Here is a 56,951-nt window from a genome sequence, read left to right as displayed (position 1 = left end):
AAGATCATCGGTATGACAACGTTCGGCGAATCTGCACCAGCAGGCGAGCTATTCAAGATGTTCGGTTTCACTACTGAAAACGTAGTAAACACCGCGAAAGAGCTTCTTGCTTAATCATTGATTGCTAGCTTAGTGCTAACAATGAAATGAATAAAAAAACCGAGCGCTGAGCTCGGTTTTTTGTCTCTGGGATTTGTTTCTCCTAGACTCATCTCTATAAGCAACAGATCAATCTGTCATGAACAAGCTGAGTTATTCAAGTAATGCCTTTTGGGTAGGATTCAGTTATCATCTGTTGCACGAAATTTTGGTTAGATGTACGGAACTATGCTAAAAGTCGCGATAAATGGATTTGGACGAATAGGGCGTAATGTATTGCGCGCTGTCTATGAAAGTGGCAAAAGCCAACAAATCAAAGTAGTAGCGGTCAATGAGCTTGCTCAGCCTGACGCTATGGCTCACCTATTGCAGTACGACACTAGTCACGGCCGCTTCGGCAAGAAAATCTCCAACGATCAAGAGCACATCTATGTCCATCACGGCATTGGTGCTGAAGACAAGGGTGAGTTCGATACCATTCGTATCTTACATCTTGCTGATATTGAGCTGTTGCCTTGGCGTGACCTAGAAGTGGATATCGTTCTCGATTGTACCGGTGTTTATGGTTGCCGAGATGACGGCCTCGCGCACATTGCTGCAGGGGCGAAAAAGGTACTGTTTTCTCACCCCGGTGCCAATGACCTCGATAACACCATTATCTATGGTGTGAACCACGATACCATCGAAGCGGACCACCAAATCGTTTCCAATGGTTCGTGCACCACCAACTGTATTGTCCCTATCATTAAGGTTCTTGATGACGCCTTTGGTATCGAGTCCGGTACGATTACGACTATTCACTCTTCAATGAATGATCAACAAGTTATCGATGCGTACCACAGCGATTTGCGTCGTACTCGAGCAGCAAGCCAATCGATCATTCCTGTCGATACCAAGTTGCATAAAGGTATTGAAAGAATCTTCCCGAAATTTTCCAACAAATTTGAAGCTATATCTGTGCGTGTGCCGACGGTAAACGTAACAGCGATGGATTTAAGTGTCACAATTAATGCAAATGTGAAAGTTAATGACGTAAATCAAACCATTGTTAATGCATCCCAGTGTACATTACACAATATAGTTGACTATACTGAAGCGCCGCTCGTTTCCATCGACTTTAATCACGATCCCCATAGCGCAATCGTTGATGGTTCACAAACGCGAGTGAGCAACGGCCACTTAGTTAAAATGCTAGTGTGGTGTGATAATGAATGGGGCTTTGCGAACCGAATGCTGGATACGGTTCTTGCAATGCAAGCTTCTGAAGGCAAGAAGTAAGACCTAGAAGCAAATGTGCGGATTATTTATTTTTTAGCTTGAAATAAATACTAAGAGTCCACATATTATTAGTAGTGAAAGAATTACCAGTTGAATAATTTATAGGCTTAGCAGGGTTGCTGAGTTTCCAAAACTTTATATTTATTTAAATTTGAGAGGACAAATCATGTCTGTGATCAAGATGACTGACCTGGAACTTGCAGGTAAACGCGTATTTATCCGTGCTGACCTAAACGTACCAGTAAAAGACGGTAAAGTAACTTCAGATGCACGTATCCTTGCATCTCTACCAACTATCAAACTTTGCCTAGAAGCTGGCGCAAAGGTAATGGTTACTTCTCACCTTGGTCGTCCTACTGAAGGCGAATACAACGAAGAGTTCTCTCTAGCTCCTGTAGTTAACTACCTAAACGACGCACTAGACTGCGAAGTTAAACTAGCTAAAGATTACGTAAACGGCCTAGAGCTAAACGCTGGTGAACTTGTTGTTCTTGAAAACGTTCGTTTCAACAAAGGCGAGAAGAAGAACGAAGAAGCACTTTCTAAGCAATACGCTGCACTTTGTGACATCTTTGTAATGGATGCATTCGGTACAGCTCACCGTGCACAAGCATCTACTCACGGTGTTGGTACTCACGCTCCTGTAGCATGTGCTGGTCCTCTTCTTGCTGCTGAGCTTGAAGCTCTTGGCAAAGCAATGGACAACCCAGAGCGTCCGCTAGTTGCTATCGTTGGTGGTTCTAAAGTATCGACTAAGCTAACAGTTCTTGAATCTCTATCTAAAATCGCTGACCAGCTTGTTGTTGGTGGTGGTATCGCGAACACATTCATCGCTGCTGAAGGCCACAACGTAGGTAAGTCTCTATACGAAGCTGACCTAGTTGAAACGGCTCAAAAGCTAATGAAAGAGTGTGCTATCCCAGTAGCAACTGACGTTGCATGTGCTAAAGCATTCGACGAAAACGCAGAAGCTGAAATCAAGCACGTTTCTGAAGTTCAAGACGACGACATGATCTTCGACCTTGGTCCAGATTCAACTGCGGCACTAGCTGAAATCATCGGCAACGCGAAAACAATCCTTTGGAACGGCCCTGTAGGCGTATTCGAATTCAAGAACTTCGAAGCGGGTACAGCTGGTATCTCTAAAGCAATCGCTGAGTCTGCAGGTTTCTCTGTAGCAGGTGGTGGTGACACGCTAGCAGCTATCGATAAGTTCGGTATCAAAGCTGACGTTTCTTACATCTCTACTGGCGGTGGCGCTTTCCTTGAATTCGTTGAAGGTAAAGTACTTCCTGCAGTAGCAATGCTTGAAGAGCGTGCTAAAGCATAATTGATTTAGAAAGGCGAGATGTGAATCTCGCCTTTTAACGTTTGCTGCATATCACACTTTTTTGCTAGAATGTCATAAGTTGTGAGCAAACGATTGCAAGTTTTTAAACTTAAGTTTTTTAATCTTAAAACGATAGAATAAATAGGACTATTTCCATGTCTAAGATCTTCGATTTTGTAAAACCTGGTGTGATTTCTGGCGATGACGTACAGAAAGTATTTGAAGTAGCAAAAGAAAACAAATTTGCTCTTCCTGCTGTAAACGTTGTTGGTACTGACTCTGTAAACGCAGTACTAGAAGCAGCTGCTAAAGTTAAAGCTCCAGTAGTTGTTCAGTTCTCTAACGGCGGCGCTGCATTCTTCGCAGGTAAAGGCGTTAAACTTGAAGGTCAAGGCGCACAAGTTCTTGGCGCTGTAGCTGGTGCAAAATACGTACACGCTGTAGCTGAAGCTTACGGTGTTCCAGTTATCCTGCACACTGACCACGCTGCTAAGAAACTTCTTCCATGGATCGACGGTCTACTAGACGCTGGTGAAGAGTTCTTCGCACAAACTGGTAAGCCTCTATTCTCTTCTCACATGCTAGACCTTTCTGAAGAGTCTCTAGAAGAGAACATCGAAACATGTGCTAAGTACCTAGAGCGCATGGCTAAAATGAACATGACAATCGAGATCGAACTTGGTTGTACTGGTGGTGAAGAAGACGGCGTTGATAACTCTGATATGGACGCATCTGAGCTTTACACTTCTCCAGAAGACGTAGCATACGCTTACGAGAAACTAATGGCTGTTAGCCCACGTTTCACTATCGCTGCATCTTTCGGTAACGTACACGGTGTTTACCAAGCTGGTAACGTTGTACTTACTCCAACTATCCTACGTGACTCTCAAGCATACTGTGCAGAGAAGTTCGGTATCGCACCTAACGCTCTAAACTTCGTATTCCACGGTGGTTCTGGTTCTTCTGAAGCAGAAATCCAAGAGTCTATCGGCTACGGTGTTATCAAAATGAACATCGATACTGATACACAGTGGGCAACTTGGGACGGTATCCGTCAGTACTCTGCTGACAACTTCGATTTCCTACAAGGTCAAATCGGCAACCCAACTGGCGAAGCTGCTCCAAACAAGAAGTACTACGATCCACGCGTATGGCTACGTGCTGGTCAAGCTTCAATGGTTGCTCGTCTAGAGAAAGCATTTGCTGACCTTAACGCTGTAGACGTACTATAATTCTTTGAATTAAGTACTCTTTAAGTTTTAAAAACCCGCTCATTGAGCGGGTTTTTTTATATCTGATAAAAAATTGTACTAAATATGTGAAAAACCTAGCGTGCGGTGAATAAATTTCGTAGTCTTTTAGTTATCGGTATTTGTGTTTATCGGTAAGTTTTAATAATTCAAAAGCTTACATAAATATGACTTTGCAATCTGTCAAAGATAGGATATCGTGCCGAAAAACTGAACTTGGTTCAGTTTATAAAAAGGACTTGGCTTTAATTTACTTTTAACACAATGACTTAACGGTAATTACACTGTTTATTATATTGCAGAGTAAATGAGGCTTAAGGCAGTTTAGCCCATAGCATATTATATAGAGGATGCACATTATGGCTGATAGTTCGACAGCGATTGAGACTCCACTTGTGGATGGTTTGTCTCAAGCAGAGCAGTGGTTAACAAATAATTCAGATTTATTTATCCAATATGGCGTAAATATCATTTCAGCACTGATAATTCTATTTATTGGTAACCTTATTGTTAAAGCAGTAGCGAATAGCGTGTCTAAGGTTCTTCAGAAGAAGAAAATGGACCGAGCAGTTGTGGAGTTCGTCCATGGTTTAGTTCGTTACTTGTTGTTTGTGATTGTTTTAATTGCTGCACTTGGTCGTTTAGGTGTTCAAACGGCATCTGTAGTTGCTGTTATTGGTGCGGCTGGTTTAGCCGTTGGTCTTGCACTACAAGGCTCACTATCTAACTTTGCTGCTGGTGTACTTATCGTTGCATTCCGTCCATTTAAGTCTGGTGACTATGTGGAAATTGGTGGTGTGGCAGGTTCAGTTGATTCTATTCAAATCTTCCAAACGGTTCTAACAACGCCAGACAACAAAATGGTTGTAGTACCTAACGGTAGCGTTATCGGCAGCCCAATCACAAACTATTCTCGTCATGCGACGCGACGTATTGATCTAATGATTGGTGTTTCTTACAACGCTGATCTTCAGAAGACAAAAGCGCTACTGACTAAGATCTGTGAATCTGATGAGCGTGTACTGAAAGAACCTGGCGTTCAAGTTGGTGTTCATACGCTTGCTGATTCTTCAGTTAACTTCGTTGTTCGTCCATGGGTTAGCACTGCTGACTACTGGAATGTTTATTTCGACCTGATGCAAGCAATCAAAGAAGGCTTGGATAACGAGGGTATCGAAATTCCATTCCCGCAAATGGATGTACACATGAATAAAGTAGAAGCTTAATTCCTAGTTAGTTTTTATAACTATAAGCTTTTATAAGGAAAGGCGGATAACTTAGGTTATCCGCCTTTTTTGTTGGTTTCATGAAGCTAAATAGATTTACCAGTATTGCTCAATAAGTCCATCGGTAAGCACCGTTGCTATGGCGAACATCATGGTTGCGACTGCGATATCAATGCCTTTCTTAACCTTAGGTTTAGATAGCGTCGGGCCTAGTTTTGCAGCGCCTAATGACAAAGAATAGAACCAGACGAACGAAGCCAATATAGTCCCCATAGCAAATGCAATTCTGTCGTTGCCTTCAAATTGCCCACCAATGGATCCAAGAATTACCACGGTATCCAAATAGAGATGTGGGTTTAATACTGTTACTGCCAATGCCCCTAAAATAACGGTGCGCTTGCCACGCGCTAATATCTCACCTTTCGACTCATCACTGGTGCGCACTTTGAATGCACTGCGTAGTGAGAGCAAACCATACACAGTCAGAAAAGCGATGCCACCTAGTGTCACTGAGGTAAGCAGTAATTCATTTTGCGACAAGATCGCTCCGCCGCCAAAAATGCCTAATGAGATAAACAGAGTATCGAGCAGGCTACAAATCGTTGCTGTCGTTAAATGATGATTGCGTTTTATCCCTTGATTTAGGACGTACGCATTCTGAGCGCCAATAGGGATAATCATACTTGCCCCTAGACCAAAACCTTGTAATAAAACCCAAAAACTCATTTTAACCTCCACTTATTTAACGATATTTACGTGCTATATGGCGAAGATACTCTGACCCTTTAAATAAGTATAATTAATGATTTTAATCCATTATTAGAGTTGCTAATGTGGTGATGAGTTAGCTTAAAAAGGAAGCAAATTGATGCGCGGATTGGATTATAAATGGATTGAAGCACTGGATGCTGTAGTAAAACAACGTAGCTTCGAAAGGGCTGCTGAGCAGTTATATATCTCCCAGTCGGCGGTATCTCAACGCATCAAACAGCTGGAAAAGTGGTTGGCTCAGCCAGCCTTGGTGAGAGAAAGCCCGCCTAGGCCAACGCCTGCGGGTAAAAAACTACTGGGCTTATATCGCCGTGTTCGTTTGTTAGAGCACGAGCTTGTGCCTGAGTTGATGAATGAAGAGGGTAATCAACCACTATCGATATCCATAGCCACCAACGCTGATAGTTTGGCGACATGGTTGCTACCAGCTTTGTCGGATGTGATTAAGTCTCGCCAAGTCGAGTTGAACCTCGTGATTCATGGTGAGTCGAGAACCATTGAAAAGATTAAAAGTGGCGAGGTGGCCGGTGCAATCAGTTTGGAGTCTCAAGCGATTCCTGGCTGCAGTGCTGACTATCTCGGTAGGATGGATTATGTGTGCGTGGCTAGCCCTGACTTTCATCAGCGTTACTTTGCAGAGGGCGTAAACTACGCCACCTTAAGCAAAGCACCTGCGGTTTCCTATGATCAATACGATGATCTGCATAAGAAGTTTCTGCATGATCATTTTAACGTCCCGAGAGACAGTGTGATCAATCATACAGTCGGCAGTTCAGAAGCATTTGTGCGCTTGGCATTATCGGGTGTAGCCTATTGCTTGATCCCCCGATTACAGATTATCGATGAGCTCGAGTCTGGTGCTCTGATTGATATTACCCCTGGCTTTCTGCTCTCTTATCGCATCTATTGGCACCATTGGCAGCTTGAGAGCGGAGTATTAAAAGAGGTATCCCAAGCAATATTGAGTTTTGCTCACAATCACTTACCTCAGTAAACTGTTGGTTTTTTCAGCGTCAAAGTTCTGTTAGAAGTGTGTGCTCTGGATTGGCTAAACGATAAATTGCTCTATGATGAAAGGACATTTGTTTAGCATAGGTCATACCTAATGAAGCTTGTACCAAAGATGTTAGCAACGTCTCTTACTCTTACTGCGGCGTTGAGTGCTGTGAGTTTTCCATCATTGGCTGACTCTCCATCCTTTCCTCATATTTCAACGACAGGCTATGGTGAAGTGATCGCTACACCTGATATGGCGACATTCTCTGTGAGAGTCGTGGAATCGACGATGACTGCTGAACAGGCTAAAAATACCGTTGATAAAGTCGTGACAGGCTTTCTAAACAAGCTACATCAAGCTGGTGTTGATGAGGCGAGTGTACACAGCTCTAACCTGTATTTATCTCCTCAATATCATTACCCGAAAGATGGCAAACCGGAACTGGTTGGCTACCGCGCCTCACGTAATGTGACCGTTCAAGTGACTGAGCTAGCTAATCTTAATGAGTACATGGATATTGCGATTGGAGAAGGCATTAATCAGATCGACAACATCCAACTGCAAGTTCGCGACCAAGCTAAGTATCAAGAGCAAGCGCGCTTAGAAGCCATTAAAGATGCGACATCAAAAGCTAAATCATTGGCGAGTGGTTTTGAGCGCGAGTTAGGTGATGTATGGCGCGTGGATTACAACGCCCAATCTTCTCAGCCAGTACTCATGCGTTCAATGGCGATGGATGCAAGAACAGAATCGAACTCTTATGAAGACTCAACGATCACCATTCGTGATCGCGTGAATGTGATCTACCAGATCGAAGAGTAATGACAGTGCTATAGAAGGTTTTGGATCATGACGGCCTAATTACCTACGATAGGCCAAATGCTAAAAAGGCTCTCATGATGAGAGCCTTTTTTATGCATTTTGAGTGCGATGATTAGTGAAGAAGACGAGCACGGATTGTGCCTTCGATCTCTTTCAGTTTAAGCAGTGCTTCTTCAGAGCGATCGGCTTCTACATCGATAACGACATAACCCATATCAGCCGCAGTCTGTAGGTATTGACCCGCGATGTTGATCCCTTCCTCAGCGAAGATGGTGTTGATCTGAGTTAGGATGCCTGGGCGGTTTTCGTGAATGTGTAATAAACGAGACGTTCCAGTATGCAGTGGTAGTGATACCTCAGGGAAGTTAACACTTGATAGCGTAGAGCCGTTATCAGAGTATTTCGCTAGCTTACCAGCAACTTCAACACCAATGTTCTCTTGTGCTTCTTGAGTTGAACCACCCACGTGAGGCGTTAGGATCACGTTATCGAACTGCATTAATGGAGACTCAAACGGGTCTGCATTGGTTTTTGGTTCTGTTGGGAAAACATCAATAGCCGCACCTGCAAGGTGTCCAGACTCCAGAGCGCCACACAGAGCAGGAATATCGACTACCGTGCCACGAGCTGCGTTGATAAAGATAGAACCAGGCTTCATGCGCTCGAACTCTTCTTTACCCATCATGTCTTTTGTTTCGTTGGTTTCAGGTACATGCAAAGAGATTACGTCACACTTGTTCAGTAATTCCGTCATGGTATGAACTTGCGTTGCGTTACCCAGAGACAGTTTGTTTTCAATGTCGTAGAAGTAAACACGCATGCCAAGGTTTTCAGCAATAATACCCAGTTGAGTACCGATGTGACCGTAGCCAATAATACCTAAACGCTTACCACGGGCTTCGTAAGAGTTGTCGGCACTCTTTTTCCAGATGCCACGGTGTGCAAGCGCGTTCTTTTCTGGAATGCCACGTAGTAGCAATAGAACCTGACCAAGAACGAGCTCAGCAACGCTTCGAGTGTTTGAGAACGGTGCGTTGAACACAGGGATACCGCGTTTTGCTGCTGCTTGAAGGTTGACTTGGTTAGTACCAATACAGAAACAACCGACGGCAACCAGCTTTTCAGCTGCATCAATAACTTCTTGGGAGATATTAGTGCGAGAACGAATACCAATGAAATGAGCATCTTTTACTGCTTCAAGAAGTTCATCTTCCGGTAGTGAGCCTTTGTGGTACTCAATGTTTGTGTAACCAGCGGCTTGCAGTACTTCTACAGAAGAAGGGTGAAGACCTTCTAGAAGTAGAATTTTAATTTTTTCTTTTTCCAGTGAAACTTTGGCCATTGTTCTCGTCCTTAAAATGGAAAGGTTGGGCAAATGCGGCGCACGTGCTACAAAATGGCTGAAAGGGGAACAAATTCACCACTTTGTTAGGAGACAAACGTTTTCCCTGTGCGTCTTCTGAACAATAAAGTAACAAAAAAAAAATGTTTTGGGTAAGAAAATTACGGAATAAGACATAATTTTACAGCAATAAAGCAAAAAAAACGGCGCCCTAGGGCACCGTATGTAATGAAGTAACAGAAAAACTCAATCTTCTATTATTTATTCTTCGATTTTTGCACCTTCAGGCGTGCCGGTGATAACCACATCAGCACCACGGTGAGCGAACAGACCAACCGTCACCACACCAGCTATACCATTGATGATATCTTCTAGTTGTTTCGGGTTTTCGATCGCCATGCCGTACACATCTAGGATCACGTTGCCGTTATCGGTTGTGCAGCCTTCGCGGTAAACTGGGTCACCACCAAGCTTAACCAACTCACGTGCCACGTATGAACGTGCCATTGGGATTACTTCAACAGGCAGTGGGAATTTACCCAACACATCAACTGCTTTAGTACCGTCAACAATACACACAAACTTATCAGAGATAGCCGCTACGATTTTTTCACGAGTCAAAGCAGCGCCGCCGCCTTTGATCATATCGCGAGTTGGGTTGATTTCATCTGCGCCATCAACATAGATGTCTAGCTTAGCGACATCGTTACACTCATACACTTTGATCTCTAGCTCTTCTAGTCGCTGCGTTGAAGCAACAGAGCTTGAAACCGCACCTTTGATTTTGTCTTTCATTGTGCCTAGTGCGTCGATGAAGTGATTTACTGTAGAGCCAGTACCTACACCTACAATGCTGCCTTCTTCAACATATTGAAGTGCTGCCCAGCCAGCTGCTTTTTTCATTTCATCTTGAGTCATGCCATTCTCCTGAATAAGGTCTTGCGCTTTGAATTGATCGTTTGCGTAATGATGAAGTTAACGTTTAGATATTGAGTTAACGTTTCTATATCGAGGTTAACGTTTGCGGCGCGATTATAGCGCTTTAATGGTTGTTTTCCCATTGCCAAGTTTTACTCGGAGTCACGATTTTAGGTAACGGAATGTCCCATTCTTCAATCGGTAGCGTATCAACATGTTGGCAATCATGAGCCAAACCAATAGGAGCTGCACCTTCGCCCGTCTCGAACCACTTTGCCAAGGTGCGATCGTAATATCCGCCGCCCATACCTAAACGATGGCCATGGGAGTCAAAGCCGACAAGGGGCGTAAGAATAAGGTCGAGTTGCTGACAAGGTTTAACCAGCATTTGATTGAGCTGAGGTTCGACAATACCGTACTTATTCAAGACCGTCGGTGTGGTTGGCGAGTAGTGTAAAAACAGCAGGTGCCCGGCAGAGAAGGGGTGCAATACTGGTAAATAAGTTTGCTTACCTTGCGCCCATAACCATTCGATTAAAGGCTGAGTATCGAGTTCGCCATCGATAGAGATATAGAGGGCAATATGCTGAGCAGACTGAATTTCATCAAGCTGCATGCACTGCTTAACTAAGTCGATACCGGATTGAGTTTGTTGGTCGCCAGATAAGGCATTGCGTTTGATACGGATCTGTTTGCGAAATTCGCTGCGTGTGAGCGTCTTCATAAGAAGGGATACCCCAAAGTGCCGTTGAGAATAGATGGCCCTTGAACCAGCGAGTTCAAGGCGGATCAGCAATGATTACCGTAGGCTTCTCGGTCGGGCCGAGCATGCTCAATAGCACTCAAGTACTAACCCTTAGGGATTGCTTATCGGCTCGGGGACGTGAATCCTCTGACAAACACTCCAGGGTAAATTTTGTGTACGCTATTGCTGTCCGTGCTTAACTTTACTGAGGACATCTGAAAGTGATGTCGTGAGCTGTTCCATTCGCTCGGTCAGTGCGTTTTGTTCATCATTTGCTTCAAACTTCTTGGTTTGTAATTCGTAGCAAATATTCAGAGCTGCGATAGTCAGCAGCTTCACTTCATTGGTTACCTTAGTACGTTCAGCCATCTCTTTCAATCGATTATCAAGATCGGCCGCCGCTGCAATCAATGACTCTTCTTGCCCTGGTGGACAATTCACTCGAGTCAGTTTTCCTAATATTTCAACGTCTACCGCTTGATTACTCATGATGGATGAACTCTTTAACGCGCTATTTTAAGGCTGTTGCCCTTCGCCATTTTTTGAGAAAGAAAAAGTGCAAGTACCGATGAGGAAGCAATCTCCTCTGAGGGAGAAACTATAGGTAAACCGCTATTAAGATTCAAGCTTTTCAGAGTGACTGTTTGTAAATGAGAGCTTGAGCACACAGTAATTCAGCAAATTGAACAATTGGTAGTCAGTCATCCTTCAATTGCTGGGGATCGATGCTTACCAGAATTGGGGTGAAGTGGTACGATTATACTATCGATATAAAGAATAACTGAGCGAGCTATCTGATGAGCGAAACTACTTTACCTGACTACCTAACGGTTGCGACTGAACTTCAATCGGCAAGTCTAGCCGTAACCCCTGCTGAGATGCACGGTTTATTAACGGGTATGTTAAGCGGAGGCTTAAGCCTTGCAGATAAAAGCTGGCAACCACTGATCTTCGATTACACCAATGAAGGCATGGGTTGGCCAGATCGCGCATTAACGCTAGCGGAAGCGACACTGAAAGTAACGACCAGTGAAATCACAGGTTCGGGTATGGAATTGTCTATGTTGCTGCCTGACGAAGACGCAAGCGCAAGCCTATTTGACTTGGCTGATGGTGTGTCTGATTGGATTAACCATTTCATTACTGGTCTAGGCTTGGTTGGCGCTCAATTGAACAAAGCGTCTGACAGTACAAAAGAAGCATTAGCTGATCTAGAAGAGATGGCTAAGCTAGGCATTGACGAAGAAGATGATCTGGAAGAGCAAGCGCAGCTTCTAGAGCACGTTATTGAGCACGTAAAAGCGTGTGCACTAACGATTCATGCTGAATTTGGTGCTCGCCCATCTGAAGATGCGGCGCCTACCATTCATTAATTCGTTGGCCGGTTTGAGGTTATGATGGCTCAGTATGATGTTGTAATTGCTGGTGGCGCAATGGCAGGGGCAACCTTAGCCCTTGCTTTGAATCACCTAAGCCAAGGTTCACTGTCGATTGCGGTAGTGGAGCCTTATCAGGTTGATCATCAAGCTCACCCTGGGTTTGATTCTCGTTCGATTGCTTTGTCCTATGGCACGGTGCAGATCCTGGATTCTTTGCGCTTATGGCAATCTATCGCTCCGGTCGCGACCCCGATTAAAGATATCCATGTTTCGGATCGCGGGCATGCCGGAATGACAGACATCTACAGTGAAGAGCTTGCTGTAGATGCGCTTGGCTACGTGGTCGAGTTAGCAGATGTGGGTCGAATCTATCAGCAGAAACTTGAATCAGAAGCGGCAATTACCATGCTTTGTCCTGAGTCTGTTAGTAAAGTTGAACGTGAAGAAGCGTTGACGACGATTAAACTGACAAGTGGGCAAACAGTAACCACTAAGTTACTGGTTGCTGCTGACGGTGCAATCTCAACCTGTTGCCAACAGCTCAATATCTCATTGAGTGAGCATGACTTTGAGCAAGTCGCTGTGATTGCCAATATTGTGGCGAGTGAACCTCACCAAGGTCGCGCATTTGAGCGTTTTACCCATCATGGGCCAGTTGCTCTATTACCGATGAGTGACAACCGTTTATCGCTGGTTTGGTGTTTAACACCAGAGCAAGCACAAAAAGTGATGACGCTAAACGACAATGAATTTCTTGAGCAATTGCAGAATGACTTTGGCTGGCGACTTGGCCGATTAGAGAAGGTCGGCAAGCGCGCGAGTTACCCTCTGATTCTTCGTCACCGACAGCAAAATATCTCTCATCGATTTGCCATTGTTGGTAATGCTGCTCAAACGCTTCACCCAATTGCGGGGCAAGGCTTTAACCTAGGCATCCGAGATGTGGCTTCCTTGGCAGAAGAGTTGTGTACCCAGTTAGATGATGTAGGTCGTTACCGTGGTCTTGTTAACTTTAGAAAGCGTAGAGAACAAGACCGAGACGCAACGATCACGTTGACTTCAAGCCTAGTTCACCTGTTCTCAAACGATTATATGACCGCTCGCATTGGGCGTAATCTTGGGTTAGCCGTAATAGATAACCTTCCACCACTTAAAGGTCCACTTTTGCGTCATACGCTTGGCCTAGTAGAAAGATAAGGTAATAAATAATGATGCAAAGTGTTGATATCGCGATTGTTGGTGGTGGCATGGTTGGCCTAGCGCTTGCTGCTGCCCTAAAAGACAGTGACCTAAGAATCGCTGTCATTGAAGGCAGAGCGCCTAGTGAAGGGCTGAGTGAGCTGCCTGATGTGCGTGTATCCGCGTTGAGTCGTTCTAGTGAAGTGATTCTTCGTAACCTAGGTGCATGGCAAGGTATCGAACAAAGACGCGCTGCACCGTATCAAGCGATGGAAGTGTGGGAACAAGACAGTTTCGCTCGTATTGAGTTTGACTCGACACGCTTGGCTCAGCCTAATCTTGGTCATATCGTTGAAAACCGTGTGATTCAATTAGCGCTGCTTGATCAGGTTAAGAAACAAGACAACGTCAGCCTGTATATGCCCGCAACGTGTAAAACGATGGCGATTGGTGAAAGTGAAGCTTGGTTAACATTGGACAATGGTCAAGCACTGACAGCTAAGTTAGTTGTTGGAGCAGACGGCGCAAACTCTTGGGTTCGTAAGCAGCAAGATATCCCATTAACACATTGGGATTACGGACACAGTGCGATTGTCGCGAACATCAAAACCACAGAGCCGCACCACAGCGTTGCTCGTCAAATCTTCACGCCTCAAGGCCCATTGGCATTCCTACCAATGCAACCAAGCAACATGAGCTCGATTGTTTGGTCTACGGAACCAAATCGTGCCGAGAAGCTGGTATCCATGTCGGATGCTGATTTTAATAAGCAGCTAACGGCAGAGTTCGATTCAAAGCTTGGACTGTGCGAAGTGGTTGGTGACCGTTTTGCCTTCCCACTGCGTATGCGTTATGCGCGTGACTTTGCGGTAGAGCGTGTGGCTTTGGTTGGTGATGCTGCTCATACCATTCACCCATTAGCAGGGCAGGGTGTGAACCTTGGCTTATTAGACGCAGCAAGCTTAGCGCAAGAGCTGTTAAAGCTATGGTCTGCGGGTGAGGATATTGGCACCAAGCGTAATCTTCGCGGCTACGAGCGCTGGAGAAAAGCAGAGGCGGCGAAAATGATTGCTTCAATGCAGGGCTTTAAAGATCTGTTTGAAGGCGATAACCCAGCTAAGAAGCTGATTCGTGGTATTGGTATGAAGCTAGCGGGCCAATTACCGGGTGCGAAAGATGAGATCATGAAGCGCGCACTGGGTTTGTCTGGCAATCTTCCTGACTTAGCTAAGCGTCCAGTGACTCATCGATAATGACATAGTGTTCTGGTGGTTTATCGAATCATCATTGATACGAAAATTGGTACGAAAAAAGGGTTGGCATAATGCCAACCCTTTTTGTTTTTAATTCTGTAGATAATCAGGTCATGCGTACGCGCAGCGCAGTTTCATGATTTCACTATTTATTTCTTTCACTGTTTGAAAGTGACGTTTTTCTGCTCGGTCTGGTAGCACTAGCTTACCGTTATCAAACTCAAATTTTCCTACGCCGTAAATGTAGATTCGTCCTTTGAAAAGTCGACTTACATGTTTAGCAATCATACTCGGTGTATAGCGCTTAAACAGTCTCATTCTTAATTATCCTTATATTTACCTAGCCTGCATATTATAGAAAAACTCCGAGATAATAATTGTGATAAGCATGGAGTTATATGCAGTAGCGTTGACGTTAATTAGATATTTGTGCTGTTCTAAGCACTTTCTTCAGTAAATATCTATTTTTACGTGAGCTCCTCCCCAAAATAATACTGAGTAGTGAACTGCCGTGAACTTTTCTGTTCAGTATTAAGCAGTGATAATGTTACAAGTATAAGAATAGGCGGGATTTTTTTGTTTGTGTAATCAAATTGTAAATTTCGGACAAAAAAAAGCCCGTCTAAAACGGGCGAATAGTCACAGATGCATTACACAAAAGTGGATACTGATGTTACTCAGTGGATTCACTTGCACTGATTTGCTTAATAGCTAGTCAGTAAATTTACAATAACGCAAATTTAACTTTGTGACTACTTATGCTTTTATTTTGAGTAACTATTTATTAATGGTGTGTTCTTCTTATGACGAGGTTCACACTAAAAATGTACTCAATGAAATATTAAAATGAAGTTTGCGAAGCATGATCTAAACGATCATCGACTGATGTCCGCGACGGTCGGTGCACATAGCGCCATAAGATCATTGAGATCCAGCGCAACGCCAGCCATTCGGTCGCCGGAGCTAATGGTTACGGTCGAGTTGTTTTGAATGGAAGGATCAAAAATGATCGGCATGTGTCTCTTGAGAGCGAGCGGACCAACACAACCCACTTTAAAACCGGTGATCGCTTCAACATCAGCGAGCGACACGCAGGTCATTCGACGGCAATTCAGTACCGAGCGTACTTTCTTGGGGTCGACAGAGCGATCGCCAGCAGTACAGGCTAACGCATACTGGTTGCCCATATCCTTGAGCAGGATGCACTTCACCATTTGAGAGGCGTCGATGCCTCGCTCTTGTGCAGTTTCTTCAATGCTGGTGGTTGGCTTGCTTTGCATCAGCAGGCGATAATTCACCTGCTGTTGATCCAGCCATTGTGTAATCTGCGTTTCCACGTGGTTACTCGTCGTCAAGGCTGTACGGCAGTGGCAGGATATTCCATGTTTGATCAGGCTGCGCGGTCAGTCGCAGCTGAACATCGTCATCAAGGTTGTTTGGCAGTACCATCAAACCAATCGCTCGGTTATCAGCAAATTGATAGACGTTTAATAGTCGGCCTGCGCCACGCCAGTTCTCACCCACACTACGTTCCAGTTCAATAGGGTTTTCTAACGACAGCACGTCCGCAGTTGTGCCCGACACAATGCGCATCTCACGCTTGTTCATGCCACGGTACTTAGCACGAGCAACCGTTTCTTGACCTGTGTAACAGCCTTTTGAAAAGCTGATACCGCCAATCGCTTGCAGGTTAAGCGCTTGAGGGATGTGCTCGTTTTGCTCTGCTTTCGATAGGTTAGGCTGAGCATCAAGAATTTCATGATATTGCCAAAGTGTTTCTGATACTTTCTCCGCAGCACTGTTTGATACCAAGGCTTCAGCGGCTTCTTCTGTCACAAGTAGAGCCCAGCGGTTATCTGCAACTTGAACCGCTGTACCACCAGAGATAGCACGCACATTACCTTGGCTTTCTGAAATAGAATCAATGTATTGATTAGCTGACGAACCCATCACACCGATAACAACGTCAGACGTTTGCTCGATATCGACCTTAGAGAACACCGCGTACTTCTTGATTTCAACGAGCTCGACTTCAATCGCTGATTTAGGTTGCATGAGTGCGTAGCCACCGTTGTGGTGGAACAAACGAAAGATACTCCATACCTTTCCTTTTGCATCACAGTGCGCGCCTAATGTGGATTCATCATTAGGAAGAGTGACGACATCGCACGTTACTTGACCCTGTAGGTACGACTTTTTGTCATCGCCTATCATGGTAATTGCACTCCAGTCTGATACGTGTGTCATCATCAGTTCTGGAAGCGATTCATTTTGCGTATGAGCGAGTGGCTGAAATATGTTTTTCCAATCCATTTTATCTTTCCTAAGAATTTTATTTGGCTCTATGTTAATCCGGTTCTGTTTCTTTGTCAGCCTAGGTTTTTTTGTGAGCTTAGATAGGGACTGTGACTCACATAGTAGTTGCAAGGCGTATGACTTGTTACACTCCGAGAAAGAAAAATTATAGGTGAGGATAGCCAATGTACACTGCAGAGCAGAAAGCACGAATTAAATGGGGTTGCCGTCGCGGCATGTTAGAACTTGATGTAGTCATCATGCCATTTTTCGAAGAGTGTTTTGATTCATTGCAAGAGCAGGAACAGCGCGAGTTTGTTTCTCTATTAGAGTGTGATGATCCAGATTTGTTTACTTGGGTAATGGGCCACGGACGCAGTGAAAACCTAGGCCATGCATCAATGGTTGATAAAATTGTCGCACACAACCTCAGCAAGGTTCGTTAAGCTTCAGCTTAACCCTTCGTATTCCGCATTATTTGCAAAAGGCACTATTTTGGGGTGCCTTTTGTTTTTCATCGTCCTGTCTTCTATTCCACTTGCCGCCAGCCTTTATTGCTTAGCTTTAATGATCCGCTTGTTCAGAAACAATCATGTGATTCTAAATAGTGTCTATGGGCGTTTTGATTACAGAGAGGATGGTGATATTCGACTCAATGACCGAACTTACCGACTCAAGTCCGTTGATAAGATCTGGGCGCAGTTCTTCGTTAAATTGCAGTTTGAATGTGGGCACTCGGTACTGCTTTGGCGGGACAGCTGTTGCGAGCGAGAATATCGCCATTTTCTGGCGAACTTACAACGAGCGCGCTAGAGAAGCCAAACTATTCGATGAAAGAAAGTATTAGATAAAAGAAAGCGTTAGACAAAAGAAAAGGGAGCACTCGGCTCCCTTTCGTTTAATCATTTTCCGCTGACGGCTAATTCGCTAAGCACGTTTAACCAATTATTATGATTGGCGTTTCTCTGGCGTCAGAATCGTTGGGCCACTGTCTTCTGCAAGTTCAGGGTAATCCAACGTGTAGTGGAGGCCGCGGCTCTCTTTACGTTGCATTGCACAACGAACCATTAGCTCTGCCACTTGTAGCAAGTTACGCAGTTCTAATAGGTTATTCGAAACCTTGAAGTAGCTGTAGTACTCATGAGTTTCTTGTTGCAGCATCTGAATGCGACGCAATGCTCGCTCTAGTCGTTTATCCGTTCGAACAATGCCCATGTAATCCCACATGAATAGGCGCAGTTCGTGCCAGTTGTGTTGAATGATAACTTCTTCATCACTGTTGGTGACCTGGCTTTCATCCCATGCTGGCAGTTCAGCGCACAGTTGAGATTGGTCGATGTTCTCAACGATATCTTTTGCTGCTGCCCATGCGTAAACCACACACTCAAGCAGTGAGTTAGAAGCCATTCGGTTTGCACCGTGTAAGCCGGTGTAGCTCACTTCGCCAATCGCATACAAGTTCGTTAGGTCGGTTTGACCCTGCTTATTCACCATGACACCACCACACGTGTAGTGAGCGGCTGGTACGATAGGGATCGGCTCTTTGGTCATGTCGATGCCCAAGTCCATCAAGCGAGTATGGATCATCGGGAAGTGCGCTGTGATGAATTCTTCAGGCTTGTGGCTGATATCAACATACATACAGTCGGCACCTAAGCGCTTCATTTCGAAGTCAATTGCACGAGCAACCACATCACGTGGCGCCAGTTCACCGCGCTCATCGAAGTCCTTCATAAAGCGAGAACCATCTGGACGACGCAAGTAAGCACCTTCACCACGCAGTGCTTCCGTTAGTAGGAAGTTACGCGCTTCTGGGTGGAATAAACAAGTTGGGTGGAACTGGTTGAACTCAAGGTTTGCCACACGACAACCCGCACGCCAAGCGATAGCAATACCATCACCTGAAGAAACATCTGGGTTAGAGGTGTATTGGTAAACCTTTGAAGCGCCGCCTGTTGCTAATACAACAAACTTAGCGCGCACGGTTTCAACATGTTCTTGGTTACGGTTCCAAATGTAGGCACCGATCACCTTGTCTTTTGAACCACCAATCTTATCTTCCGTGATCAAATCCAGCGCATTGTGGCGCTCGAAGATCTCGATATTTGGGTGGTTGTTGACGTTATCTTGTAGTGAGGTTTGCATCGCCATGCCAGTTGCATCGGCAGCGTGCAGAATTCTGCGGTGACTGTGGCCACCCTCACGAGTGAGGTGATATTTTGGTTGGCCTTCTGTGCTGTTCTCATCTTTATCAAATGGAACACCACCATCAATCAGCCATTGCACACACTCTTTCGCATTTTCAGCAATGAATTGAACTGTATCTTCTTCGCATAACCCAGCCCCAGCGATTTGAGTATCCTCTACATGAGACTCAATACTGTCCGACTCATCGAACACCGCGGCGATACCACCTTGTGCGTAATACGTCGATCCTTCGCTGCGTGGTCCTTTGCTTAATACAATTACTTTTGCATGTTCTGCTACGCGTAAGGCTAATGACAAGCCTGCCGCACCACTTCCTACCACTAATACATCACACTGATGTTCACGGTTTGCGTTCATAAAACTTATTAAATCCCGGGCTATAGTCGAGTTGTCCACTCTCAATTGACTTTGTCTTGTTTTAGGAGTTTGGCTAAGACTGTTATAATCTCTCCAGAGTCATCCTTAAACGCTATGCAAAATCAATATATAGACAGCTATCTAGAAATATTTAATTGCTCAATACCATTGCTTTTGCTCAAGTTTCCCCAAATTGATAGGGATAGCTATTTTTATTACATCACATTGTGAAACAATAATGGCAAATAATTTTAAGAAAGTTGGAACTTTCGGTATTTGGCTTAGTCACAATAGTGCTCTTGTAGACGGTGGTGTCAATACTACATTTCGCATAATTAGTCCCCATATCTGTGAAGGTGAGGGTTATAACAATAGGAGTACCCGCTCGAATGAACGAGCAGCTAACCGATCAAGTGTTGATTGAGCGAGTTCAGAGTGGAGATAAGCAGGCATTTAACTTACTAGTGGTTAAGTATCAAAACAAAGTTTGTAATCTTATCTCTCGATACGTGAATAATTCCGGTGATGTACCTGATGTAGCACAAGAAGCTTTTATTAAAGCTTACCGCGCGATACCTAACTTTCGTGGCGAGAGTGCCTTCTATACATGGTTATACCGAATTGCCGTGAACACTGCTAAAAATCATATCGTTGCCCAAAGCCGTAGGCCGCCAGCAACCGATGTAGATGCAGAAGATGCAGAATATTACGAAACAGGCAGCGCGTTAAAAGAAATATCGAACCCTGAGAACTTAACGCTGTCAAACGAATTGAAACAAGTTGTTTTTGGAGCGATTGAAGCGCTACCAGAAGACTTAAAAACTGCAATGACGTTGCGTGAGCTCGAAGGTTTGAGCTACGAAGAGATTGCAGAAGTAATGGATTGCCCTGTAGGAACCGTACGTTCGCGTATTTTCCGAGCTCGTGAAGCGGTGGAAAAGAAAATCAAACCTCTTTTGCAACGCTAGAACTTGTAATAATTATGGTGAAAATAATGGCTGATAAAGAAAAGCTTTCGGCACTCATGGATGGTGAAACGATCGATAAAGCTCTCATTGTAGATCTAGAATCTGATCAAGAAAGCATGGATACTTGGCAGAGTTACCATTTAATTGGTGATGTTATGCGTGGGGATTCGCCAGAAACTCCAGAGTGGAACATTGCTAATAGTGTAGCGGCAGCGCTTGAGAACGAGCCTGCACATGGTTCAATGTCGAACCTGCACCAAGTGAATGTTGAACCTACTGTTGCTCCAATTGAAGAGCAACCTAAACCTCAGCAAGCGAAGCGTCAGCTTCCGGCGTGGTTACAACAGTTTGGACAAGTTGCCGTGGCAGCGTGTGTTTCATTAGCCGTTGTATTAGGTGTTCAACAATATGGTGGTAGCGACCCTGCAGCACCAGAGCAGTTGCCTGTACTCCAGACGATTCCATTTGCCGGTTCTGCGGAACCAGTAAGTTTAACGCGTGACTCTGTTGAGAAACCAGCATCTGAAGCTAACTTGCAAGAGCAGCGCAAACGCGTTCATGCATTGTTAGAAGATTATGAGCTGCAGCTAAGATTAAACAGTGATGCATCGCCAATGCAAGATGCACATCTAGAATCGGACATTGAATGAAGAAAATCCTGGTCAGTGCACTGACACTGTTCAGCTTGATGTCTCCAACAGCCTTTGCAGAGGAAACCACTGCAAAGGCCTTGTTGCATCAAATGAACGAGGCCAGTCAGCATCTAAATTACGAACTCTCCTACATTTTGATAAAGAAGAGCAGTATTGAGCCTCTTGTTTATCGCCATGCGGTTAACGACGACCAACAACTTGCACACCTTGTTTATCTAAGCGGCCCTGTTCGTGAAGTCATTCGACGTGGCAACGAAGTTAGCTACATCGAGCCGGGTACAGAGCCATTTACGATTCAGTCAGGCAGCATGGTTGCGCCTGTTATTCCGATGATTAATCGAGATATCGAATCTCTGAATCAGTACTACGACTTTGTGAAAGTTGGTCGCTCTCGTGAAGCAGGTAGCACCACTCAAGTGCTGCGTGTCGTGCCGAAAGATGGCCTTCGCTACTCTTACGTGGTTTGGGTAGACGAAAAAACGAATCTTCCTTTGCGTGCCGACCTTTTGGATCGTGATGGCGAAGTGCTTGAACAGTACCGCACTATCTCTTACGTGGTGAACGATAAGATTGCTGAGGCTATGGGTGGCTTGAGCCAAGCTCAATTGCCGAAAGTTTTATCACTGCCGGAAGGCTTAGTGAGTGAAACTAACTGGCAAGCGTCGTGGATTCCTGAAGGGTTTAAATCAAAAGAGCTTAGCCGCTATCAAATGGCTGCGACCGATAAAATGGTTGAAAGTCAGCTTTTCAGTGATGGACTGTTTAACTTTTCGGTTTATATCGCGGAAAAAGATGAGCATTCATTGAAAGGGCAGCTGGTGCGTCAAGGGCGTAGAACCTTGCACAGCTTAGTGATTGGCGATAAAGAGATCTCTGTGGTTGGTGACATTCCGCCGGCAACTGCAAAACGTATTGCTCAGTCAGTTACATTTAATAAATCGGTACAAGCGCAATGATGACCGCGCTGGCGACCGTTAGCTCGGTTGAACAAAAAGGTAAGCAATACTTTGTTCAATTGAGCTGCGAACAACAAACCAGTTGTAGCAGCTGTTCTTCTCAAAAAAACTGCGGTACGGGTATTGTGACCAAGGCTGTTGGCAATAAATCTTTGTTTTGGCAGCTTAAAACCAAAAGCTTAGTCAAAGCTGGACAAATCGTAGAAATTGGCTTTCCAGAAAAAAGCCTACTTCAGTCGGCGGCGATTGTTTATCTCATCCCACTTTTCATGTTGATGATTGGTGCTGGTTTTGGGCAACTCTTGTTACAACCCTTACTCCAGGGGGGCGAGGGCATTGTTATCTTAAGTGCAGCACTGTTTACTGCTGGTGGGATTGCCTTAGCGAAGCGGTTAGCCAAACCCATGGAAGACAAATCCAAGCAAGAAGTCGTCTTGATTCGAATCCTAGGTGAGTCTCTCGTCTAATTTATGATGCTTCTTGCCCTTAAATTGGGTAGAATCTGCCAACTTGATTGAAATGCCGCCACCAATGCTGACTGTAGATTGGACGCGTCGCGGCTTTCTTATTATCCCTATTCAAAGAGTTTAGTCACACCAAGCCTATGAAGCACATTCGTAATTTTTCGATTATCGCCCACATCGACCACGGTAAGTCGACCCTTTCTGACCGCTTAATCCAAGTTTGTGGAGGATTAAGTGAACGTGAGATGGCAGCTCAAGTCCTCGATTCTATGGATATAGAACGCGAGCGTGGTATTACAATTAAAGCGCAGAGTGTGACTTTAGATTACAAAGCTAAAGATGGTGAAACTTACCAACTTAACTTTATCGACACTCCTGGACACGTAGACTTCTCTTACGAAGTATCTCGTTCTCTAGCGGCTTGTGAAGGCGCACTACTTGTAGTGGATGCTGGCCAAGGTGTTGAAGCACAAACTCTAGCAAACTGTTACACAGCAATCGAAATGGAACTGGAAGTAGTGCCAATCTTGAACAAGATTGACCTACCAGCTGCTGAACCAGAACGTGTTGCTGAAGAAATCGAAGAGATCGTTGGCATCGATGCGATGGAAGCGACTCGCTGTTCTGCGAAAACAGGTTTGGGTGTTGATGATGTTCTAGAAAACATCGTGACGGCAATCCCGCCACCGGAAGGTGATCCTGAAGCGCCTCTACAAGCGTTGATCATTGACTCTTGGTTCGATAACTACCTTGGCGTAGTTTCTTTGGTTCGTATCAAAAACGGTAAGCTGAAGAAGAACGATAAGATCAAAGTAATGTCGACAGACCAAGTATGGGGTGTTGACCGTCTAGGTATCTTCACGCCTAAGCAAATCGATACTACAGAGCTAAATACTGGCGAAGTAGGTTGGGTTGTTTGTGGTATTAAAGACATCCTAGGTGCACCGGTTGGTGATACGTTGACGCTTGCAAAAGGCGGCAGCACTGAACGTCTACCTGGTTTCCAAAAAGTGAAGCCTCAGGTATACGCTGGTCTATTCCCTGTATCATCTGATGACTACGAAAACTTCCGTGACGCGTTAGGCAAATTAAGCCTGAACGATGCATCACTGTTCTTTGAACCAGAAAGTTCAGCAGCACTTGGTTTTGGTTTCCGTTGTGGCTTCTTAGGAATGCTTCACATGGAGATCATCCAAGAGCGTCTAGAGCGTGAATACGACCTAGACCTAATCACAACTGCTCCAACAGTAGTGTATGAAGTTGTAAAAACAGATAAAACGGTTCTTTACGTTGATAGCCCGGCTAAACTGCCAGCGGTTAATGACCTAGAAGAAATTCGTGAGCCAATTGCACGCTGTAATATTCTGGTACCTTCGGATTACCTAGGTAACGTAATCACACTGTGTGTTGAGAAGCGTGGCGTACAAGTAGACATGGTCTACCACGGTAACCAAGTTGCTGTGACGTACGATCTTCCTATGGCAGAAGTAGTTCTAGACTTCTTCGACCGTCTGAAGTCAACGTCTCGCGGCTATGCATCATTGGATTACAACTTCCAACGTTACGAGCCATCAAACATGGTACGTGTAGACGTACTGCTGAATGGCGAAACAGTTGATGCACTAGCTATCATTACGCACAAAGATATTGCTCAGTCTCGTGGTCGTCTACTGGTAGAGAAGATGAAAGAATTCATCCCTCGTCAGATGTTCGATATCGCGATTCAAGCAGCGATTGGTAACCACATCATTGCTCGTTCTACAGTGAAACAACTGCGTAAGAACGTAATCGCAAAATGTTACGGTGGTGATATCAGTCGTAAGAAGAAACTTCTTAAGAAACAAAAAGAAGGTAAGAAGCGTATGAAGCAGATCGGTAACGTTGAACTGCCTCAAGAAGCTTTCCTTGCAATCCTTCATGTTGGCAAAGATTAACTTTATCCAGCATTAAACGAATAATTGAAAGTGAAAGAGTAGCTCGCTACTCTTTCACTTTCGTTATTTTTAAAGAAATGAAATTTAAGGGATATCAATGGCTAATACATTTTCGCTTATCTTAGTGATCGTAACTCTAGTGACCGGCATTGTATGGGCGTTGGAAAAGTTTGTGTGGGCGAAGAAGCGCCAGCAAAAGCTTGCTGACGTTGAAGCACAATCGAATGGCCTAGACGCTGAAACTAGCGCAAAAGTTACGGCTCAACCTTGGTGGGTTGAGAACAGTGTGTCCATTTTCCCGGTAATTGCATTTGTTTTGGTTCTGCGTTCATTTATTTATGAACCGTTTCAAATCCCTTCTGGCTCGATGATGCCAACGCTTTTGGTTGGTGACTTCATCTTGGTAGAGAAGTACGCGTACGGTCTAAAAGACCCAGTATGGCGCACTCAACTGGTAGAAACGGGCAAGCCAGAGCGTGGTGATTCAATCGTATTTAAGTACCCACCTCAGCCTAACATCGACTACATCAAGCGTGTTGTTGGTATGCCAGGTGACACCATTCGCTACAGCAGTCGTAAAGAGATCTGCATTCAGGCGAAGGGTACAAGTAGCTGTGAACCAGTGAAACTAAGTAATGTTGAAGAGAGCCAATTTATTCAAGATGGTGTGCCTCTGATTCAGCTGAACGAACAGCTTGGAGACGTAGAACACCAGATTTTAGTTAACCCATTGCGCCGCGATCGTGTGCAAGCATATCAGCCTCGCAATGGTGTTAACGAATGGGTCGTTCCAGAAGGCCAGTACTTTGTGATGGGTGATAACCGTGACAACAGTGCCGATAGCCGTTACTGGGGCTTTGTCCCTGAAGCAAACCTTGTTGGTAAGGCCGTTGCTATTTGGATCAGCTTCGAATTCGAACGCGGTTCAGACAGTGTACTTCCAACATGGATTCCTACTGGTGTGCGTTTTAATCGCATCGGTGGGATTCATTAATCGATCACATAACACATCGAGAGAGCATGAATTCTCCAATTGATAAACTAGAGAGAAAGATTGGCTATCAGTTTAATGATGCCGATCTTATCCACTTGGCGCTGACTCACCGCAGTGCCGCAGGTAAACATAACGAACGTCTTGAGTTTCTGGGCGATTCAATTTTAAGTTTTGTTATCGCTGATGATCTTTACCACCGTTTTCCTAAGGTAAACGAAGGTGATATGAGCCGCATGCGCGCAACATTAGTACGTGGTCATACATTGGCAGAACTAGGTCGTGAATTCGAACTAGGAGATTACTTAAAATTAGGTCCAGGTGAGTTGAAGAGTGGCGGTTTCCGTCGTGATTCTATTCTAGCGGATGCGGTTGAAGCGGTCATCGGCGCTGTCTATTTAGATAGTGATACCGAGACGGTTCGCGGCATTATTTTAAGCTGGTACCAATCTCGCCTAGATGCTATTCAGCCTGGAGTATCTCAAAAAGATCCGAAAACTCGCCTACAAGAGTTTTTGCAAGGTCGAAGAAATCCTCTACCTGTCTACACAGTGACTAATATTAAAGGTGAAGCACACAACCAAGAGTTTACGGTTGAGTGTGAAGTGGCAGGTGTGGATAAACCTGTTATCGGTAAAGGCACTAGCCGCCGCAAGGCAGAACAAGCGGCTGCTGAAACAGCATTAGAGCAACTAAGCAATGTCTGATAACAACCAAGATTTCGATATCGATGCATTCTTTTCATCTGATAGCAAAAAAACAGGCCTACCGGAAAACCAACACTGTGGCTTCATCGCTATTGTCGGTCGCCCAAATGTAGGTAAGTCGACGCTTCTGAACCATATTCTGGGTCAGAAGATTTCTATTACATCACGTAAACCACAGACGACACGTCACCGTATTATGGGCGTTGAAACTGAGGGTGATTACCAAGCGATCTTTGTTGATACTCCTGGACTTCATATTGAAGAAAAGCGTGCCATCAACCGCTTGATGAACCGTGCGGCGAACAGCTCATTGAGTGATGTAAACCTAGTATTCTTCCTTGTCGATGGTACTCACTGGACTGACGACGATGAGATGGTTCTGAACAAACTGAAGAAGACTGACTTCCCAGTTGTACTTTGCATCAACAAAGTAGATAACGTTCAAGACCGTACTAACGTGATGCAGCACATGATGGAAGTCTCTAAGAAGATGGACTTCATTGATGTAGTGCCAATCTCAGCGAAGCAAGGTAAAAATATTGATGTACTGCGTAAGCACGTACGTGAACATTTACCTAAAGCGACACACCACTTCCCTGAAGAATACGTGACTGATCGCTCGCAACGTTTTATGGCCTCTGAAATTATCCGTGAAAAGCTGATGCGCTTTACGGGTGACGAGCTACCTTACTCGGTAACGGTTGAAATCGAACGTTTCGATTACAACCCAGATAACGATGGCTTCCACATCAATGCACTGATTCTTGTTGAGCGTACAGGCCAGAAGAAAATGGTGATTGGTAAAGCGGGCGAGAAGATCAAAACGATTGGTCGTGAAGCGCGTATCGATATGGAAGAGCTATTCGGCCGTAAGGTTTACCTAGAGACTTGGGTCAAGGTTAAATCTGGCTGGGCTGATGATGAGCGTGCACTTCGCTCGTTAGGCTACATCGACGATCTATAATATATTGAACGTCACTTTCTGAGATTAAGAAAGTTGAACTGAAGATAAATCCAAGAGAGAGTGCGAACTCTCTCTTTTTGTATCTGTAATAAGGGTAAGTGATTGAGCGAAGGGTTACAGCGATGCTTTGTGTTGCACCGTCGACCATACAGTGAGTCGAGCCTGATCTTGGACGTCTTCAGCGAAGAGTTCGGTCGGGTGACGTTGATGTCTAAAGGCGCTCGCAGCAAGCGTTCCAATTTGAAAGGTGCATTACAACCTTTTACGCCGCTATTGCTTAAGTGGTCTGGTAATGGTTCGATGAAAACCTTACGCCAAGCTGAACCCATCAGCTTGGGGCTCCCTCTCGCCGGTATTAATCTGTATTCAGGCATGTACGTGAACGAGCTTATCGGTCGGGTATTGATGGCGGAAGTACCGATGCCTGCACTTTTTCACGACTATCTTCATGCTTTAACAGAGCTGGCGCATAATGATAATCCTGAGCCAGCACTGCGTCGCTTTGAGCTGGCTCTATTATCTGCTATGGGTTACGGCGTCGACTTTTTACACTGCGCGGGCACTGGCGAAGCGATTGATCCGAGCATGACTTATCGCTATCGAGAGCAGAAAGGTTTCATCGCTTCAGTACGTCGAGATAACCTGACTTTTATGGGCGATGAACTTATTGCAATCAGCGAACGTAGGTTTATCACTAAAGAGCAGTTAAAAGCGGCAAAACGCTTTACACGCATAGCCTTAAAGCCGTATCTTGGCGGCAAACCATTAAAAAGTAGAGAGCTATTTATGCCAACAATAGCCCTCTCCAGAGCACGGAGTATTGGAAAATGAGCTCAATCCTTTTAGGCGTTAATATCGACCATATTGCAACACTACGTAATGCACGTGGTACTAAATACCCAGATCCAGTACACGCAGCTGAAATCGCTGAACGTGCTGGTGCAGATGGCATTACTATTCACCTGCGTGAAGACCGTCGTCACATCGTTGATCGCGATGTGCGTATTCTGGCTGAAACACTTCAAACTCGCATGAACTTGGAGATGGCCGTAACGGACGAGATGGTTCAAATTGCACTCGATACTAATCCTGAGTTTGTTTGTCTGGTTCCTGAAAAACGTGAAGAGCTAACCACTGAAGGTGGCTTGGACGTAGTTGGTCAACTAGAGAAGATCAAAGCGGCGACACAAAAACTGTCTGCAGCAGGTATCAAGGTATCTCTGTTTATCGATGCTGACCGTGAGCAAATCGATGCTGCAAAAGCGTGTGGCGCACCGTTCATTGAACTGCACACGGGTCACTATGCTGATGCTAAGACAGAAGAAGATCAACAAGACGAGCTTAAGAAGATCGCAGCAGGCGCAAGCTATGCAGATGACTTAGGTATCACAGTCAATGCGGGTCATGGTCTGACTTACCACAACGTAGCACCGATTGCGGCACTTCCAGAGATCTACGAGCTGAACATCGGTCACTCGATCATGGGACGTGCAGTGTTTGATGGCTTAAACAAAGCCGTTGCAGACATGAAAGCAATCATGGAAACAGCACGTAACAACGCTTAGTTCGGCAAGTCGTCGGCACTAAGCGATGTACAGTTAATCATTAGACAGAAGTTAAGTAGTAGAGGAAACATGGCAGTTGTTGGATTAGGTACAGATATCGCAGAAATCGAACGTGTCGAGAAGGCGCTGTCGCGAAGTGGCGACGCTTTTGCTCAGCGTATTTTGACGGATTCTGAGTTTGAAGTATTCCAACAGTTGAAGCAAAAAGGCCGTTACCTTGCAAAACGTTTTGCTGCTAAAGAAGCTGCATCTAAGGCGTTAGGTACGGGGATTGCGCTGGGTGTTACCTTCCACGACTTTGAGATTTCAAACGATGAGCATGGTAAGCCAGTATTGAGCTTACACAAGAAAGCGCGTGAAATCGCAGAGGCGAATGGCACAACATCGATTCATCTGACTATCTCGGATGAGCGTCACTACGCTGTGGCAACGGTGTTACTCGAATCGTAAACAGATTATCGCGACTTTATATCTAGTGCTCTTGGCTCTAGACAGAAAAAAGCAGAGCTCATGAGCTCTGCTTTTTTATTGGCGGGTAAACCCTCTAAAGAATACTAGTGAGTAACAAGTACCCGCTAGGCCTTGGCCTGTTTCAAGTAGTGAATCGCGGTTGCTTGAACCTTATCTAATTCATCCTGAAGCTCGAAAAGCTCAGGTTCAATGTCTTCAACAGAAGTACCTGAACGCAGCTCTTTCTCTATTGTCGCACATACCGATTTTAGCCTTGGTACGCCGCTGTACGAGCTGCTGCCATGCATCTTGTGAATGATGTGTATCAGCTCTTCAACTGGATAGTCACTGTCTTCTATCGCTTTGTCTGCTGCCTCATACACCTCTGGAATAAAGTCGACGAGCATTTGCAGCATATCGCGTGCGAGGTCTTCTTTATTGGCGGCTTGTTTCATCGCAGCTTGCCAATCAATGATGATGTTTGTGTGCACGCTGGCTTCAGTTTCTGACACCGGACCGTTGTCGACTTCAGCAGAGACCGCTGGGTGGTCTGGATCTATTTTTTCGATGTGCTCAACCTCAGAGGTCGAGCTCCAATGAATCAGAACCTGCTGTAAAACATGCTCTTCAATAGGTTTGGTTAGGTAGTCATCCATGCCCGCTTCAAGCAGTCGATCTCGTTCGCCAATCATTGCATGTGCGGTCACGGCGATTACAGGTGTATTCGCATTGTTCGCCAGTTTTTTGATGTTCTGACAAGCGGTTACACCGTCCATCTGTGGCATTTGAATATCCATGAAGATGATATCAAATGGCGTCTCTGTCGCTTTGTCTATCGCCTGCTGACCACTGGTACAACTGATGACGGTTTCTACACGCTCTTTAAGCAGCGCGGTAATCAACTTAAGGTTGGCTGGGTTGTCGTCTACTGCCATCACAGTAAGCGGTAACTTCTCTTCAGAATGCGTTTCAATCGCTGGTGCAATCAAGGTAGGTGCCTGATTCGATACCAGAGTTTGCAGCAACTTCTTACGAGAAAGAGGCTTGGTGATGCACTGAACATCGACCTCTTTCATTAGTTGCTCACCCAACGCTAGCTCGGTACTTGGTGTACCAATAATCACGTTTTGAGCAATCTTCTTCGCACCGATCGCCCAACCACTCACAGTATCAAATTGATACTCTTGGTTGGCGGCTAGGTTAAGCAGAACGTAGTCATACGAGGTCGTCTCATCTGGCATCACCGAACGATACGTTACCACTAAGCCTTCTTGGGTTAGGATTTGCTGAGTAATCGATGCCGCTTGCATGTTTGGCTCGATAAGCAGCAGTTGTTTGTCTTGCAGACACTGCGTCTCAATCAGCTCTGTCATCGGCATATCAGTCGTTGATAGTCTCAAGGTGAACCAGAAGGTAGAGCCTTGGTGAAGACGACTGGTTAGGCTGATCTCTCCGCCCATTTGGCTGACCAGTTTTTGGGTGATAACCAGACCTAAGCCTGTACCGCCGTAACGACGAGAGATACTTGCATCGGCTTGGCTGAAAGCTTGGAAAAGCTGAGCTTGTTGACGCTCAGAAATACCAATACCCGTATCGCGAACCATGAATTGCAGCTCGATGTTGTCTTCACTTTGTGAGCGAAGCTCAACGCTGATATCAATGTTGCCGCGTTCGGTAAACTTGATTGAGTTACCAACAAGGTTGGTTAGGATCTGCTGAATACGCAGTGGATCGCCCACCACACCTGGCGGTACTTTAGGGTCGATCTTCAGTGTCAGTTCTAGGCCTTTCTCATGAGCGTTGGTTGCTTGAAGGTTTACTACCTCTTCAAGGCTGGCTTGGAATTCAAATGGGATGTTCTCTAGGGCTAATTTACCGGCTTCAAGTTTCGAGAAGTCCAAGATATCGTTGATGATGCTAAGCAGGTTGTTTGCCGAGCGTTCAATGGTTTGTAGGTAATCGGTTTGACTGTTCGATAGGTGAGTCTTGAGCATTTGACGAGTAAAGCCAATCACACCGTTCAGCGGCGTTCTCAATTCGTGAGACATATTCGCTAAGAACTCAGACTTAACACGAGCCGCTTCTTGAGCGCGTTTCTTCGCGATGTCTAACTCAACGTTTTGAATCTCTAGCTGTTCAAGAGTTTCACGCAAATCTGATGTGGCCTGGTCGATACTGTGCTGCATCTCGACGTGATACTCTGATAGCGATACCGCCATCGCATTGATACCGTTTTTCAGCGAGTCTAGCTCACCATGCATCTTACCTTCGATACGCACATCTAGGTGACCTCGACGAATTCGGTCGACCATGTTTTTCATGTGTGTGATCGGTTGAGTGACATCGTGCATTAAGCGGAACGCAAACACGCCCGATAAACCAAGCCCGAGAATCAACACTAAGAATGCAGAGAACACTTCTTGATATTGCTGCAATCGAAGTGATGAAAGATCTAATTCAATCGCAATGTAGCCGATCGCTTGATTAGCTTGAGACTGACCGTTGGCTGAATTGATGTACTGGCCTTCGGCGATGATAGGTGTCCGCAGAATCAGCGTATTATCGAGAAGGTTCGATGAGCTTAAATGCGGGATCGGTTTATCTTTGGGGTAGGTCAGGCTTTCAAAATCGGGGTGGAAGTTTGAGGTTACAAACAACTCATGACGCTCATCAAACACCGCGATACTGCGCACTAGCTTAGAATTCTTTCGATGCGCATAGCTAATAAGCTGACGAACAGACTCTCGACTTTCGAGCTTCATGCCTGATTCACTCGTAATCGCAAGTGGCTCAATGATGCTAGTACCAGTGTTAACCACTTGACCTTCAAGGTCTTGATAGCGGTTAAATGAGAAAAATGCACTCAATAGCAACCCAATAATCAGGGTTGGAGCTAGAGTTAAGGTAATTACACGGGCTCTTAAGCCATATCTGGTCATGTTCTTTAATTACATCGAGGTCTGGATATGGGAAAATAACGCACACAATGGCGGTTAAGTGAACGGTAAGCTTAATCAAAGCCGTGACGTTCGACAATGATTCCAAGACATAATAGTGAGTCCTGGATACCAATTACTTATTAAAAGATACATTAGGCACAAGCAATGGCACGTTTTTTCCAACCAAAAAAGAAAACTCAACTCGAGACCAAGCATCAATCGGTTTTGGTTGAACGAATGGATCACAATGGCGCTGGCATCGCTTATCAAAAGAATAAACCGGTTTTCATTGATGGCGCATTGCCCGGTGAGCAGGTGGTTATTCAACTTACTGAGAGCAAAAGTAAGTTTTCGCGAGCTAAACTCATCAAGTTATTGAAGCCGAGCGAGCAGCGTTTAAAGCCGTTTTGTAAGCACTTTAATCAGTGTGGTGGCTGTCACCTTCAACACCTAGGTTACTCTTCTCAGGTTGAGCATAAATCGCAATCTCTGACGCACCTGATGAGCCAATACCAAACGGCGAACACTGAAGTTGCACAACCTATTGTCGGTGATGAAACCGGTTATCGACGTCGCGCACGTATCAGCCTATTTGTTGATAAGAAGACACAACAGCTTCAATTCGGTTTCCGTAAGAAGCAGAGTAAGCAGATTGAAAACATCACCGACTGTGCCGTGCTTGATCCTCGCCTTAATGTGTTGCTGCCAAAACTGAAAAATTTACTGAACACTTTCAACAGCCTTACGTCTTTAGGACACGTTGAATTGGTGTTGGGCGATACTGGCCCTGTTATGGTTCTACGTCACCTTAAGCCTTTAGTTGAAAAAGATGAGCAAGCGCTGATTGCGTTAGCAAAAGAAGAAGGCGCTACGCTGTACTCGATGCCTGAAACCGATAAGTTGGCCCGTCTGGTTGGTGATGCGCCTAGCTACAGCGAAACTGGCGTGACGTTACCGTTTGAGCCAAACCACTTTATCCAAGTAAACCAGAAAGTGAATCAGCAGATGGTGGCTCAAGCGATTGAGTGGCTAGAACCTCAAGCGGATGAGCGAGTGCTAGACCTGTTTTGTGGTCTCGGTAACTTTAGTCTGCCTATCGCGCAACAATCGGCGTTTGTGGTTGGTGTAGAAGGCGTTGATGAAATGGTTCAGCAAGCCGCATCTAATGCAGCGTTAAACCAGTTAAGCAATACGGAATTTTACCAAGCTAACCTTGAAGAAGACTTATCTTCACAGCCTTGGGCAAAAGAGAAATTCGATAAAGTATTGCTTGACCCGGCACGTGCGGGAGCGAGTGGGATCGTTGATCAAATTTCAGCGTTAGGAGCGAAGCGTGTGGTTTATGTTTCGTGTAATCCTGCTACTCTAGCTAGAGATTCTGAGAGCTTAGAAAAACAAGGCTATCAATTAGCCAAACTGGGTATGTTGGACATGTTCCCACACACCAGTCATCTAGAATCGATGGCTCTCTTTATCAAGGCTTAGAGGCCCTTAAACAAGGCTTCAAATGAATCACAAAGGCGCAGGGAAGCCTGCGCTGATATCAATATGGTCGAACTAACTTGGAACCAGTTAGTCATATTGAATTGGGTATAAAACATAATAACTAGGAAGGCATGATGGTTGCGGTACGAAGCGCACATTTAAACCCAAGCGAACAGTTTGAGCTAGAAAGTTGGATTGCGTCATTGAATCAAGACGCAAAAACCTCGAATAAACTGATTAAAGTTTATCGTCACTGTGAAGAACTTTTAAAAGATCACGAGCAAGCATCGCTCTTGCTTTGGCGTGGCCGTGAGATGATCGAAATCTTGGTCACCTTGTCCATGGACCGTGCCACTTTAATTGCTGCACAACTTTTCCCCGTCGTCTCAAGCGGCGTTTTTGAGCGCGAAGCGTTTGAAGAAAGCTACGGTAAAGAAACCGTAAAGTTGATCGATGGCGTTGAAGAAATGGCGGCCTTAGGCCAGTTAAACGTGACCCTTGAAGGCAGTGCTGCCTCGGGTCAAGTTGATAACGTTCGACGCATGCTACTGGCTATGGTCGATGATTTCCGCTGCGTAGTCATCAAACTCGCTGAACGAATCTGTAACCTTATCGAGGTAAAAAAAGCGCCTGATGCTGTGCGTCGCGCGGCCGCAAAAGAGTGTTCTAACATCTATGCCCCACTGGCAAACCGTTTAGGTATCGGCCAACTTAAGTGGGAAATCGAAGATTACGCATTCCGCTACCAACAACCAGATACCTACAAGCAGATTGCAAAACAGCTGTCTGAGCGTCGTATCGTTCGTGAACAATACATCACAGATTTCGTTGATGATTTAACCGCAGAAATGCAGCGTTCAAACATCAATGCTGAAGTGAGTGGCCGACCAAAACACATCTACAGTATCTGGCGCAAAATGCAGAAGAAAGGCTTAGCCTTCGATGAGCTTTTTGACGTACGAGCAGTACGTATTATCGCTGACCAGCTGCAAGACTGTTACGCCGGCCTTGGGGTGGTACACACTAAATACAAGCACCTCCCGAGCGAATTTGATGACTATGTGGCGAACCCTAAGCCAAATGGTTACCAGTCGATTCATACCGTAGTACTTGGCCCTGAAGGCAAGACCATTGAGATTCAGATCCGTACTAAGCAAATGCACGAAGACTCTGAGCTTGGTGTGGCGGCGCACTGGAAGTACAAAGAAGGAGCTTCAAGCGGCCGTAGTGGCTACGATGAGAAAATCACTTGGTTGCGTAAACTTATCGACTGGCAAGAAGAGATGTCGGACTCTGGCGAGATGCTGGATGAGGTACGTAGCCAAGTCTTCGATGACCGTGTATACGCATTTACTCCACGTGGTGACGTGGTCGACTTACCAATGGGCGCAACCCCGTTGGATTTCGCCTACCACATCCACTCGATGGTCGGACACCGCTGTATCGGTGCCAAAGTAGCGGGGCGTATCGTACCGTTCACTCATAAACTATCGATGGGCGATCAAGTTGAGATCATCACGCAGAAAGAGCCGAACCCATCTCGTGACTGGTTAAATCCAACCACAGGTTTTGTTCATTCTGGTCGAGCTCGAGCGAAAATCAACGCTTGGTTCCGCGCACAAAGCCGTGAGAAAAACCTAGAAGCGGGTCGTGATATCCTGGAAGTTGAGCTAGCGAAAGTAGGCGCAACCCTAAAAGATGCTGATCAATACGCACTAAAACGCTTTAACGTGAATACGCCAGACGAACTCTATGCAGGTATTGGTAGTGGCGACTTGCGTATTAACCAAGTGGTTAATCACATCAATGCGCTAGTGAATAAGCCAACGGCGGAAGAAGAAGACAAGAAAGCGCTAGAGAAACTGCTTGAGTCGGAAAACAAGCCGGCACAACAGAGTCGTCCGAAGAAAGATGCGGTAGTGGTTGAGGGCGTTGATAACCTAATGACGCACCTAGCGCGTTGCTGTCAGCCAATCCCAGGTGATGTGATTAAAGGTTACATCACTCAAGGTCGTGGTATCTCAGTGCACCGCGCTGACTGTGAACAGCTAGGCGAGCTAAGCGTGCATGCGCCAGAACGTATCATTGATACCGTTTGGGGTAATGGCTTTGTCGGTTCATACATCCTAACGCTGCGTGTTGAAGCGCTAGAACGTAATGGCTTGTTGAAAGACATCACCTCACTGTTCTCGAATGAAAAGATCAGCGTGACCACAATGAAGAGCCGCATCGACTACAAGCGTCAGCTATCGGTAATGGATTTCGATTTGGAAGTGACCAATATTGAAATTCTGAGTCGCGTTACCAGCCGAGTAGAACAAATCAAAGATGTTATGTCAGTCAAAAGGTTGGGGTAGGCCAAAATACTATCCACGTCATTCCCTACAGTGAGGGACGAACGTGATAGGGAATCTCGTAAAGCGATTTGAGATCCCCAACTCGCTCATTCTTCGCTCTTGGGGATGACGGAAAGAATAGAAAGGTGAGTGGTTTTGGCTGCTCGCCTTTTTTAGTTTTAGAAGACGTTATAAATTTAAAAATCAAAGACAGTGAATAGGAAGAAAACGATGAATCACCCGATTGAACAACTTGAACAGATTATGACTAAGCTGCGCGATCCAGAAGGTGGCTGTCCTTGGGATTTGAAACAAAATTTTGAAACAATTGTGCCGCATACTATCGAAGAAACCTACGAGGTGGTGGACGCGATTCACAACAAAGATTGGCCGAACCTACAAGAAGAACTGGGTGATCTGCTATTTCAGGTGATCTTCTATAGCCAGTTAGCGAAAGAACAGGGGTTGTTTGAGTTCTCTGATGTGGTTGATGGCATTAACGAAAAGCTAACACGCCGCCATCCGCATGTGTTTTCTGATACCGAGTTTGCGAGCGATGAAGAAATTAATGCCAACTGGGAAGCTGAAAAAGCCAAAGAAAAAGCTCAGGCAGGCAAAACTCAAGAAAGTATTCTAGACTCAATACCAAACTCTCTACCTGCGCTTTCACGTGCTACAAAGATTCAAAAACAGGTAGCGAAATATGGCTTTGATTGGGACTCTATTGGCCCAGTGGCTAATAAGGTTTTAGAGGAAGTCGATGAGGTGCTGGAAGAGGCACTTCAAGTGACGCCAAATGAAGATTTGGTTGAAGAAGAGTTGGGAGACTTGCTGTTTGCGACGGTCAATTTGGTACGACATTTAGGTAAAAACCCAGAATCGGCACTCAATAAAGCCAATCTCAAGTTTTCGCGTCGCTTTAAAGGGGTGGAACAAAAAGTTCGTCAGCAAGATAAAAATTTGACTGACTTTTCACTACAACAGCTTGATTCCATGTGGGATGAAGTCAAAGTGGCGGAGAAAAGATAACCAAAGCTTTTATCATGAATTGATTTGAAGCAAAAAATAAAAAATAGCAGTGTGATAGATTTCACGTTGTGGCGATAAGGGGCTTCTGGTATATTTTCATCCCGTCCAGAAGTAGTCCATTTCCCTCATTCAACCAATTTCAGGTTAAACATGACGACAAATTACATTTTTGTTACTGGCGGGGTTGTATCCTCTCTAGGTAAAGGTATTGCTGCAGCATCTCTTGCAGCTATTTTAGAAGCTCGTGGTCTTAAAGTGACCATGATGAAGCTTGACCCTTACATCAACGTTGATCCAGGCACTATGAGCCCGACTCAGCACGGTGAAGTGTTCGTTACGGAAGATGGCGCTGAAACAGACCTTGACCTTGGTCACTATGAGCGATTCATTCGCACCAAGATGACTAAGCGTAACAACTTCACTGCAGGTCGTGTTTACTCAGACGTACTAGCAAAAGAGCGTCGCGGTGATTACCTAGGTGCAACTATTCAGGTTATCCCACACATCACTAACTCTATCAAAGAGCGTGTAATTTCTGGCGCAGCTGGCCACGATATCGCGATCGTTGAAGTTGGTGGTACGGTTGGTGATATCGAATCTCTACCATTCATGGAAGCGATTCGTCAGCTAGCAGTAGAACTAGGCCGTGAACGCGCAATGTTCATGCACCTTACTCTAGTGCCATACCTAGCAGCTGCGGGCGAAGTGAAAACTAAGCCAACGCAACACTCTGTAAAAGAGCTACTGTCTATTGGTATTCAGCCAGACATCCTAGTTTGTCGTTCAGACCGCAACATTCCTTCGAACGAGCGTAAGAAAATTGCTCTGTTCTGTAATGTGCAAGAAAATGCAGTTATTTCTATGCGCGATGTTGACTCTATCTACAAGATCCCTCAGCTTATTAAAGCTCAAGGTACTGATGAACTTGTATGTAAGCGTTTCGGCATCACAGCTCCAGAAGCAGACCTGTCTGAATGGGAACAAGTAATTTACGAAGAAGCTAACCCAACGGGTGAAGTGACGATTGGTATGGTTGGTAAGTACATTGAACTACCAGACGCATACAAATCAGTAAATGAAGCGCTAAAACACGCGGGCTTGAAAAATCGCCTAAGCGTTAATATTAAATACGTAGATTCACAAGACGTTGAGTCTCGTGGCGTAGAAGTTTTAGAAGGCCTAGATGCAATCCTAGTTCCTGGTGGCTTTGGTGACCGTGGTGTTGAAGGTAAGATTCTTGCTGCTCAATACGCTCGTGAAAACAAAGTACCGTACTTAGGTATCTGTCTAGGTATGCAAGTAGCACTTATCGAGTACGCTCGTAACGTTGCGAAAATGGAAGGGGCACACTCTTCTGAATTCTGTACTGAAACTAAGTACCCAGTTGTTGGTCTTATCACTGAGTGGACTGATGGCGAAGGTAAAGTTGAAGAGCGTACAGAAACATCTGACCTTGGCGGCACAATGCGTCTTGGTTCACAGCTTTGTCACCTAGCGAAAGGGACGAAAGCTTACGAATTATACGGTAGCGCGACGATCCATGAACGTCACCGTCACCGTTACGAAGTGAACAACAATCTTCGTCCACAAATCGAAAAAGCGGGCCTAAAAGTATCGGGTCTATCTGCGGACAAGAAACTGGTTGAAGTTATTGAGAACCCGAACCACCCATGGTTCGTTGCTGCTCAATTCCACCCAGAGTTCACTTCAACACCTCGCGATGGTCACCCATTGTTTGCAGGTTTCGTTAAAGCGGCTGGTGAGTTCCAGCGCGGCGAGTTAGAGAAGTAAAAAGGAATACAGGTAGCTGCGTAAGTTGTGCTGCTACCTTTAAATTTGACATTTATATATTCAACGAGAAGGAAACATTCAATGTCTAAGATCGTTAAAGTTCTAGGTCGTGAAATCATCGATTCACGTGGTAACCCAACTGTAGAAGCTGAAGTACACCTAGAAGGCGGTTTCGTAGGTATGGCTGCTGCTCCATCTGGCGCATCTACTGGTTCTCGCGAAGCTCTTGAGCTACGTGACGGCGACAAATCACGTTTCCTAGGTAAAGGTGTTCTTAAAGCTATTGAAGCTGTAAACGGCCCAATCGCTGAAGCTCTAGTTGGTACTGACGCTAAAGCACAAGCTGACGTTGACCAAATCATGCTTGACCTAGACGGTACTGATAACAAGTCTAAGTTCGGCGCGAACGCTATCCTAGCTGTATCTCTAGCTAACGCAAAAGCTGCTGCTGCTGCGAAAGGCATGCCTCTATACGAGCACATCGCTGAGCTAAACGGTACTGCTGGTCAGTTCTCTATGCCTCTACCAATGATGAACATCATCAACGGTGGTGAGCACGCAGATAACAACGTTGACATCCAAGAGTTCATGATCCAACCAGTTGGCGCTAAAACTCTTAAAGAAGGTCTACGTATCGGCGCTGAAGTATTCCACAACCTAGCTAAAGTTCTTAAGTCTAAAGGCTACAGCACTGCAGTTGGTGATGAAGGTGGTTTCGCTCCTAACCTTAAGTCTAACGCTGAAGCTCTAGAAGTTATCGCAGAAGCTGTTGCAGCTGCTGGTTACGAACTAGGTAAAGACGTTACTCTTGCTATGGACTGTGCAGCATCTGAGTTCTTCGACAAAGAAGCTGGTATCTACAACATGAAGGGCGAAGGTAAAACTTTCACTTCTGAAGAGTTCAACCACTACCTAGCTGAGCTAGCGAACAACTTCCCAATCGTTTCTATTGAAGACGGTCTTGACGAGTCAGATTGGGATGGCTTCAAGCACCAAACTGAACTTCTAGGCAACAAACTTCAAATCGTTGGTGACGATCTGTTCGTTACAAACACTAAGATTCTTGCTGAAGGTATCGAGAAAGGCGTAGCTAACTCTATCCTTATCAAGTTCAACCAAATCGGTTCTCTAACAGAGACTCTAGCTGCTATCAAGATGGCTAAAGACGCTGGCTACACTGCAGTAATCTCTCACCGTTCTGGCGAAACTGAAGATGCAACTATCGCTGATCTAGCGGTAGGTACAGCTGCAGGTCAAATCAAAACTGGTTCTATGAGCCGTTCTGACCGTGTTGCTAAGTACAACCAACTTATCCGTATCGAAGAAGCTCTAGGTTCTAAAGCTCCTTACAACGGTCTTAAAGAAGTTAAAGGTCAATAATTCGTCCTATTTGGCACTGTAGCTGCGTTAACTGCAGAAGATTCACTAAGTCACATAGGAAACTATGCTCCATAGCTGAATCTTCTTTGTTGCCTTGCTACAGCACCAACTAGTTAGAATTATGCACTAATACTTTTGAATGCCTCGCTTATGCGGGGCATTTTTTTGTCTGTAGAAAACTGAATGAAAGAAGCTCTAGGCTCTAAAGCTCCTCCTTGTCACATATAAAGTTCGTCATTCCCTAGACTGACGAAGGAAGGAGTAGGGAATCTCATTGTTTTCCTGACAATGACTCCCCGACTTATTGATTCCCTGACACCACATATCTCGCACCAATAAGCTCATTATGGTATATATGTGCCTTATTCTAGTTCCTTCTTTTTCAACCGGCGAAAGGTGTTATGCGAATTTTTGCTTTAGTACTGCTCATAGTGTTTGGCTGGCTACAACACACACTGTGGCTCGGTAAAAATGGTATCTCTGATTACTACGGTGTGAACAACGAAATCCAAGTTCAACAGCAAGTAAATGAAAAGCTGCATATTCGAAATGCAGAAATGTTTGCTGAAATTGACGATCTACGCCAAGGCTTAGACGCGATAGAAGAACGCGCACGTCATGAACTTGGAATGGTCAAAGAAGGTGAAACGTTTTATCGCATCATTGGTGAGGAATCCCATTAATGTCGACTCAACTTCAAAGCGTGATTGCCGTTGTACCTGCGGCGGGCGTCGGTAGCCGAATGAAGGCAGACCGCCCTAAGCAATATCTCAAGATTCACGGCAAAACAATTTTAGAACACACCATTGAGAAATTACTGTCTCACCCACAAGTCGCTCAAATTGTCGTTGCGATCAGCGATGATGACCCATACTACCCTGATCTAGCACTCAACCTGAACCCGCAAGTGATCAGAGTGTCAGGCGGAAGCGAGCGAGCGGACTCTGTACTCTCTGCGCTAAACTATATCGCTGAGCAGCAGCTTAGTGATTGGGTAATGGTTCACGATGCGGCAAGGCCGTGTGTTCAGCTAAGTGATATCGACAAGCTAATTTCCGGCGCGATGAGCCATGATGTGGGCGCTATTTTAGCGGCTCCAGTTCGTGACACGATGAAGCGCGGTGCCCAAGGGCAGATCGAGCATACCGTTGAGCGTGCCGATTTATGGCATGCACTTACGCCGCAAATGTTCAGAGCAAAGCCTCTGTGGAAGGCATTAAATGAGGCGTTGCAACAAGGCGCTTCAATTACTGATGAAGCCTCAGCCTTTGAATGGAAAGGTTTATCGCCCGCTTTAGTGGCAGGGCGTTCAGATAATTTTAAGATTACTCAGCCTGAAGATTTAGCGCTTGCTGAGTTCTATTTAAGTCAGAATAAGGAATAATGATGATTCGTATTGGCCATGGCTTTGATGTACATAAGTTTGGTGGTGAAGGCCCGGTAATTATTGGTGGTGTAAGCATCCCTTACGAGCAAGGTCTTATTGCACACTCAGACGGTGATGTTGCCCTTCATGCGTTGTGTGACGCTCTATTGGGTGCGATTGCTGCGGGTGATATTGGTCGTCATTTCCCTGATACCGATGACGAATGGAAAGGTGCGGATAGCCGTGAGCTACTGAAAGATGTTTACCGTCGAGTAAAAGAACAAGGTTACGTGATTGGTAATGCCGATATTACTATCATGGCGCAAGCTCCAAAGATGGCGCCTCATATAGACTCTATGTGCCAAGCTATTGCTCAAGACCTAGAAACCAGCATTAGCAATGTGAATGTAAAAGCGACGACCACTGAGCGTTTAGGTTTTACAGGTCGCAAAGAGGGCATCGCATGTGAAGCGGTGGTCCTAATTACTAAAAGTGCGTAAGCACCAACACGAAAAGAACAGCATGTCAGATATTTTATCTTCATTGGCTTATCTAAACGGTAAACCAACTGCGAAAGCAAAACTAAAAGCAAAAGCCGAACACTTTGTCGTTAATGAAGACTTGGGTTTTGAGTTTGCTGGTGAAGGCGAGCACCTAATGGTTCGTATTCGTAAAACTGGTGAAAACACGAGCTTCGTAGCAAACGAGCTGGCTAAAGCTTGCGGTGTTAAGTCGAAAGACGTGAGCTGGGCGGGTTTGAAAGACCGCCACGCTGTGACAGAGCAGTGGTTGAGCGTTCACCTACCGAAAGGTGAGCCTGACTTTTCAGGGTTCTTAGCACAATACCCAAGCATTGAAATCTTAGCGACAGCGCGACACAACAAAAAGTTACGTCCAGGCGATTTAGTTGGCAACCAATTTGAGTTGACCTTGTCTGAAGTAACGGATTGCGATGATGTGGTCAAGCGTTTGGAAAAAGTCGCTCAAGTGGGCGTGCCAAACTACTTTGGTGCTCAGCGTTTTGGCAATGAAGGTAACAACCTATCTGAAGCTCGTCGTTGGGGCCGCGATAACGTTCGTACTCGTAACCAGAATAAGCGCAGCTTGTACCTTTCTGCTGCTCGTTCGTGGATTTACAACCTGATCCTTTCAGACCGTATTGAGCAAGATGCGTTTGCATCAGCATTGGTTGGCGATATCGTGGTGAAAGACGGTGCTCAACTGGCAGTAACAGCAGACAACATTGAAGCTGTAAACCAAGACATTGCGAACGGTTCTGCTTTGATAACTGTTGCTTTGGCTGGCGATAATGCCTTACCAACGATTGATGAGTCTCAAGCTCTAGAACAGAAACACCTTGATGCTGAACCGGATCTAATGGCTCTGATTCGTGGTAACCGTATGCGTCATGATCGCCGTGAAGCGTCACTGAAACCAACAGACTTAACTTGGGAAGTGAACGAAGATAATGTCACGCTTAAGTTCTCTCTTGATGCGGGTTGTTTCGCAACAGCGATCGTTCGCGAATTGGTTGAAGAAGTACACGTAGAGAGAACCTACGAGCAATAACGATTCTGCTTGGAGCTGAGTCACTTGATATTGGAATTTAAGTGACTTGGCTTAGCATGGGAACAAAAGAAAGGATACAAGATGAAGATTTTACTCAGCAATGATGATGGTGTGCACGCTCAAGGTATTCATGAGCTGGCAAATGAGCTACGTGATCTTGCTGACGTTATCATTGTTGCCCCTGACCGTAATCGCTCGGGTGCGTCAAATTCATTAACTTTAGAACAGCCTCTGCGTGTTCAAGAGATTACTGAAAATACCTATTCGGTACAAGGAACACCGACCGACTGTGTGCATTTTGCGTTAAACGAACTGCTAAAGAATGACATGCCTGATCTGGTATTAACGGGCATTAATCACGGTGCTAACCTGGGTGATGACGTGCTTTATTCCGGCACGGTGGCTGCAGCAATGGAAGGGCATTTTCTAGGCGTTCAATCGGTAGCGTTTTCTCTGGTGGGAAAAAAACATTTTAAGACAGCGGCAGCGATTGCTCGTCGTATTGTCGAACAACATTTAGCAAACCCAATCCCGACCAACCGCTTGTTGAACGTAAACGTTCCTGATTTAGCCTTAGAACAATTGTCTGGTACTCAGGTGACGCGCTTAGGTGCTCGTCATCACGCTGAAGATATGATCAAGCAAAAAGACCCGCGTGGTCACGATATCTATTGGCTTGGCCCTCCGGGTAAAGAGCAAGATGCCGGTGAAGGTACCGATTTTTACGCGATTGAGCATGGCTTTGTGTCGGTAACACCGTTGCAGGTTGATCTGACGGCGCATGAGTCGTTGGGTGCGATGGCAACATGGTTAGGGGAGAAGTAAGTGAGTAATCCGCAAGCTGAGCGTTTAATTACTTTCCTGATTGAAAATGGTATTCAGGATCAAAAGGTTCTTGATGCGATTTACCAACTGCCGAGAGAGAGCTTTTTATCACAGGCGATGTATCACCAAGCCTATGATAATAATGCGCTGCCTATCGGTCAGGGTCAGACAATCTCACAGCCATACATTGTTGCTAAAATGACAGAGCTACTTGAATTACAACAAGATAGCCGTGTCTTGGAGATCGGAACGGGTTCTGGTTACCAAACTGCGGTATTGGCTCAACTTGTTGATCATGTGTATTCGGTTGAAAGAATAAAGTCGCTACAATGGGATGCCAAGCGTAGGTTGAAGCAACTCGATTTCTACAATATCTCAACTAAGCACGGTGATGGTTGGCAAGGTTGGTCTTCAAAAGCCCCTTTTGATGCGATTATTGTCACCGCCGCTGCAGAGTCGATTCCTCAAGCGCTTCTGCAACAGCTGAAAGATGGCGGTCGTTTACTGATTCCTGTCGGTGATGACGAACAGCAACTATTGAAGATCGTTCGACACGGCGATGAGTTTTTATCGAGTGTTATCGAGATGGTGAGATTTGTACCTCTTGTTCCTGGTGAGCTAGCTTAATAAAAGACTAATGGTGTAGGTGGATAGAGAGTCGATGCGTTCGAAGTTGTTAAAAGGAAGTACTTTACTGCTTAGCTGTGCCCTTGTTGGGTGTGCAGCGAATTCGCCTGCGCCCGTTTCAAACCTAAACAAGAATTACTCATCGATTGATCGTGGTAGTTATCGTGGCAGTTACTATGAAGTTAAAAAAGGCGACACCCTTTACTTCATTGCTTATGTCACCAATAAAGACGTTAAAGACCTCATCGGTTATAACAAGTTGTCTGCTCCTTACACTATCCACCCAGGGCAGAAGCTTAAGTTATGGCGTCCTAGCTACAACGCGCCAGCGTATGGTAAGTCAACGGTAGCGGCAGCAGCAGTTGCTGCGCCTGTCGCCGCATCCACAACGTCATCTGCGGCAAGTAAACCGAAAACCACACCACAAAAGAGCAAAAACTCTAAACCGGCTCCAGCTCAAACTACCACCAAAGTGGTGAAAAAAGATCCACCAAAGAAGGTTGAACAATCCAAATCAAAGGAGTATGTTGGTTCTAAAGGTAAACAGAATGTTACACCGCCCACCAAACCAACAAGTGATAAAGTATCCAAATGGTTATGGCCAACTAAAGGGAGAGTAATCAAGAATTTCTCTGTAGGCGAACAAGGAAATAAAGGCATAGACATAGCAGGACAGCGAGGTCAGCCAATAGTATCTACTGCAGGGGGAACGGTTGTTTATTCGGGTAATGCACTACGAGGCTACGGCAATCTAGTGATTGTGAAGCACAATGATAATTACTTAAGTGCATACGCGCACAACGACCGACTATTAGTATCTGAAGGGCAAAGTGTGAAACCAGGGCAGAAGATTGCAACAATGGGAAGCTCTGGAGCCAGCAGTGTTAGGCTGCACTTTGAGATTCGTTACCAAGGTAAATCCGTTAATCCAAAACGATATTTACCTTAAATACAATATGCAAAAATTACGTATTGTATGGAGTGACATAGTCATTTAGCGACATATGAAGTTGTAATGTCATGCTAATTTCGCCAGGGGGAGGCGTTATGAGTATAAGCAATGCAGTAACCAAAGAAGAGTTCGATCTTGACCAAGCAACCACGGAACCGGAAGCTCTTGGAAAAGCAAAACGAACAGTCACTAAGAAAACCGAAGCAAAAGAAGAAGTTGAAGTTACGTCTAAAAGTTTAGATGCCACTCAACTCTACTTAGGCGAAATCGGTTTCTCACCACTACTAACCGCTGAAGAAGAAGTGCTATACGCACGTCGAGCTCTACGCGGTGATGAAGCAGCACGTAAACGCATGATCGAAAGTAACCTGCGTTTGGTGGTAAAAATTTCACGTCGTTATAGCAACCGCGGCCTTGCACTTCTCGATCTAATCGAAGAAGGCAACCTAGGTTTAATTCGCGCCGTAGAGAAGTTTGATCCAGAGCGTGGCTTCCGCTTCTCAACTTACGCGACATGGTGGATTCGTCAAACCATTGAACGTGCGTTAATGAATCAGACTCGCACTATCCGTTTGCCAATCCATGTTGTGAAAGAGCTGAACATCTATCTGCGTACCGCAAGAGAGCTATCACAAAAACTTGATCATGAACCAACGGCGGAAGAAATTGCTTCTAAGCTAGATAAGCCAGTTGGTGATGTGAGTAAGATGCTTCGTCTAAACGAAAGAGTGAGCTCTGTAGATACGCCAATTGGTGGTGACGGTGAGAAAGCACTGTTGGATATTATTCCAGACATCAATAATTCAGATCCTGAGGTTTCAACTCAAGATAGCGATATCAAGAACTCACTGATATTCTGGCTTGATGAACTGAATCCGAAGCAGAAAGAAGTGCTTGCACGTCGATTTGGACTATTAGGCTATGAGCCGTCAACGCTAGAAGAAGTTGGCCGTGAAATCAGCCTAACTCGTGAGCGAGTTCGCCAAATCCAAGTTGAAGGTCTTCGCCGTCTACGTGAGATTCTGATCAAACAAGGTCTGAACATGGAAAACTTGTTCAACGTTGAAAACGACTAAACGATATTCCACGATATCGACATAAAAAAACGCTGACCTCATGTCAGCGTTTTTTAGTTTTAGCTTCTGGTTTGGCTTTTACTTCAGCTAAGAACCACAGCGCTTAGCTATTTAAACTAGAGTACTTCTTAAACTAGAGTAGTTTCTTCAAGCGGTAGAGTTCTTCTAATGCTTGGCGAGGTGTTAGATCATCAGGATCAACATTCGCTAGTGCTTGCTCTACTTCACTCGGTTCTGGGATCAGGCTCAGTTGGTTTGCGATATCGACACCGCTTGGCTTCGATGTTGGCGACTCCATACTTAACGCTTCTAACTGAGTCAGCTTCGCACGAGCATTCTTGATCACTGCTTTCGGTACGCCAGCTAAACCTGCAACCGCTAGACCATAAGATTTACTTGCAGCACCTTCTTGAACTGCGTGCATAAAGGCAATGCTATCACCATGCTCAACCGCATCTAAGTGTACGTTTGCTAAAGTTGGAAGTTGGTTAGGTAGTTCAGTTAGCTCAAAGTAGTGCGTTGCAAACAGTGTCATCGCATTGATTTGATTGGCTAGCCACTCTGCACTTGCCCAAGCCAGAGACAGGCCATCGTAAGTACTGGTACCACGACCGATTTCATCCATTAGCACAAGGCTGTTTGGTGTTGCATTGTGCAGGATATTTGCGGTTTCTGTCATCTCAACCATGAAGGTTGAACGGCCAGAAGCCAAATCATCGGATGCGCCAATACGCGTAAAGATACGGTCGATAGAGCCGATGGTTGCGCTTTCTGCAGGAACATAACAACCGATATGAGCCATCAATGCGATGAGTGCCGTTTGGCGCATGTAGGTCGATTTACCACCCATGTTGGGACCCGTGATGATCAGCATCTTACGTTGATCATTCAGGTCGATAGGGTTAGCAATGAAAGGTTCGTCCATCACTTGTTCAACAACAGGGTGACGACCGGCCTGAATTTGTACGCCAGCAGACTCTGTCATGGTTGGACGACAGTAATCAAGGGTATCTGCACGCTCAGCCAAGTTCTGTAGAACATCAAGCTGAGATACTGAAGAGGCGATATTTTGTAGGCGCTCTAGATACGGCAGTAGTAAGTCAAACAACTCTTCCCACAGCTGTTTCTCGATAGCGAGTGCTTTCGACTTAGAGTTAAGTACTTTGTCTTCGTGCTCTTTTAGCTCAGGAATGATGTAACGCTCAGCATTTTTCAGCGTTTGACGACGAACATAGTGTGGCGGCACAAGATGGCTTTGCCCACGGCTTACTTGAATGAAGAAACCATGTACGTTGTTGTAGCCAACTTTTAGCGTGTCGATGCCATGACGTTCACGCTCTTCTTGCTCAAGCTTATCAAGAAATTCAGTTGCGCCTGCTGCAAGGTCGCGCCATTCGTCTAACTCGGCATTGTAGCCTTCTGCAATCACACCACCGTCACGGATAACCACCGGTGGGTTCTCTTTGATTGCACGTTCAAGCAGCTCAGAAACCTCATCCACAGGAGAAGCATATTGAGCAAGTTGAGTTAGGTATGGGTGCTTCAGTTGCGTCAGTGTTTCAGCAAGCTCTGGCAAATATTCCATTGCTTGGCGAAGACGCGCCATATCGCGAGGGCGAGCAGAGCGAAGTGCTAATCGAGCGAGAATACGTTCGATATCACCAATCTGTTTTAAGGTTGGCTGTAGTTCTGTGAATAGAGCCAAATCTTTCATTTCACCAATTGCATCTAAGCGCTGATCGAGTGCAGATATATTGCGCATTGGTTGATGTAACCAACGCTTAAGCATACGGCTACCCATTGCTGTCGCAGTGTGATCAAGTACTTCGGCAAGGGTGTTATCAGTACCACCCCCAAGATTTTGCGTGATCTCCAAATTACGACGAGTTGCAGCATCAAGGATCACCGAGTGATCTTGTTTATCCATCGTGAGTGAACGGATATGAGGGAGGGCAGTACGTTGGGTATCTTTCACGTATTGGATCAAACAACCAGCCGCACATAGACCCAGTTTCGCGCTTTCTACGCCAAAGCCAACCAGATCGCGAGTACCAAACTGCTTATTCAATTGCTGCTTAGCGGTGTCTAATTCAAATTCCCATACAGGGCGGCGGCGGTTGCCATTACGGCTTGCCATTAAATCGACGGGTTCGAAATCTTCAGGGAACAGCAGCTCACGCGGAGAGGTTCTTTGTAGCTCAGCGGCCATCGCTTCTTCTGTTTCTGGCTCGCAAAGTTGGAATCGGCCAGAGGTAATATCAAGTGTCGCATAACCGAATTTACCGTTGTGGTGATAAATGGCTGCAATTAGGTTATCAACGCGTTCAGAAAGCAAGGCTTCGTCGGTTACGGTACCCGGTGTCACGATACGCACTACTGCGCGCTCAACAGGGCCTTTTGAAAGTGCTGGATTACCAATCTGTTCACAAATTGCTACGGACTCACCAAGTTGCACTAACTTTGCAAGGTATCCTTCAACCGCATGGTATGGAACACCTGCCATCGGAATCGGTTCACCATTTGATGAGCCACGCTTAGTCAGTGAAATATCGAGGAGTTGAGAGGCTTTTTTAGCGTCATCGTAGAAAAGCTCGTAGAAATCGCCCATGCGGTAGAACAGCAGAATTTCTGGGTTTTCTGCTTTCAGTTTTAGATACTGCTGCATCATGGGAGTATGTTTTTGATCGGCTTTCACAGTTAACTTCTTTCGTTTATTTCTATTGCGGCTTAGGATACGTGAAAGCGTTTCGTGCGAAAAGCGGCTGATGCGAAAAGATGCGAATCCAAATGATATGACAGTAAATAAAGGGAAGCAGATGATGCAGATGACTCAAGACCTTAGTGAGCAGCTTGGACATTTACTCGCTAAACACAAACACGTGTTAGTGACGGCTGAATCTTGCACTGGCGGAGGTGTCGCGAGTGCAGTCACCGATATTGCGGGCAGCTCTGGATGGTTTGATCGCGCTTTTGTTACGTACAGCAATGAAGCCAAACAAGAGATGATCGGTGTACAGCTTAAAACCTTAATGGAGTTCGGCGCCGTGAGTGAGCCTGTCGTAATAGAAATGGCTAGCGGGGCATTGCAACATTCAAACGGGACGATCTCTGTATCAATCAGTGGCATCGCTGGCCCAGGTGGCGCGACCGAAGATAAGCCTGTTGGTACAGTATGCTTCGCGTGGAAAGCGCTAAATGGCTGGGATAAAGTAGAAACGCATGTATTTACAGGCGACAGATCACAAGTACGCCAACAAGCCACGCACCATGCCCTGCAAGTTATTTATGATTACCTATCAATGGAAGGTAAGTAACATTTGTACAAATTATTTTCATACAGGTATAGACACTGTATGAATCAACAGTATAATGAAAGCCAATTAGTCACCCCTATGTGGGTTAGAAATAGATTCTAGATCGCTTGTTGAGACAACCGATTATGTGGAGATAGAAATGGACGAGAATAAACAAAAAGCGTTAGCCGCAGCCCTTGGTCAGATTGAAAAGCAATTTGGTAAAGGTTCTATCATGCGTCTTGGTGATAACCGCACAATGGACGTAGAAACTATTTCTACAGGTTCTCTATCTCTAGATATCGCACTAGGTGCTGGTGGCCTACCGATGGGACGTATCGTAGAAGTTTACGGTCCAGAATCATCAGGTAAAACAACGCTAACGCTTGAGCTTATTGCTGCAGCACAGAAAGTGGGAAAGACGTGTGCATTCGTTGATGCGGAGCACGCACTAGACCCTATCTACGCTCAAAAGCTTGGTGTTGATATCGATGCACTTCTTGTTTCTCAACCAGATACTGGTGAGCAAGCGCTGGAAATCTGTGATGCACTGGCTCGTTCAGGTGCAATCGACGTTCTTGTTATTGACTCAGTAGCAGCCCTAACACCAAAAGCAGAAATCGAAGGCGAAATGGGCGACAGCCACATGGGTCTTCAGGCTCGTATGCTTTCTCAAGCAATGCGTAAGCTGACGGGTAACCTTAAGCAGTCTAACTGTATGGCTATCTTCATTAACCAAATTCGTATGAAAATTGGTGTGATGTTCGGTAACCCAGAAACAACAACAGGTGGTAACGCACTTAAGTTCTACGCATCTGTTCGTCTTGATATTCGCCGTACTGGTGCGATTAAAGATGGTGATGAAGTTGTTGGTAACGAAACTCGTATCAAGGTCGTTAAGAACAAGATTGCTGCACCATTCAAACAAGCTGAGACTCAAATCCTTTACGGTAAAGGCTTCAACCGCGAAGGTGAGCTTATCGACTTAGGTGTTAAGAATAAGCTAGTAGAAAAAGCAGGTGCTTGGTACAGCTACAAAGGCGATAAGATCGGCCAAGGTAAAGCTAACGCTGGTAAATACCTACGTGAAAACCCAGAAGTTGCTCTAGAGATCGATACTAAACTTCGTGAGTTACTACTGACTCCTGCTGTTCTTGAAGAGAAAGACGTAGAGAAAGAAGAAGAAAACGAAGAGCTATAAGCTCACGTTTTATAGAGTGGATGTTTGAAAGAAGCATCCGCTTTGAAAGAATTTAAAGCCTCGCATATTTTATGCGGGGCTTTTTTATTGGATCTGCTCCGTCGAGCATGTCTTTGGTCAAATCTCTCTCGTTGACTGAGTTTCTTCGGTACTAGGTCGTCAATTTAGTTCTGCTTTTCCACGGCAAGATATAGTGGAATATTCTTCATTTTATCGAATTCCCACTAAAATCCTGCCCAAGGGTGTCTTTTCTACAAGAAAACTAGTCGAAGCCTTAACCATGATCTACAATACGGCAAAATTCTAACTCGACTATTTTCAGGAAGAGCTGCATGTACATGAGCACTGATGAGGTTCGCAACGCGTTCCTTAAGTTCTTTGAGAGCAAAGAACACCAAATCGTAGACAGTTCATCGTTAGTTCCACATAACGATCCAACCCTGCTATTCACTAACGCAGGTATGAACCAATTCAAAGATTGCTTCTTAGGCGCCGAAAAGCGTGCCTACACTCGAGCAACTACGGCTCAGCGTTGTGTACGTGCGGGTGGTAAACACAATGACCTTGAAAACGTAGGTTTCACGGCTCGTCACCACACGTTCTTCGAAATGCTAGGCAACTTCAGCTTTGGCGACTACTTCAAAGAAGAAGCGATTGGATTTGCTTGGGAATTCCTGACTGAAACTCTTCAACTGCCAAAAGATCGTCTACTGGTAACGGTATACGAGACAGATGATGAAGCATTCGATATCTGGAACAAGAAAGTAGGTGTTCCTGCTGACCGTATCGTTCGCATTGGCGACAAAGAAGGCGGTAAACAGTTCGAGTCTGATAACTTCTGGACGATGGGTGACACAGGTCCTTGTGGTCCATGTACTGAAATCTTCTACGATCACGGTGAGCACATCTGGGGCGGCCGTCCTGGTACACCTGAAGAAGATGGTGACCGTTTCATCGAGATCTGGAACAACGTATTCATGCAGTTCAACCGTCACGCTGACGGCACAATGGAACCGCTACCTAAGCCTGCTGTAGATACAGGTATGGGTATTGAGCGTATTTCTGCAATCATGCAGGGCGTTCACTCTAACTACGAAATTGATGTATTCCAAAAGCTAATCAAAGCGACTGCGGAAGTTGTTGGTCATGACGATCTATCTAACCAATCGCTACGCGTTATTGCTGACCACATCCGTTCTTGTTCATTCCTAATTGCTGACGGTGTTATGCCTTCAAACGAAGGTCGTGGCTACGTTCTACGTCGTATCATCCGTCGTGCAGTTCGTCACGGTAACAAGCTTGGCGCACAAGGCGTGTTCTTCCACAAACTTGTGGGCGTACTGGCTGAAGTGATGGGCTCTGCGGCAGATGAACTTAAGAAACAGCAAGAGCTGGTTGAAAAAGTACTTCGCATTGAGGAAGAGAACTTTGGTCGTACGCTAGAGCGCGGCATGGTTATTCTTAATGACGCACTAGATGCACTTGAAGGCAAAGAGCTTGACGGCGAAACAGTTTTCAAACTTTACGATACATACGGCTTCCCAGCTGACCTGACTAACGATGTAGCTCGCGAACGCGATTTTACTATCGATGAAGAAGGCTTTGAGAAGGCGATGGAAGCACAGCGTAAGCGTGCACGTGAAGCAGGCCAATTCGGCACGGATTACAACGCGACAATCAAAGTAGACACCAACACTGAGTTCTGTGGTTACACAGCAACTGAAGGTGCTGGTGAAATCTCTGCGCTATTCGTTGACGGCGAAGAAGTATCTTCACTATCGGCTGGCGACAAAGCAATCATCATCCTGGAAGAGACACCATTCTACGCTGAGTCAGGCGGTCAATGTGGTGACGCTGGTACGCTAAAAACAGCATCTGGTCTATTCAAAGTACAAGACACTCAGAAGCTAGGTAACGCATTTGCGCATCACGGTGAGCTAGTTGAAGGTGTATTTGCTCAAGGCGATAAAGTAGAAGCAACGGTTGACGCTGAGCGTCGTGCTGCTATCTCACTAAACCACTCTGCAACTCACTTACTTCACTCTGCACTGCGCGAAGTTCTAGGTGAGCACGTTGCACAAAAAGGTTCTTTAGTTAAGCCAGACAACCTACGTTTTGACTTTTCTAACCTTGAAGCGGTAACACCGGTACAGATTAAAGAAGTAGAGCGTTTGGTTAACGCACAAGTTCGTAAGAACCACGTGATTGAAACCAACATCATGGACATCGAGTCAGCGAAAGAAAAAGGTGCAATGGCACTGTTTGGCGAGAAGTACGATGATGAAGTGCGCGTTCTATCTATGGGCGATTTCTCTACTGAGCTTTGTGGTGGTATCCACGCAAGCAACACGGGTGATATCGGTCTATTCAAGATCACTTCTGAAGGTGGTATTGCTGCGGGTATTCGTCGTATTGAAGCGGTAACAGGTGAAGCTGCTCTAGATGCTGTAGAAGCTCAGGCTAACGCTTACGAAGAGAAACTTGCTGAATCAGCTAAGAAAGCGAAATCGCTAGAGAAAGAAATCCAACTGCTTAAAGAAAAGATGGCTGCTGCAGAAAGCGCAAACATCATGGGCAAAGTAGAAGACATCTCTGGTACTAAAGTTTTGGTTGCTGCAATTGAAGGCGCAGACAACAAGAACCTACGTACTATGGTTGATAACGCTAAAAACCAAGTAGGTAGCGGCATCATCCTGATCGCGAACGTAGCAGACGGTAAAGTTGGCTTGATTGCTGGTGTAACCAAAGACCTAATCGGCAAAGTAAAAGCGGGTGATCTCGTCAAGATGGTTGCTGAGCAAGTTGGCGGTAAAGGCGGCGGTCGTCCAGATATGGCTCAAGCGGGCGGTACAGACGTTGCAGCACTGCCAGAAGCGCTTAAATCTGTGCGTACTTGGCTAGAAGAGCGTCTTTAAGCTTAAGTAATTGATACAAAGATGCCCAATCAGTTGATTGGGCATCTTTTATTTTGCCTATTGGAAGTGTGTTTAAACAAGGTTTGATTGAGATTAACCAAGAAGTCTAATGGTGGCGTTAGACTCCTTGGTTAATTTTTTATTGCTTCGCCCTGACGCGGAGTATGTGTTTTTTTGTCATATATAGACATTGGTCTTGGGAAGGTGAGGACGGGTGAAAATGCCTCTTATCGTGCAGAAATTTGGTGGAACGTCGGTGGGTTCAATTGAACGAATCCATCATGTAGCAGAAAAAATCATTGAAGCGAAAAATGAAGGGAACCAGATCGTGGTTGTCGTTTCTGCTATGTCTGGTGAAACAAATCGGTTAGTTAATTTAGCCACGCAAGTTGATAGCGTACCAAACGCTAGAGAACTGGATGTGTTGTTAACGGCTGGCGAGCAAGTTTCCATGGCCTTGTTAGCAATGACGTTACACAAGTTAGGTTATGAAGCGACATCGATGACTGGCTATCAAGCCAAGATACACACGGATTCTAATCATAATAATGCTGCGATTGAGCGTATTGATACTGCTCCGATTCAAGCTCTGCTAGATGACAACCAGATTGTTATTGTTGCAGGCTTTCAAGGATTCAATGCGAAAGGTGATATCACGACATTAGGCCGCGGTGGTTCAGATACTACAGCGGTCGCGCTTGCAGGTGCCTTGCAGGCGAAAGAATGCCAGATCTATACTGATGTAGATGGTGTTTACTCTTGTGACCCTAGAGTCGTAAAACAATCTCAGAAATTAGATACTTTAGACTTTCCTTCTATGGAAGAGATGGCTCGCCGAGGCGCTAAGGTATTGCACCTTCCTTGTGTTCAGTATGCATGGCAGCACAACGTGTCATTGCGAGTGCTTTCAAGCTTTGAACAAGGCGAGGGCACATTGATCGCGGGTAATCAGTGTTTGAATGATATTGCTGGCATCGCCATCCAAAGAGATATGGTGCGTATCGAGTGTTTGAATGAAGATTTACCGTCTTTCATTTCACATTGCCAACTGTTGGGGATCGAAGTCTGTAGTGTGATCGAGGAAACAGAACGGGCAGCACTCATTATTAAACAAGACATAAGTGCCAAATTAAAACTAGTTTTTGCTGAGAAAATCCGTAATAGTGAACAGGTTAGTTTGTTAACTGTGGTAGGAAGCCGAACACAAGAAATTGTGGTCAGTTCACATGGATTGTTGTCTGAAGGCGAAATTGATGTACAGCATCACTTATTGCAGCAGCAGTCTTTAACTTTGGTGATATCACCAACGCAAGTCGATATGGCTGCTAACATATTACACAATGCATACATCGTAGCGCGTGAAACACAGGGTTATCCTAAAAAAGAAGTGCATTTTGGTTAAATAAACTCAATCGATAGTTTACGAAAATATAACTTTTGTTGGATAATGCTCTCGTAGCTAGATAAATTTAGAGATTACTCAAGGAGCAAAGAATGCTAATTTTGACTCGCCGCGTTGGCGAAACACTGATGATTGGTGATGAAGTAACAGTTACTGTACTAGGCGTTAAAGGTAACCAAGTACGTATCGGTGTTAACGCACCTAAAGAAGTATCTGTTCACCGTGAAGAGATCTACATGCGCATTCAAGCTGAAAAAGGTAATGGTAACGTTGCATCTGGCAACTACTAATACTTTTGCGTAGAGAAGAGGCTAGCATTGTTGCTAGCCTTTTTTGATCTTGGGGAACCGAAACACTGATTGGGACATAGATGGGTTGGATAACGGATCGGTCTCAAAGTGGTGAAGTGAATGCTTTGTGATGCTGCGAGATACAGACAAGGTTGAACAGAACTGTTGCTCTGTATTTTGTTTGGCAAAACTCAAGATTTATTCGCTTCCCCTATGGCGAAAATACGCATCCCGTAGTATTGTGCCATCAGCGGTAGCACTTGCTTCTGGAGAAATTAGATAATTGTTTTCGGCTGTTTATTATTGCCAATCTTTCACCTTAATTTTTAAGGGAAAAAGCGCGATTTGAATCTTATAAGTTCAATTTGCAAGCGCTTTGATTAAATAGCAAACGGTTGAGTGTTTTTGTCCAATTTTTTTCAATAAAGTGTTTGACATATTTTCGGTAAAACGTAATATGTGCCTCCGCAAGACGGTGAGGTGGCCGAGAGGCCGAAGGCGCTCCCCTGCTAAGGGAGTATGTGGTTTGTAGCTGCATCGAGGGTTCGAATCCCTCCCTCACCGCCATTTCTTGCGAGTCTAAAATTAGCAATTTAGACAATGTAAATGTGCGTCCTTAGCTCAGCTGGATAGAGTACCTGGCTACGAACCAGGCGGTCGGAGGTTCGAATCCTCCAGGACGCGCCATTCTCTCTTCTCTTACTTGTAAGTGATTTGAGAATAATGAATTAGGTGAGGTGGCCGAGTGGCCGAAGGCGCTCCCCTGCTAAGGGAGTATGTGGTTTGTAGCTGCATCGAGGGTTCGAATCCCTCCCTCACCGCCATTCATTACAGGCCGATGGCCTTTTTTTTTCTTCGTAGCAAGAAGAATGTGATATATTTCACAACTTCATTCTTAATGAATGAACACCGTGCGTCCTTAGCTCAGCTGGATAGAGTACCTGGCTACGAACCAGGCGGTCGGAGGTTCGAATCCTCCAGGACGCGCCACTATTTAAGGGTTTATTTCTTTTAAGAATGAAAGTCCTTGTATTGACTAAGTTGATACTAAAACCGTGCGCTCTTAGCTCAGCTGGATAGAGTACCTGGCTACGAACCAGGCGGTCGGAGGTTCGAATCCTCCAGAGCGCGCCACTATTTAGGGTTTAGTTCTTATAAGAATGTGAATCCTGATATTGATAAATCGTTCGTCGAAAATTAATATCAAAAACCGTGCGTCCTTAGCTCAGCTGGATAGAGTACCTGGCTACGAACCAGGCGGTCGGAGGTTCGAATCCTCCAGGACGCGCCACTATTTAGGGCTTCTTTCTTATAAGAACAGAAATCCTTGTATTGAGTTGTTGTTTACAACGAATTGATACTAAAACCGTGCGC

At 45.2% G+C, this 56,951-nt stretch carries 51 protein-coding genes, 6 tRNA genes and 1 other RNA gene; 46 read left to right on the top strand and 12 right to left on the bottom strand.

All coding sequences use genetic code 11. The annotated features are described in order from the left end of the window. Positions 1-327: 327 nt before the first annotated feature. From epd to mscS, 4 genes are all read left to right on the top strand, one after another. The gene (gene epd, locus AB4161_RS10585) at positions 328-1,377 is read left to right on the top strand and encodes an erythrose-4-phosphate dehydrogenase (RefSeq protein ID WP_032545627.1); all 1,050 of its coding nucleotides are present in this window, start codon (positions 328-330) and stop codon (positions 1,375-1,377) included. Between the two features lie 166 nt (positions 1,378-1,543). Beyond that, a complete protein-coding gene (locus AB4161_RS10580) occupies positions 1,544-2,707 on the top strand; it encodes a phosphoglycerate kinase (RefSeq protein WP_372083306.1) in 1,164 nt (387 codons plus the stop codon). Between the two features lie 155 nt (positions 2,708-2,862). Continuing rightward, entirely contained in the window at positions 2,863-3,939 is a 1,077-nt protein-coding gene (gene fbaA, locus AB4161_RS10575) for a class II fructose-bisphosphate aldolase (RefSeq protein WP_010435694.1), read from the top strand. 377 nt (positions 3,940-4,316) lie between these two features. Continuing rightward, a complete protein-coding gene (gene mscS / locus AB4161_RS10570; RefSeq protein ID WP_017063201.1) occupies positions 4,317-5,183 on the top strand; it encodes a small-conductance mechanosensitive channel MscS in 867 nt (288 codons plus the stop codon). A gap of 96 nt (positions 5,184-5,279) precedes the next feature. On the opposite strand, the gene AB4161_RS10565 is transcribed toward mscS, so the two are convergent. Further along, positions 5,280-5,909: a LysE/ArgO family amino acid transporter gene (locus tag AB4161_RS10565; protein WP_017059061.1), complete on the bottom strand. Its 630-nt coding sequence runs from the start codon at positions 5,907-5,909 to the stop codon at positions 5,280-5,282. A 142-nt stretch (positions 5,910-6,051) separates the two neighbouring features. Between AB4161_RS10565 and AB4161_RS10560 the strand changes: the two genes are divergently transcribed. Beyond that, entirely contained in the window at positions 6,052-6,948 is an 897-nt protein-coding gene (locus AB4161_RS10560; protein WP_372083305.1) for a LysR family transcriptional regulator ArgP, read from the top strand. Between the two features lie 111 nt (positions 6,949-7,059). Further along, positions 7,060-7,773, top strand: a complete 714-nt coding sequence (locus AB4161_RS10555; RefSeq protein WP_017059059.1) for an oxidative stress defense protein — start codon at positions 7,060-7,062, stop codon at positions 7,771-7,773. Between the two features lie 112 nt (positions 7,774-7,885). Here the strand turns inward: AB4161_RS10555 and serA are convergent, their stop codons facing one another. From serA to zapA, 5 genes are all read right to left on the bottom strand, one after another. After that, entirely contained in the window at positions 7,886-9,115 is a 1,230-nt protein-coding gene (gene serA, locus AB4161_RS10550; protein WP_017059058.1) for a phosphoglycerate dehydrogenase, read from the bottom strand. Between the two features lie 261 nt (positions 9,116-9,376). Next, the gene (gene rpiA, locus AB4161_RS10545) at positions 9,377-10,033 is read right to left on the bottom strand and encodes a ribose-5-phosphate isomerase RpiA (protein WP_017059057.1); all 657 of its coding nucleotides are present in this window, start codon (positions 10,031-10,033) and stop codon (positions 9,377-9,379) included. Positions 10,034-10,157: 124 nt separating this feature from the next. Next, a complete protein-coding gene (locus AB4161_RS10540; protein ID WP_017059056.1) occupies positions 10,158-10,757 on the bottom strand; it encodes a 5-formyltetrahydrofolate cyclo-ligase in 600 nt (199 codons plus the stop codon). A gap of 6 nt (positions 10,758-10,763) precedes the next feature. Next, positions 10,764-10,947, bottom strand: a non-coding RNA gene (gene ssrS / locus AB4161_RS10535) — 6S RNA. Positions 10,948-10,958: 11 nt separating this feature from the next. Continuing rightward, entirely contained in the window at positions 10,959-11,267 is a 309-nt protein-coding gene (gene zapA / locus AB4161_RS10530) for a cell division protein ZapA (RefSeq protein ID WP_004735366.1), read from the bottom strand. 308 nt (positions 11,268-11,575) lie between these two features. On the opposite strand from zapA, the gene AB4161_RS10525 reads away from it, so the two are divergent. From AB4161_RS10525 to AB4161_RS10515, 3 genes are read left to right on the top strand one after another with little or no spacing between them, the layout of a single operon-like run. Then, positions 11,576-12,151, top strand: a complete 576-nt coding sequence (locus AB4161_RS10525; protein ID WP_017059055.1) for a YecA family protein — start codon at positions 11,576-11,578, stop codon at positions 12,149-12,151. A gap of 24 nt (positions 12,152-12,175) precedes the next feature. Then, a complete protein-coding gene (gene ubiH, locus AB4161_RS10520; RefSeq protein ID WP_372083308.1) occupies positions 12,176-13,354 on the top strand; it encodes a 2-octaprenyl-6-methoxyphenyl hydroxylase in 1,179 nt (392 codons plus the stop codon). 11 nt (positions 13,355-13,365) lie between these two features. Continuing rightward, on the top strand, positions 13,366-14,589 hold the full coding sequence (locus AB4161_RS10515; protein WP_048605817.1) for an FAD-dependent 2-octaprenylphenol hydroxylase: 1,224 nt from the start codon (positions 13,366-13,368) through the stop codon (positions 14,587-14,589). A 111-nt stretch (positions 14,590-14,700) separates the two neighbouring features. On the opposite strand, the gene AB4161_RS10510 is transcribed toward AB4161_RS10515, so the two are convergent. From AB4161_RS10510 to ygfZ, 3 genes are all read right to left on the bottom strand, one after another. Further along, a complete protein-coding gene (locus AB4161_RS10510) occupies positions 14,701-14,907 on the bottom strand; it encodes a DUF1107 domain-containing protein (protein WP_009847660.1) in 207 nt (68 codons plus the stop codon). A 557-nt stretch (positions 14,908-15,464) separates the two neighbouring features. Then, on the bottom strand, positions 15,465-15,926 hold the full coding sequence (locus tag AB4161_RS10505; protein WP_029235114.1) for an aminoacyl-tRNA deacylase: 462 nt from the start codon (positions 15,924-15,926) through the stop codon (positions 15,465-15,467). 4 nt (positions 15,927-15,930) lie between these two features. Continuing rightward, positions 15,931-16,902: a tRNA-modifying protein YgfZ gene (gene ygfZ, locus AB4161_RS10500; protein WP_102398276.1), complete on the bottom strand. Its 972-nt coding sequence runs from the start codon at positions 16,900-16,902 to the stop codon at positions 15,931-15,933. Positions 16,903-17,069: 167 nt separating this feature from the next. On the opposite strand from ygfZ, the gene AB4161_RS10495 reads away from it, so the two are divergent. Together AB4161_RS10495 and AB4161_RS10490 are read left to right on the top strand one after the other, a co-directional pair. Then, positions 17,070-17,330, top strand: a complete 261-nt coding sequence (locus AB4161_RS10495; RefSeq protein WP_004735374.1) for a succinate dehydrogenase assembly factor 2 — start codon at positions 17,070-17,072, stop codon at positions 17,328-17,330. After that, positions 17,278-17,697, top strand: a complete 420-nt coding sequence (locus AB4161_RS10490; protein WP_372083303.1) for a protein YgfX — start codon at positions 17,278-17,280, stop codon at positions 17,695-17,697. The genes AB4161_RS10495 and AB4161_RS10490 overlap by 53 nt, the downstream gene beginning before the upstream one ends. Positions 17,698-17,832: 135 nt before the next feature. Here the strand turns inward: AB4161_RS10490 and nadB are convergent, their stop codons facing one another. Next, the gene (nadB, locus tag AB4161_RS10485) at positions 17,833-19,449 is read right to left on the bottom strand and encodes an L-aspartate oxidase (RefSeq protein ID WP_017059049.1); all 1,617 of its coding nucleotides are present in this window, start codon (positions 19,447-19,449) and stop codon (positions 17,833-17,835) included. Positions 19,450-19,838: 389 nt separating this feature from the next. On the opposite strand from nadB, the gene rpoE reads away from it, so the two are divergent. The 11 genes from rpoE to acpS all read left to right on the top strand — a co-directional run bounded on the left by rpoE (position 19,839) and on the right by acpS (position 29,101). Beyond that, entirely contained in the window at positions 19,839-20,417 is a 579-nt protein-coding gene (rpoE, locus tag AB4161_RS10480) for an RNA polymerase sigma factor RpoE (RefSeq protein WP_004735377.1), read from the top strand. 26 nt (positions 20,418-20,443) lie between these two features. Continuing rightward, positions 20,444-21,067, top strand: coding sequence for a sigma-E factor negative regulatory protein (locus AB4161_RS10475; RefSeq protein ID WP_017063205.1), 624 nt, complete (start codon positions 20,444-20,446; stop codon positions 21,065-21,067). Next, positions 21,064-22,026, top strand: a complete 963-nt coding sequence (gene rseB / locus AB4161_RS10470) for a sigma-E factor regulatory protein RseB (RefSeq protein ID WP_017059047.1) — start codon at positions 21,064-21,066, stop codon at positions 22,024-22,026. The genes AB4161_RS10475 and rseB overlap by 4 nt, the downstream gene beginning before the upstream one ends. Further along, on the top strand, positions 22,023-22,493 hold the full coding sequence (locus AB4161_RS10465; protein ID WP_017059046.1) for a SoxR reducing system RseC family protein: 471 nt from the start codon (positions 22,023-22,025) through the stop codon (positions 22,491-22,493). The genes rseB and AB4161_RS10465 overlap by 4 nt, the downstream gene beginning before the upstream one ends. A 137-nt stretch (positions 22,494-22,630) precedes the next feature. Further along, on the top strand, positions 22,631-24,424 hold the full coding sequence (lepA, locus tag AB4161_RS10460; protein WP_017059045.1) for a translation elongation factor 4: 1,794 nt from the start codon (positions 22,631-22,633) through the stop codon (positions 24,422-24,424). A gap of 97 nt (positions 24,425-24,521) precedes the next feature. Further along, entirely contained in the window at positions 24,522-25,418 is an 897-nt protein-coding gene (gene lepB, locus AB4161_RS10455; RefSeq protein ID WP_017068697.1) for a signal peptidase I, read from the top strand. Positions 25,419-25,444: 26 nt separating this feature from the next. Continuing rightward, positions 25,445-26,122, top strand: coding sequence for a ribonuclease III (gene rnc, locus AB4161_RS10450; protein WP_017066012.1), 678 nt, complete (start codon positions 25,445-25,447; stop codon positions 26,120-26,122). Continuing rightward, a complete protein-coding gene (era, locus tag AB4161_RS10445; protein ID WP_017059042.1) occupies positions 26,115-27,086 on the top strand; it encodes a GTPase Era in 972 nt (323 codons plus the stop codon). Before rnc ends, era begins: the two co-directional genes overlap by 8 nt. A 102-nt stretch (positions 27,087-27,188) precedes the next feature. Further along, on the top strand, positions 27,189-27,917 hold the full coding sequence (gene recO, locus AB4161_RS10440) for a DNA repair protein RecO (RefSeq protein WP_019826299.1): 729 nt from the start codon (positions 27,189-27,191) through the stop codon (positions 27,915-27,917). Then, positions 27,914-28,651 (top strand): pyridoxine 5'-phosphate synthase, encoded by a 738-nt coding sequence (pdxJ, locus tag AB4161_RS10435; RefSeq protein WP_017059040.1) that lies wholly within the window; start codon positions 27,914-27,916, stop codon positions 28,649-28,651. The genes recO and pdxJ overlap by 4 nt, the downstream gene beginning before the upstream one ends. A 69-nt stretch (positions 28,652-28,720) precedes the next feature. After that, positions 28,721-29,101, top strand: coding sequence for a holo-ACP synthase (acpS, locus tag AB4161_RS10430; RefSeq protein WP_017059039.1), 381 nt, complete (start codon positions 28,721-28,723; stop codon positions 29,099-29,101). Positions 29,102-29,226: 125 nt separating this feature from the next. Here the strand turns inward: acpS and barA are convergent, their stop codons facing one another. After that, the gene (gene barA, locus AB4161_RS10425) at positions 29,227-32,040 is read right to left on the bottom strand and encodes a two-component sensor histidine kinase BarA (RefSeq protein WP_372074332.1); all 2,814 of its coding nucleotides are present in this window, start codon (positions 32,038-32,040) and stop codon (positions 29,227-29,229) included. Between the two features lie 165 nt (positions 32,041-32,205). On the opposite strand from barA, the gene rlmD reads away from it, so the two are divergent. The 13 genes from rlmD to rpoS all read left to right on the top strand — a co-directional run bounded on the left by rlmD (position 32,206) and on the right by rpoS (position 46,476). Next, the gene (gene rlmD, locus AB4161_RS10420) at positions 32,206-33,525 is read left to right on the top strand and encodes a 23S rRNA (uracil(1939)-C(5))-methyltransferase RlmD (RefSeq protein ID WP_136978438.1); all 1,320 of its coding nucleotides are present in this window, start codon (positions 32,206-32,208) and stop codon (positions 33,523-33,525) included. A gap of 134 nt (positions 33,526-33,659) precedes the next feature. Continuing rightward, positions 33,660-35,882 carry a GTP diphosphokinase gene (relA, locus tag AB4161_RS10415; RefSeq protein ID WP_017059036.1) on the top strand — a complete coding sequence of 741 codons (2,223 nt, stop codon included), beginning with the start codon at positions 33,660-33,662 and terminating at the stop codon, positions 35,880-35,882. 210 nt (positions 35,883-36,092) lie between these two features. Next, positions 36,093-36,890 carry a nucleoside triphosphate pyrophosphohydrolase gene (gene mazG, locus AB4161_RS10410; protein ID WP_136973764.1) on the top strand — a complete coding sequence of 266 codons (798 nt, stop codon included), beginning with the start codon at positions 36,093-36,095 and terminating at the stop codon, positions 36,888-36,890. 150 nt (positions 36,891-37,040) lie between these two features. Further along, positions 37,041-38,681, top strand: coding sequence for a CTP synthase (locus AB4161_RS10405; RefSeq protein ID WP_017063214.1), 1,641 nt, complete (start codon positions 37,041-37,043; stop codon positions 38,679-38,681). Positions 38,682-38,762: 81 nt separating this feature from the next. Beyond that, positions 38,763-40,061, top strand: coding sequence for a phosphopyruvate hydratase (eno, locus tag AB4161_RS10400; RefSeq protein ID WP_017063215.1), 1,299 nt, complete (start codon positions 38,763-38,765; stop codon positions 40,059-40,061). 401 nt (positions 40,062-40,462) lie between these two features. Then, a complete protein-coding gene (ftsB, locus tag AB4161_RS10395; RefSeq protein WP_010435786.1) occupies positions 40,463-40,744 on the top strand; it encodes a cell division protein FtsB in 282 nt (93 codons plus the stop codon). Beyond that, a complete protein-coding gene (ispD, locus tag AB4161_RS10390) occupies positions 40,744-41,445 on the top strand; it encodes a 2-C-methyl-D-erythritol 4-phosphate cytidylyltransferase (protein WP_372083302.1) in 702 nt (233 codons plus the stop codon). The genes ftsB and ispD overlap by 1 nt, the downstream gene beginning before the upstream one ends. Before the next feature lie 2 nt (positions 41,446-41,447). Then, the gene (gene ispF, locus AB4161_RS10385; RefSeq protein ID WP_004739053.1) at positions 41,448-41,927 is read left to right on the top strand and encodes a 2-C-methyl-D-erythritol 2,4-cyclodiphosphate synthase; all 480 of its coding nucleotides are present in this window, start codon (positions 41,448-41,450) and stop codon (positions 41,925-41,927) included. Positions 41,928-41,949: 22 nt separating this feature from the next. Beyond that, the gene (gene truD / locus AB4161_RS10380; protein ID WP_017059031.1) at positions 41,950-42,996 is read left to right on the top strand and encodes a tRNA pseudouridine(13) synthase TruD; all 1,047 of its coding nucleotides are present in this window, start codon (positions 41,950-41,952) and stop codon (positions 42,994-42,996) included. Between the two features lie 81 nt (positions 42,997-43,077). Beyond that, positions 43,078-43,821: a 5'/3'-nucleotidase SurE gene (gene surE, locus AB4161_RS10375; protein ID WP_017059030.1), complete on the top strand. Its 744-nt coding sequence runs from the start codon at positions 43,078-43,080 to the stop codon at positions 43,819-43,821. After that, positions 43,822-44,448: a protein-L-isoaspartate(D-aspartate) O-methyltransferase gene (locus AB4161_RS10370; RefSeq protein WP_017059029.1), complete on the top strand. Its 627-nt coding sequence runs from the start codon at positions 43,822-43,824 to the stop codon at positions 44,446-44,448. Positions 44,449-44,482: 34 nt separating this feature from the next. Then, a complete protein-coding gene (gene nlpD / locus AB4161_RS10365) occupies positions 44,483-45,397 on the top strand; it encodes a murein hydrolase activator NlpD (protein ID WP_065676608.1) in 915 nt (304 codons plus the stop codon). Positions 45,398-45,495: 98 nt separating this feature from the next. Continuing rightward, a complete protein-coding gene (gene rpoS, locus AB4161_RS10360; protein ID WP_017059027.1) occupies positions 45,496-46,476 on the top strand; it encodes an RNA polymerase sigma factor RpoS in 981 nt (326 codons plus the stop codon). A 133-nt stretch (positions 46,477-46,609) separates the two neighbouring features. Here the strand turns inward: rpoS and mutS are convergent, their stop codons facing one another. After that, positions 46,610-49,171, bottom strand: a complete 2,562-nt coding sequence (gene mutS / locus AB4161_RS10355) for a DNA mismatch repair protein MutS (protein ID WP_017059026.1) — start codon at positions 49,169-49,171, stop codon at positions 46,610-46,612. Positions 49,172-49,295: 124 nt separating this feature from the next. Between mutS and pncC the strand changes: the two genes are divergently transcribed. From pncC to AB4161_RS10300, 11 genes are all read left to right on the top strand, one after another. Beyond that, a complete protein-coding gene (pncC, locus tag AB4161_RS10350; protein ID WP_029235458.1) occupies positions 49,296-49,790 on the top strand; it encodes a nicotinamide-nucleotide amidase in 495 nt (164 codons plus the stop codon). 139 nt (positions 49,791-49,929) lie between these two features. Then, positions 49,930-50,970 carry a recombinase RecA gene (recA, locus tag AB4161_RS10345; protein WP_017056586.1) on the top strand — a complete coding sequence of 347 codons (1,041 nt, stop codon included), beginning with the start codon at positions 49,930-49,932 and terminating at the stop codon, positions 50,968-50,970. Positions 50,971-51,302: 332 nt separating this feature from the next. Further along, the gene (gene alaS, locus AB4161_RS10340; protein ID WP_372083301.1) at positions 51,303-53,885 is read left to right on the top strand and encodes an alanine--tRNA ligase; all 2,583 of its coding nucleotides are present in this window, start codon (positions 51,303-51,305) and stop codon (positions 53,883-53,885) included. Between the two features lie 220 nt (positions 53,886-54,105). Beyond that, positions 54,106-55,287, top strand: coding sequence for an aspartate kinase (locus tag AB4161_RS10335; RefSeq protein ID WP_017063224.1), 1,182 nt, complete (start codon positions 54,106-54,108; stop codon positions 55,285-55,287). Between the two features lie 92 nt (positions 55,288-55,379). Then, positions 55,380-55,577, top strand: coding sequence for a carbon storage regulator CsrA (csrA, locus tag AB4161_RS10330; RefSeq protein ID WP_004415691.1), 198 nt, complete (start codon positions 55,380-55,382; stop codon positions 55,575-55,577). A 474-nt stretch (positions 55,578-56,051) separates the two neighbouring features. Next, positions 56,052-56,144, top strand: a tRNA-Ser gene (locus tag AB4161_RS10325). A 43-nt stretch (positions 56,145-56,187) separates the two neighbouring features. Continuing rightward, positions 56,188-56,264 (top strand) — tRNA-Arg (locus tag AB4161_RS10320). 44 nt (positions 56,265-56,308) lie between these two features. Then, a tRNA-Ser gene (locus AB4161_RS10315) sits at positions 56,309-56,401 on the top strand. 89 nt (positions 56,402-56,490) lie between these two features. Beyond that, positions 56,491-56,567 (top strand) — tRNA-Arg (locus AB4161_RS10310). A 67-nt stretch (positions 56,568-56,634) separates the two neighbouring features. Next, positions 56,635-56,711 (top strand) — tRNA-Arg (locus tag AB4161_RS10305). Between the two features lie 80 nt (positions 56,712-56,791). Further along, positions 56,792-56,868, top strand: a tRNA-Arg gene (locus AB4161_RS10300). The last annotated feature ends 83 nt before the right edge of the window (positions 56,869-56,951 follow it).

Source organism: Vibrio sp. 10N.286.51.E5, assembly GCF_041469125.1.
GTDB classification, from domain to species: Bacteria; Pseudomonadota; Gammaproteobacteria; order Enterobacterales; family Vibrionaceae; genus Vibrio; species Vibrio crassostreae_C.
This window is presented reverse-complemented; position numbering and strand designations above follow the sequence as displayed.

Excerpts from the sequence above, each read along its gene's own strand:
- epd (WP_032545627.1), top strand. The coding sequence starts at position 328 with ATGCTAAAAGTCGCGATAAATGGATTTGGACGAATAGGGCGTAATGTA.
- AB4161_RS10580 (WP_372083306.1), top strand. The coding sequence starts at position 1,544 with ATGTCTGTGATCAAGATGACTGACCTGGAACTTGCAGGTAAACGCGTA.
- fbaA (WP_010435694.1), top strand. The coding sequence starts at position 2,863 with ATGTCTAAGATCTTCGATTTTGTAAAACCTGGTGTGATTTCTGGCGAT.
- mscS (WP_017063201.1), top strand. The coding sequence starts at position 4,317 with ATGGCTGATAGTTCGACAGCGATTGAGACTCCACTTGTGGATGGTTTG.
- AB4161_RS10565 (WP_017059061.1), bottom strand. The coding sequence starts at position 5,909 with ATGAGTTTTTGGGTTTTATTACAAGGTTTTGGTCTAGGGGCAAGTATG.
- AB4161_RS10560 (WP_372083305.1), top strand. The coding sequence starts at position 6,052 with ATGCGCGGATTGGATTATAAATGGATTGAAGCACTGGATGCTGTAGTA.
- AB4161_RS10555 (WP_017059059.1), top strand. The coding sequence starts at position 7,060 with ATGAAGCTTGTACCAAAGATGTTAGCAACGTCTCTTACTCTTACTGCG.
- serA (WP_017059058.1), bottom strand. The coding sequence starts at position 9,115 with ATGGCCAAAGTTTCACTGGAAAAAGAAAAAATTAAAATTCTACTTCTA.
- rpiA (WP_017059057.1), bottom strand. The coding sequence starts at position 10,033 with ATGACTCAAGATGAAATGAAAAAAGCAGCTGGCTGGGCAGCACTTCAA.
- AB4161_RS10540 (WP_017059056.1), bottom strand. The coding sequence starts at position 10,757 with ATGAAGACGCTCACACGCAGCGAATTTCGCAAACAGATCCGTATCAAA.
- zapA (WP_004735366.1), bottom strand. The coding sequence starts at position 11,267 with ATGAGTAATCAAGCGGTAGACGTTGAAATATTAGGAAAACTGACTCGA.
- AB4161_RS10525 (WP_017059055.1), top strand. The coding sequence starts at position 11,576 with ATGAGCGAAACTACTTTACCTGACTACCTAACGGTTGCGACTGAACTT.
- ubiH (WP_372083308.1), top strand. The coding sequence starts at position 12,176 with ATGGCTCAGTATGATGTTGTAATTGCTGGTGGCGCAATGGCAGGGGCA.
- AB4161_RS10515 (WP_048605817.1), top strand. The coding sequence starts at position 13,366 with ATGATGCAAAGTGTTGATATCGCGATTGTTGGTGGTGGCATGGTTGGC.
- AB4161_RS10510 (WP_009847660.1), bottom strand. The coding sequence starts at position 14,907 with ATGAGACTGTTTAAGCGCTATACACCGAGTATGATTGCTAAACATGTA.
- ygfZ (WP_102398276.1), bottom strand. The coding sequence starts at position 16,902 with ATGGATTGGAAAAACATATTTCAGCCACTCGCTCATACGCAAAATGAA.
- AB4161_RS10495 (WP_004735374.1), top strand. The coding sequence starts at position 17,070 with ATGTACACTGCAGAGCAGAAAGCACGAATTAAATGGGGTTGCCGTCGC.
- AB4161_RS10490 (WP_372083303.1), top strand. The coding sequence starts at position 17,278 with ATGCATCAATGGTTGATAAAATTGTCGCACACAACCTCAGCAAGGTTC.
- nadB (WP_017059049.1), bottom strand. The coding sequence starts at position 19,449 with ATGAACGCAAACCGTGAACATCAGTGTGATGTATTAGTGGTAGGAAGT.
- rpoE (WP_004735377.1), top strand. The coding sequence starts at position 19,839 with ATGAACGAGCAGCTAACCGATCAAGTGTTGATTGAGCGAGTTCAGAGT.
- AB4161_RS10475 (WP_017063205.1), top strand. The coding sequence starts at position 20,444 with ATGGCTGATAAAGAAAAGCTTTCGGCACTCATGGATGGTGAAACGATC.
- rseB (WP_017059047.1), top strand. The coding sequence starts at position 21,064 with ATGAAGAAAATCCTGGTCAGTGCACTGACACTGTTCAGCTTGATGTCT.
- AB4161_RS10465 (WP_017059046.1), top strand. The coding sequence starts at position 22,023 with ATGATGACCGCGCTGGCGACCGTTAGCTCGGTTGAACAAAAAGGTAAG.
- lepA (WP_017059045.1), top strand. The coding sequence starts at position 22,631 with ATGAAGCACATTCGTAATTTTTCGATTATCGCCCACATCGACCACGGT.
- lepB (WP_017068697.1), top strand. The coding sequence starts at position 24,522 with ATGGCTAATACATTTTCGCTTATCTTAGTGATCGTAACTCTAGTGACC.
- rnc (WP_017066012.1), top strand. The coding sequence starts at position 25,445 with ATGAATTCTCCAATTGATAAACTAGAGAGAAAGATTGGCTATCAGTTT.
- era (WP_017059042.1), top strand. The coding sequence starts at position 26,115 with ATGTCTGATAACAACCAAGATTTCGATATCGATGCATTCTTTTCATCT.
- pdxJ (WP_017059040.1), top strand. The coding sequence starts at position 27,914 with ATGAGCTCAATCCTTTTAGGCGTTAATATCGACCATATTGCAACACTA.
- acpS (WP_017059039.1), top strand. The coding sequence starts at position 28,721 with ATGGCAGTTGTTGGATTAGGTACAGATATCGCAGAAATCGAACGTGTC.
- barA (WP_372074332.1), bottom strand. The coding sequence starts at position 32,040 with ATGACCAGATATGGCTTAAGAGCCCGTGTAATTACCTTAACTCTAGCT.
- rlmD (WP_136978438.1), top strand. The coding sequence starts at position 32,206 with ATGGCACGTTTTTTCCAACCAAAAAAGAAAACTCAACTCGAGACCAAG.
- relA (WP_017059036.1), top strand. The coding sequence starts at position 33,660 with ATGGTTGCGGTACGAAGCGCACATTTAAACCCAAGCGAACAGTTTGAG.
- mazG (WP_136973764.1), top strand. The coding sequence starts at position 36,093 with ATGAATCACCCGATTGAACAACTTGAACAGATTATGACTAAGCTGCGC.
- AB4161_RS10405 (WP_017063214.1), top strand. The coding sequence starts at position 37,041 with ATGACGACAAATTACATTTTTGTTACTGGCGGGGTTGTATCCTCTCTA.
- eno (WP_017063215.1), top strand. The coding sequence starts at position 38,763 with ATGTCTAAGATCGTTAAAGTTCTAGGTCGTGAAATCATCGATTCACGT.
- ftsB (WP_010435786.1), top strand. The coding sequence starts at position 40,463 with ATGCGAATTTTTGCTTTAGTACTGCTCATAGTGTTTGGCTGGCTACAA.
- ispD (WP_372083302.1), top strand. The coding sequence starts at position 40,744 with ATGTCGACTCAACTTCAAAGCGTGATTGCCGTTGTACCTGCGGCGGGC.
- ispF (WP_004739053.1), top strand. The coding sequence starts at position 41,448 with ATGATTCGTATTGGCCATGGCTTTGATGTACATAAGTTTGGTGGTGAA.
- truD (WP_017059031.1), top strand. The coding sequence starts at position 41,950 with ATGTCAGATATTTTATCTTCATTGGCTTATCTAAACGGTAAACCAACT.
- surE (WP_017059030.1), top strand. The coding sequence starts at position 43,078 with ATGAAGATTTTACTCAGCAATGATGATGGTGTGCACGCTCAAGGTATT.
- nlpD (WP_065676608.1), top strand. The coding sequence starts at position 44,483 with ATGCGTTCGAAGTTGTTAAAAGGAAGTACTTTACTGCTTAGCTGTGCC.
- rpoS (WP_017059027.1), top strand. The coding sequence starts at position 45,496 with ATGAGTATAAGCAATGCAGTAACCAAAGAAGAGTTCGATCTTGACCAA.
- pncC (WP_029235458.1), top strand. The coding sequence starts at position 49,296 with ATGCAGATGACTCAAGACCTTAGTGAGCAGCTTGGACATTTACTCGCT.
- recA (WP_017056586.1), top strand. The coding sequence starts at position 49,930 with ATGGACGAGAATAAACAAAAAGCGTTAGCCGCAGCCCTTGGTCAGATT.
- alaS (WP_372083301.1), top strand. The coding sequence starts at position 51,303 with ATGTACATGAGCACTGATGAGGTTCGCAACGCGTTCCTTAAGTTCTTT.
- AB4161_RS10335 (WP_017063224.1), top strand. The coding sequence starts at position 54,106 with ATGCCTCTTATCGTGCAGAAATTTGGTGGAACGTCGGTGGGTTCAATT.
- csrA (WP_004415691.1), top strand. The coding sequence starts at position 55,380 with ATGCTAATTTTGACTCGCCGCGTTGGCGAAACACTGATGATTGGTGAT.